At 39.5% G+C, this 57,671-nt stretch carries 61 protein-coding genes, 1 tRNA gene and 1 pseudogene (1 of these 63 running past the window's edge); 7 read left to right on the plus strand and 56 right to left on the minus strand.

What is annotated here, in order from left to right:
- Window positions 1-26 precede the first annotated feature (26 nt).
- From MHB64_RS32550 to MHB64_RS32560, 3 genes are all read left to right on the plus strand, one after another.
- Entirely contained in the window at window positions 27-2,189 is a 2,163-nt protein-coding gene (locus MHB64_RS32550) for a heavy metal translocating P-type ATPase (protein ID WP_341136519.1), read from the plus strand.
- 75 nt (window positions 2,190-2,264) lie between these two features.
- Window positions 2,265-2,741 (plus strand): signal peptidase II, encoded by a 477-nt coding sequence (gene lspA / locus MHB64_RS32555; RefSeq protein ID WP_341136376.1) that lies wholly within the window; start codon window positions 2,265-2,267, stop codon window positions 2,739-2,741.
- Window positions 2,742-2,826: 85 nt separating this feature from the next.
- Entirely contained in the window at window positions 2,827-2,985 is a 159-nt protein-coding gene (locus tag MHB64_RS32560) for a hypothetical protein (RefSeq protein ID WP_341136377.1), read from the plus strand.
- 86 nt (window positions 2,986-3,071) lie between these two features.
- Here the strand turns inward: MHB64_RS32560 and MHB64_RS32565 are convergent, their stop codons facing one another.
- The 13 genes from MHB64_RS32565 to MHB64_RS32625 all read right to left on the minus strand — a co-directional run bounded on the left by MHB64_RS32565 (window position 3,072) and on the right by MHB64_RS32625 (window position 13,696).
- Complete coding sequence (locus tag MHB64_RS32565) at window positions 3,072-4,331, minus strand: cytochrome P450 (protein ID WP_341136378.1); 1,260 nt, start codon at window positions 4,329-4,331, stop codon at window positions 3,072-3,074.
- Between the two features lie 309 nt (window positions 4,332-4,640).
- A complete protein-coding gene (locus MHB64_RS32570; RefSeq protein ID WP_341136379.1) occupies window positions 4,641-5,507 on the minus strand; it encodes a hypothetical protein in 867 nt (288 codons plus the stop codon).
- Window positions 5,508-5,583: 76 nt separating this feature from the next.
- Window positions 5,584-6,411, minus strand: a complete 828-nt coding sequence (locus MHB64_RS32575) for a hypothetical protein (protein ID WP_341136380.1) — start codon at window positions 6,409-6,411, stop codon at window positions 5,584-5,586.
- A gap of 201 nt (window positions 6,412-6,612) precedes the next feature.
- Complete coding sequence (locus MHB64_RS32580; RefSeq protein WP_341136381.1) at window positions 6,613-7,458, minus strand: ThiF family adenylyltransferase; 846 nt, start codon at window positions 7,456-7,458, stop codon at window positions 6,613-6,615.
- On the minus strand, window positions 7,455-8,549 hold the full coding sequence (locus tag MHB64_RS32585; RefSeq protein WP_341136382.1) for a hypothetical protein: 1,095 nt from the start codon (window positions 8,547-8,549) through the stop codon (window positions 7,455-7,457). The genes MHB64_RS32580 and MHB64_RS32585 overlap by 4 nt, the downstream gene beginning before the upstream one ends.
- 55 nt (window positions 8,550-8,604) lie before the next feature.
- A complete protein-coding gene (locus MHB64_RS32590; RefSeq protein WP_341136383.1) occupies window positions 8,605-9,363 on the minus strand; it encodes a hypothetical protein in 759 nt (252 codons plus the stop codon).
- Window positions 9,332-9,880: a hypothetical protein gene (locus MHB64_RS32595; RefSeq protein WP_341136384.1), complete on the minus strand. Its 549-nt coding sequence runs from the start codon at window positions 9,878-9,880 to the stop codon at window positions 9,332-9,334. Before MHB64_RS32595 ends, MHB64_RS32590 begins: the two co-directional genes overlap by 32 nt.
- 26 nt (window positions 9,881-9,906) lie before the next feature.
- The gene (locus MHB64_RS32600; RefSeq protein WP_341136385.1) at window positions 9,907-10,299 is read right to left on the minus strand and encodes a hypothetical protein; all 393 of its coding nucleotides are present in this window, start codon (window positions 10,297-10,299) and stop codon (window positions 9,907-9,909) included.
- Window positions 10,300-10,375: 76 nt separating this feature from the next.
- The gene (dnaN, locus tag MHB64_RS32605; RefSeq protein WP_280788143.1) at window positions 10,376-11,512 is read right to left on the minus strand and encodes a DNA polymerase III subunit beta; all 1,137 of its coding nucleotides are present in this window, start codon (window positions 11,510-11,512) and stop codon (window positions 10,376-10,378) included.
- A complete protein-coding gene (locus tag MHB64_RS32610) occupies window positions 11,482-11,943 on the minus strand; it encodes a hypothetical protein (RefSeq protein ID WP_341136386.1) in 462 nt (153 codons plus the stop codon). The genes dnaN and MHB64_RS32610 overlap by 31 nt, the downstream gene beginning before the upstream one ends.
- A gap of 474 nt (window positions 11,944-12,417) precedes the next feature.
- Window positions 12,418-12,744: a hypothetical protein gene (locus MHB64_RS32615; protein ID WP_341136387.1), complete on the minus strand. Its 327-nt coding sequence runs from the start codon at window positions 12,742-12,744 to the stop codon at window positions 12,418-12,420.
- A gap of 144 nt (window positions 12,745-12,888) precedes the next feature.
- On the minus strand, window positions 12,889-13,152 hold the full coding sequence (locus MHB64_RS32620) for a hypothetical protein (RefSeq protein ID WP_094875965.1): 264 nt from the start codon (window positions 13,150-13,152) through the stop codon (window positions 12,889-12,891).
- Window positions 13,153-13,255: 103 nt separating this feature from the next.
- Window positions 13,256-13,696 (minus strand): hypothetical protein, encoded by a 441-nt coding sequence (locus MHB64_RS32625; RefSeq protein ID WP_094875964.1) that lies wholly within the window; start codon window positions 13,694-13,696, stop codon window positions 13,256-13,258.
- Window positions 13,697-14,605: 909 nt separating this feature from the next.
- Here MHB64_RS32625 and MHB64_RS32630 point away from each other — a divergent pair.
- Window positions 14,606-14,881 carry a hypothetical protein gene (locus MHB64_RS32630; protein ID WP_280788141.1) on the plus strand — a complete coding sequence of 92 codons (276 nt, stop codon included), beginning with the start codon at window positions 14,606-14,608 and terminating at the stop codon, window positions 14,879-14,881.
- Between the two features lie 246 nt (window positions 14,882-15,127).
- On the opposite strand, the gene MHB64_RS32635 is transcribed toward MHB64_RS32630, so the two are convergent.
- The 12 genes from MHB64_RS32635 to MHB64_RS32690 all read right to left on the minus strand — a co-directional run bounded on the left by MHB64_RS32635 (window position 15,128) and on the right by MHB64_RS32690 (window position 28,020).
- A complete protein-coding gene (locus MHB64_RS32635) occupies window positions 15,128-16,012 on the minus strand; it encodes a hypothetical protein (RefSeq protein WP_341136388.1) in 885 nt (294 codons plus the stop codon).
- A gap of 185 nt (window positions 16,013-16,197) precedes the next feature.
- Window positions 16,198-19,662 carry a hypothetical protein gene (locus MHB64_RS32640; RefSeq protein WP_341136389.1) on the minus strand — a complete coding sequence of 1,155 codons (3,465 nt, stop codon included), beginning with the start codon at window positions 19,660-19,662 and terminating at the stop codon, window positions 16,198-16,200.
- 87 nt (window positions 19,663-19,749) lie between these two features.
- On the minus strand, window positions 19,750-20,787 hold the full coding sequence (locus tag MHB64_RS32645; RefSeq protein WP_341136390.1) for a DUF6094 domain-containing protein: 1,038 nt from the start codon (window positions 20,785-20,787) through the stop codon (window positions 19,750-19,752).
- Between the two features lie 72 nt (window positions 20,788-20,859).
- Window positions 20,860-21,288 (minus strand): LysM peptidoglycan-binding domain-containing protein, encoded by a 429-nt coding sequence (locus tag MHB64_RS32650; protein WP_341136391.1) that lies wholly within the window; start codon window positions 21,286-21,288, stop codon window positions 20,860-20,862.
- A 68-nt stretch (window positions 21,289-21,356) separates the two neighbouring features.
- Window positions 21,357-21,719: a hypothetical protein gene (locus MHB64_RS32655; RefSeq protein WP_094875958.1), complete on the minus strand. Its 363-nt coding sequence runs from the start codon at window positions 21,717-21,719 to the stop codon at window positions 21,357-21,359.
- A 737-nt stretch (window positions 21,720-22,456) separates the two neighbouring features.
- Entirely contained in the window at window positions 22,457-23,149 is a 693-nt protein-coding gene (locus MHB64_RS32660) for a hypothetical protein (protein WP_143812397.1), read from the minus strand.
- A gap of 99 nt (window positions 23,150-23,248) precedes the next feature.
- Complete coding sequence (locus MHB64_RS32665) at window positions 23,249-24,070, minus strand: hypothetical protein (RefSeq protein WP_341136392.1); 822 nt, start codon at window positions 24,068-24,070, stop codon at window positions 23,249-23,251.
- Between the two features lie 17 nt (window positions 24,071-24,087).
- Window positions 24,088-24,657 (minus strand): 4Fe-4S single cluster domain-containing protein, encoded by a 570-nt coding sequence (locus MHB64_RS32670; RefSeq protein WP_341136393.1) that lies wholly within the window; start codon window positions 24,655-24,657, stop codon window positions 24,088-24,090.
- 59 nt (window positions 24,658-24,716) lie between these two features.
- Complete coding sequence (locus tag MHB64_RS32675) at window positions 24,717-24,917, minus strand: DUF2997 domain-containing protein (RefSeq protein ID WP_280788135.1); 201 nt, start codon at window positions 24,915-24,917, stop codon at window positions 24,717-24,719.
- A gap of 488 nt (window positions 24,918-25,405) precedes the next feature.
- Window positions 25,406-25,912, minus strand: coding sequence for a hypothetical protein (locus MHB64_RS32680; protein ID WP_341136394.1), 507 nt, complete (start codon window positions 25,910-25,912; stop codon window positions 25,406-25,408).
- Window positions 25,899-26,660 (minus strand): DNA-binding protein, encoded by a 762-nt coding sequence (locus MHB64_RS32685; RefSeq protein WP_341136395.1) that lies wholly within the window; start codon window positions 26,658-26,660, stop codon window positions 25,899-25,901. Before MHB64_RS32685 ends, MHB64_RS32680 begins: the two co-directional genes overlap by 14 nt.
- Before the next feature lie 853 nt (window positions 26,661-27,513).
- The gene (locus MHB64_RS32690; RefSeq protein WP_341136396.1) at window positions 27,514-28,020 is read right to left on the minus strand and encodes a hypothetical protein; all 507 of its coding nucleotides are present in this window, start codon (window positions 28,018-28,020) and stop codon (window positions 27,514-27,516) included.
- Window positions 28,021-28,375: 355 nt separating this feature from the next.
- Here MHB64_RS32690 and MHB64_RS32695 point away from each other — a divergent pair, with 355 nt between their 5' ends.
- Window positions 28,376-29,674, plus strand: a complete 1,299-nt coding sequence (locus MHB64_RS32695) for a hypothetical protein (RefSeq protein ID WP_341136397.1) — start codon at window positions 28,376-28,378, stop codon at window positions 29,672-29,674.
- 128 nt (window positions 29,675-29,802) lie between these two features.
- Here MHB64_RS32695 and MHB64_RS32700 read toward each other — a convergent pair whose 3' ends face one another.
- The 13 genes from MHB64_RS32700 to ltrA all read right to left on the minus strand — a co-directional run bounded on the left by MHB64_RS32700 (window position 29,803) and on the right by ltrA (window position 39,241).
- Window positions 29,803-30,135, minus strand: coding sequence for a hypothetical protein (locus MHB64_RS32700; protein WP_094875947.1), 333 nt, complete (start codon window positions 30,133-30,135; stop codon window positions 29,803-29,805).
- A 20-nt stretch (window positions 30,136-30,155) separates the two neighbouring features.
- Window positions 30,156-30,542, minus strand: a complete 387-nt coding sequence (locus MHB64_RS32705) for a DUF1257 domain-containing protein (protein WP_094875946.1) — start codon at window positions 30,540-30,542, stop codon at window positions 30,156-30,158.
- Between the two features lie 81 nt (window positions 30,543-30,623).
- Window positions 30,624-32,168, minus strand: a complete 1,545-nt coding sequence (locus tag MHB64_RS32710) for an AAA family ATPase (RefSeq protein WP_341136398.1) — start codon at window positions 32,166-32,168, stop codon at window positions 30,624-30,626.
- Between the two features lie 101 nt (window positions 32,169-32,269).
- Window positions 32,270-33,241, minus strand: a complete 972-nt coding sequence (locus MHB64_RS32715) for a DUF6744 family protein (RefSeq protein WP_341109583.1) — start codon at window positions 33,239-33,241, stop codon at window positions 32,270-32,272.
- Window positions 33,242-33,313: 72 nt separating this feature from the next.
- Entirely contained in the window at window positions 33,314-33,607 is a 294-nt protein-coding gene (locus tag MHB64_RS32720) for a hypothetical protein (RefSeq protein WP_341109582.1), read from the minus strand.
- Window positions 33,608-33,675: 68 nt separating this feature from the next.
- Window positions 33,676-34,116 carry a hypothetical protein gene (locus MHB64_RS32725; protein ID WP_341136399.1) on the minus strand — a complete coding sequence of 147 codons (441 nt, stop codon included), beginning with the start codon at window positions 34,114-34,116 and terminating at the stop codon, window positions 33,676-33,678.
- 72 nt (window positions 34,117-34,188) lie between these two features.
- Window positions 34,189-34,614: a hypothetical protein gene (locus tag MHB64_RS32730; protein ID WP_341109580.1), complete on the minus strand. Its 426-nt coding sequence runs from the start codon at window positions 34,612-34,614 to the stop codon at window positions 34,189-34,191.
- Between the two features lie 83 nt (window positions 34,615-34,697).
- The gene (locus MHB64_RS32735; RefSeq protein ID WP_341136400.1) at window positions 34,698-35,282 is read right to left on the minus strand and encodes a single-stranded DNA-binding protein; all 585 of its coding nucleotides are present in this window, start codon (window positions 35,280-35,282) and stop codon (window positions 34,698-34,700) included.
- 27 nt (window positions 35,283-35,309) lie between these two features.
- A complete protein-coding gene (locus tag MHB64_RS32740) occupies window positions 35,310-36,023 on the minus strand; it encodes a hypothetical protein (RefSeq protein ID WP_341109578.1) in 714 nt (237 codons plus the stop codon).
- Complete coding sequence (locus tag MHB64_RS32745; protein ID WP_094875938.1) at window positions 35,989-36,351, minus strand: hypothetical protein; 363 nt, start codon at window positions 36,349-36,351, stop codon at window positions 35,989-35,991. The genes MHB64_RS32740 and MHB64_RS32745 overlap by 35 nt, the downstream gene beginning before the upstream one ends.
- On the minus strand, window positions 36,344-37,381 hold the full coding sequence (locus tag MHB64_RS32750) for a hypothetical protein (RefSeq protein ID WP_341109577.1): 1,038 nt from the start codon (window positions 37,379-37,381) through the stop codon (window positions 36,344-36,346). The genes MHB64_RS32745 and MHB64_RS32750 overlap by 8 nt, the downstream gene beginning before the upstream one ends.
- A gap of 469 nt (window positions 37,382-37,850) precedes the next feature.
- Window positions 37,851-37,982 (minus strand): hypothetical protein, encoded by a 132-nt coding sequence (locus tag MHB64_RS32755; protein WP_341136401.1) that lies wholly within the window; start codon window positions 37,980-37,982, stop codon window positions 37,851-37,853.
- Entirely contained in the window at window positions 37,979-39,241 is a 1,263-nt protein-coding gene (gene ltrA, locus MHB64_RS32760; RefSeq protein WP_341136402.1) for a group II intron reverse transcriptase/maturase, read from the minus strand. The genes MHB64_RS32755 and ltrA overlap by 4 nt, the downstream gene beginning before the upstream one ends.
- 178 nt (window positions 39,242-39,419) lie before the next feature.
- On the opposite strand from ltrA, the gene MHB64_RS32765 reads away from it, so the two are divergent.
- The gene (locus MHB64_RS32765) at window positions 39,420-39,743 is read left to right on the plus strand and encodes a hypothetical protein (RefSeq protein ID WP_341136403.1); all 324 of its coding nucleotides are present in this window, start codon (window positions 39,420-39,422) and stop codon (window positions 39,741-39,743) included.
- A 104-nt stretch (window positions 39,744-39,847) separates the two neighbouring features.
- On the opposite strand, the gene MHB64_RS32770 is transcribed toward MHB64_RS32765, so the two are convergent.
- The 8 genes from MHB64_RS32770 to MHB64_RS32805 all read right to left on the minus strand — a co-directional run bounded on the left by MHB64_RS32770 (window position 39,848) and on the right by MHB64_RS32805 (window position 45,734).
- On the minus strand, window positions 39,848-40,657 hold the full coding sequence (locus MHB64_RS32770; protein ID WP_280788125.1) for a hypothetical protein: 810 nt from the start codon (window positions 40,655-40,657) through the stop codon (window positions 39,848-39,850).
- Window positions 40,658-40,724: 67 nt separating this feature from the next.
- Entirely contained in the window at window positions 40,725-41,564 is an 840-nt protein-coding gene (locus MHB64_RS32775) for a S1 RNA-binding domain-containing protein (protein ID WP_094875935.1), read from the minus strand.
- Between the two features lie 22 nt (window positions 41,565-41,586).
- Window positions 41,587-42,681 (minus strand): hypothetical protein, encoded by a 1,095-nt coding sequence (locus MHB64_RS32780; protein ID WP_341136404.1) that lies wholly within the window; start codon window positions 42,679-42,681, stop codon window positions 41,587-41,589.
- A gap of 4 nt (window positions 42,682-42,685) precedes the next feature.
- Window positions 42,686-42,922 (minus strand): hypothetical protein, encoded by a 237-nt coding sequence (locus tag MHB64_RS32785; protein WP_094875933.1) that lies wholly within the window; start codon window positions 42,920-42,922, stop codon window positions 42,686-42,688.
- Window positions 42,923-43,037: 115 nt separating this feature from the next.
- Window positions 43,038-43,109: transfer RNA gene (locus MHB64_RS32790), tRNA-Ser, on the minus strand.
- 111 nt (window positions 43,110-43,220) lie between these two features.
- Window positions 43,221-43,520, minus strand: coding sequence for a hypothetical protein (locus tag MHB64_RS32795; RefSeq protein ID WP_341136405.1), 300 nt, complete (start codon window positions 43,518-43,520; stop codon window positions 43,221-43,223).
- A gap of 11 nt (window positions 43,521-43,531) precedes the next feature.
- Window positions 43,532-45,259 carry a DEAD/DEAH box helicase gene (locus MHB64_RS32800; RefSeq protein WP_341109574.1) on the minus strand — a complete coding sequence of 576 codons (1,728 nt, stop codon included), beginning with the start codon at window positions 45,257-45,259 and terminating at the stop codon, window positions 43,532-43,534.
- A 55-nt stretch (window positions 45,260-45,314) separates the two neighbouring features.
- Window positions 45,315-45,734, minus strand: a complete 420-nt coding sequence (locus MHB64_RS32805) for a hypothetical protein (protein ID WP_341136406.1) — start codon at window positions 45,732-45,734, stop codon at window positions 45,315-45,317.
- Between the two features lie 355 nt (window positions 45,735-46,089).
- Here MHB64_RS32805 and MHB64_RS32810 point away from each other — a divergent pair.
- Window positions 46,090-47,285 (plus strand): annotated as a pseudogene (locus tag MHB64_RS32810) (IS256 family transposase).
- 110 nt (window positions 47,286-47,395) lie between these two features.
- Here MHB64_RS32810 and MHB64_RS32815 read toward each other — a convergent pair.
- The 10 genes from MHB64_RS32815 to MHB64_RS32860 all read right to left on the minus strand — a co-directional run.
- On the minus strand, window positions 47,396-48,268 hold the full coding sequence (locus MHB64_RS32815; RefSeq protein ID WP_341136407.1) for a serine protease: 873 nt from the start codon (window positions 48,266-48,268) through the stop codon (window positions 47,396-47,398).
- A gap of 150 nt (window positions 48,269-48,418) precedes the next feature.
- A complete protein-coding gene (locus MHB64_RS32820) occupies window positions 48,419-49,879 on the minus strand; it encodes a type IV secretory system conjugative DNA transfer family protein (protein WP_341109571.1) in 1,461 nt (486 codons plus the stop codon).
- Between the two features lie 367 nt (window positions 49,880-50,246).
- Window positions 50,247-50,471, minus strand: a complete 225-nt coding sequence (locus tag MHB64_RS32825; RefSeq protein WP_280788118.1) for a hypothetical protein — start codon at window positions 50,469-50,471, stop codon at window positions 50,247-50,249.
- Between the two features lie 22 nt (window positions 50,472-50,493).
- A complete protein-coding gene (locus MHB64_RS32830; RefSeq protein ID WP_341136408.1) occupies window positions 50,494-51,510 on the minus strand; it encodes a hypothetical protein in 1,017 nt (338 codons plus the stop codon).
- A gap of 156 nt (window positions 51,511-51,666) precedes the next feature.
- Window positions 51,667-52,032: a hypothetical protein gene (locus MHB64_RS32835; RefSeq protein ID WP_341136409.1), complete on the minus strand. Its 366-nt coding sequence runs from the start codon at window positions 52,030-52,032 to the stop codon at window positions 51,667-51,669.
- 93 nt (window positions 52,033-52,125) lie between these two features.
- A complete protein-coding gene (locus tag MHB64_RS32840) occupies window positions 52,126-53,169 on the minus strand; it encodes a site-2 protease family protein (protein ID WP_341136410.1) in 1,044 nt (347 codons plus the stop codon).
- A 637-nt stretch (window positions 53,170-53,806) separates the two neighbouring features.
- Window positions 53,807-55,204 carry a hypothetical protein gene (locus tag MHB64_RS32845; RefSeq protein WP_341136411.1) on the minus strand — a complete coding sequence of 466 codons (1,398 nt, stop codon included), beginning with the start codon at window positions 55,202-55,204 and terminating at the stop codon, window positions 53,807-53,809.
- Window positions 55,205-55,875: 671 nt separating this feature from the next.
- Entirely contained in the window at window positions 55,876-56,535 is a 660-nt protein-coding gene (locus tag MHB64_RS32850; RefSeq protein WP_341136412.1) for a hypothetical protein, read from the minus strand.
- 164 nt (window positions 56,536-56,699) lie between these two features.
- On the minus strand, window positions 56,700-57,101 hold the full coding sequence (locus MHB64_RS32855; protein ID WP_341109565.1) for a hypothetical protein: 402 nt from the start codon (window positions 57,099-57,101) through the stop codon (window positions 56,700-56,702).
- Between the two features lie 452 nt (window positions 57,102-57,553).
- A protein-coding gene (locus tag MHB64_RS32860) for an HD-GYP domain-containing protein (RefSeq protein WP_341136413.1) crosses the window boundary here: on the minus strand, window positions 57,554-57,671 show its final stretch. 977 nt of this gene lie beyond the right edge of the window; 118 of the gene's 1,095 nt are visible here — the last part of the coding sequence; its start codon lies off the right edge, out of view — the gene reads right to left on this strand; its stop codon occupies window positions 57,554-57,556.

A 57,671-nucleotide genomic window follows, 5' to 3' on the forward strand; every position in this document is an offset into this window, starting at 1 on the left:
CGCCATTGAGCATCAAAAGGAGGTTGTTGGCGTTGAGTAAAGTGATTGAACCAGTAGAGAACAAAAACGTATACCGCGTTGAAGGATTCACATGCGCGAATTGTGCCGGGAAATTTGAAAAAAATGTAAAGCAACTGCCAGGCGTTCAAGATGCAAAAGTGAACTTTGGCGCTTCAAAAATTGCCGTTTTCGGTGAAACCACAGTTGAGGAGCTGGAGAAAGCTGGCGCTTTTGAAAATCTAAAAGTGGCTCCAGAAAAGCCGGTACGGGAAGCGAAGCAAGAGGACATCAAAGAAGTGAAAGAACCGTTTTATAAAAAACATAGTACTTTGTTGAATGCAGTCTTATTGGTAGTTATTGGGTATATTTCCCAAAATGTAAATGGGGAAGAAAACCTAATCACTTCCTTGTTATTTGCAGCCTCCATTGTGATCGGTGGATTCTCGCTCTTTAAAGTTGGTTTTCAAAACTTGATGCGATTTGAATTTGACATGAAGACGCTCATGACAGTTGCCATAATCGGAGCTGCGATTATTGGGGAATGGGCCGAAGGTTCGATTGTGGTTATCCTCTTTGCGATCAGTGAAGCGTTAGAACGATTCTCGATGGATCGGGCTAGACAATCGATACGTTCCTTAATGGACATTGCACCGAAAGAAGCACTCGTTCGACGGAACGGACAAGAACAAATGGTCAATGTCGATGAAATTGCCGTTGGTGATATCATGATTGTCAAACCCGGTCAAAAGATTGCCATGGATGGTGTGGTGGTCAGCGGCAACTCTGCCGTCAATCAGGCCGCGATCACCGGTGAGTCCGTTCCCGTTGGCAAAACGATGGATGACGAGGTTTTTGCCGGAACGTTAAATGAAGAAGGCCTCCTTGAAGTCAAAGTAACCAAGCTGGTCGATGATACGACCATCGCAAAGATCATACACCTGGTTGAGGAAGCACAGGGAGAACGTGCACCATCCCAAGCCTTTGTCGATAAATTTGCGAAATACTACACACCGGTCATTATGGTCATTGCCGCTTTAGTCGCGATTATTCCGCCGCTTTTCTTTGATGGAAGTTGGGCTACCTGGGTCTATCAAGGCTTATCCGTTCTTGTGGTTGGTTGTCCTTGCGCGCTAGTGATCTCCACTCCAATCTCCATCGTATCTGCAATAGGAAATGCAGCGAAAAATGGCGTTCTTATCAAAGGCGGTATTTACCTCGAAGAGATGGGTGCCTTAAAGGCTATTGCGTTTGATAAAACCGGCACGCTCACCAAAGGTGTACCGGTTGTAACGGATTTCAATGTATTCAACCATAAGACGAATGATCAAGAATTGCTTTCCATCATTACTGCATTAGAGTACCGTTCGCAGCATCCTCTTGCTTCGGCCATTATGAAGAAAGCGGAACAGGAACATATATCTTATTCCGACGTCATGGTTGATGACTTTTCTTCCATCACCGGTAAAGGGATTAAGGGTACGGTTAACGGAACAAGCTATTACATTGGTAATCCGAAACTCTTTAAAGAATTAGCTACTGCTCATTTTAGTAACGAACAAGAGCAACTGGTTACTACATTGCAAAATCAAGGAAAAACGGCTATGGTTGTAGGAACGGACAAAGAAATTCTCGCGGTGATCGCGGTAGCCGATGAAGTGCGTGAATCCAGTAAAGAAATTATTCAAAAGCTGCATCACCTTGGGATCAAAAAAACCATCATGCTTACCGGTGATAACAAAGGTACCGCAAATGCGATCGCCGGACATGTTGGCGTATCGGATGTGCAGGCCGAACTGATGCCGCAGGATAAATTAGACTTTATTAAACAATTAAGAGTCGATTACGGCAATGTCGCCATGGTTGGCGATGGTGTCAATGATGCTCCAGCACTCGCAGCTTCTACAGTTGGGATTGCCATGGGCGGAGCCGGTACGGATACCGCACTCGAAACGGCAGACGTTGCTTTAATGGGGGATGATTTAAGAAAACTTCCTTTTGCCATTAAATTAAGCCGTAAAGCATTAAATATCATCAAGCAAAACATTACCTTTGCACTGGCTATAAAACTGATTGCTTTACTGCTCGTCATCCCGGGTTGGTTAACGCTTTGGATTGCTATCGTCTCCGATATGGGGGCAACGCTCCTGGTTGCGTTAAACGGTTTGCGACTGATGAGAGTCAAAGAATAAGGCAAAAAGCTAAAACATTTATGTTGGAGTTAGGGGTGAATACCCCTGACTCTTTACTTTGAAAGGAAGTGTATTGTGCTTCGTTACTATGTTGTGGCCTTTATCGCCTTTGCCGTTGATCAATTGATCAAATGGAGTGTTGCGACGTATATGGATATCGGTCAAAAAATACCGCTTATTCCGGGCTTTATCCAACTGACATCCATTCGAAATCGCGGTGCCGCGTTTGGCATCTTGCAAAACCAGAGGCTGTTTTTTATTTTGGTGACTGCCATCGTGCTTGTTGGTATTATCATTTACTTGCGTAAAATCTACCGCAGACAAAAATTCCTCGCTTATGCATTAGTGCTGATTTTTGGAGGAGCGCTGGGCAATTTTGTAGATCGCGCTCTACATGGCGAAGTCGTGGACATGCTTGAATTAACATTTATCAATTATCCGGTATTTAATATGGCGGATGTGTTCATCACGACAGGGGTTATTATGGTCATGATTGACACGCTCCGGGCATCCAGAGCGGATAAGGCATCGAGTCAGAGCTTGCCGGAGTAGATCAGGGTGGTTGTGCTGAATTGGGGAAGTTTGTTTTTATATATTTCTGGCGGCGGCCGCCAATGTGATCGGCGGCCTCGTTTTTGTGTTAAAACGTGACTGGTCGCGAAAGGGCTTGAATGCTTTGATGGCTTTAAGCGCAGGGATTTTAATCGCTATCGCCATTTTGGATTTTATTCCGGAATCTTTGGAGCATGATTCCTCAAGCCCGATTTTCATCCTGATCGGTGTACTGGTATTATGAGGCTATTTTTGTGTTGATCAGATATTTTATTTCACTCTGTGTGTAATAGATTTTTGGGTTGTACATGTTTTTTTCTTTTCTTCAAATTAAGTCCTTCGCTTAACATTTTTGATCACTATTTTACTATGGGGAATGCTTGGTATGTTGACCATACTGAAACTTAAATCCTGGTCAGGAACTTCATAATTCATACGATTTACTAAATAATCGAGACTCACTTTCATGACTTCAATGGTGACCCACTCACCGGCACAGCGATGTCCCATAAAGTAATCGCCACCACCTTGCGGAATGAAGCTGAAGGGGCTTCCGTCCCATTCGGCAAACCGAACTGGATTGAATACCTCAGGATTGTCCCATATTTTAGGATCATGATTGGTGCCATAAAGATCTAGCAAAGTTAATGTGCCTTCTTCAAATTTATAGTTGTTCCAGGTAAAATCTTTTTTTACCAGTGCCGCGACAAACGGAAAAAACGGATAAAAGCGGCGTACTTCCTGTATAAACATCTGAGCATATTTTTCATCGCTAGATTCAAGTTTCTCCCTTTCTTCCGGATAATGATGTACTGCCAGCACAGTGAAATTGATGAATATAGCGATAGCTACAATCGGTCTCAAAATATTGATCACTTCCACAGCAGCGGTCTCTGTATCCAGAAGATTCCCTTCTAGATCTCGATGCCAGGCAAACCTGTGTAATGCAGTATTTTCAGGGGGGTTCACTTTCCCATCACGAACCTCATTAATGAGTTCTTCGATCCACTTTTCTACCTGATTCCGTGCATGTCTCCCTAGCCAATGAGCTGGACCGACAGTAGCTGACGACTCGAACATCGCTTCCAAATCGTTTGTCAGCTTCTTCACTCCGTCTTCTTGTACCGGTACACCAGTCCACTGGCAGGCTGTCCGGCACATAATTTCCTGCACTTCATCATAAAGAACAACCTTATCCATCAGTTCCCATTTTTCCACTGTCATCTCCCACTGTTTTTTTGTAATGTCGGTCAGTTTTTCAAGTCCGTCAGGAGACATAATCGACATAAACATTTCCTTACGGTGCTTATGGGCCTCTCCATCTAAAGCCTGAACACCATTTTTGCCAAACAATGTTTGTACCACCCGGTTTGGTGCTGCATCTTTCCTTTTGAATTTCTCAGTGTCATAAAAAACTTCCGCAGCTTCCTTTCCTCCCATGCAGATCGCTTTCTTTCCAAACACTCGGGTCTCGAATACATCAGAATTAAAACTGTGACGTCTGTTCAAAATGTACAAATATCCTTCTCTCATAAGACTCAAGCTATGGTCTATTCCTTGTTCCCGAGGCATTTGATTTGTATTTGACATATCATCCATCTCCATTCTTCATGAGTAATGATTCTTATTCTTGGTAAAATATTCTCTGTTTATTCGTAAGCGGCAAACCCAGCACACCTTCTGCGTTACCCGATAACCCTTATGTTGAGCATCCATCTCCAACTCAGATTCGTCTTGTTCAGCGGAGCAAAACCTACAAAGATACATTAAAGTCACCTACTTGATTTATTTTCTTATACGTGAAAGCTTAACACGCGACTTAAAAAAGAAAACGAGCACAGTCAATGTTTAGTTAACTGTGCCCTTAGTTATTTTTAGTTTGCAAAAGCCTTGCCGTAATTATTTGTTATCATATGTGCCGGTTTTTAATTGTTCATAGCAAGGGATACAAACTTGTCCATCAAAATCTTCTCCATTTACGATTCCTTCAAATTCTTCAGTTTCATTTATATGAAACCGATGCCCGCAGGCATCACATTTACAAGTAACATGTATTACTGCTGATCCTAAACCTAATTTATCAGTCATTGTATTGAAGATGGAACGAGCTGTTTCCTCCGGATAATAGTTTGAATACACCCGAAAAAAACCACTCCATAGAAGCTGAAGATTATTTTTTATATTTTTCGTACCAATCGCTCTTATGATATGTTTTAAGGTTCTTTCATCAGTACTAGCCATCAGTACTCCTAGTCCCTCGAATAAAAAATCCTTATGATTTACATCTAAGATTCCAGATTCATCGATACTGATTTCATTCATAAGATCATATGACTCTGAACCAGGTTCCCCCTCACTTACTAAACTCGTGCCTGCACAGAAATCACATTGTTCTCCGTCTACTTGGCCGTCTACACAGCCCTCTGCCTGACAAGTAACCAATGAAGGCACAATATTAGACTCACTATCGCAGTCAACAAATATCTGAAGACCAGAAATTGTAGTATAGACCCTGTCTTCTCTTTCCTTAGAACAATCTTCACAGATTTCTTCTAATAAAGTTCTAATCTCCAGCTCGCCTTGTTCGCCAGCTGCACAAGTGATAAAACCAACAATTAAAGATTGATTTCGATCAACTTGAAATGATATCAACTCTTCATCTTCAGGTAGCCACTCTAATGTTTTGAGTATTTGAGCTTTAGTAACACCACATTTGCTGCTAACCTTCCAACCAGCTGCATCAAAATTTTCATTTTTATATTCCATAAACCTCTCTCCTTTAACCTTCAGTCGGATTTGTTAAAAAAGCATAAATCGAATGAAGCAATAGTGCCTCAATAACTTAAATATCGATGAAATTTCGGCTACGAGCTTCCTTTAATAAATTTCGCATTCCTGTTTTTCGTGTCTCTTTTTCTAAACAATACCTAAGATCATCATCACTTAGTCGTTTAATAGCACTTCTAGCATTTTCGTCATTACAGCTACAATGAAGGACCCATTTTATATTTTCGGACTCAGGAGCGGGTTCTGTCTGGCTTGAATTAGGTTTTGGCTGCACGCCTTGCTTTATTAATGGTTCTTGTGGAATAAGCAAGCATCTATCACCTACCCAATAGGGTATATCAGCCAAAATTGAGTAAAAGGCAGGTAATGATGATAGTTTTCTTGAAACCTTCTGGAGAAGAAGAACTCCTATTTCTGATTTTGGCACTACAATCACAGTGTATTTATCTCCGAACACATTAGTATGACAATCCAGTATATGAACTAACGAGTTTTTCCACATGAATGCATCAAAAAGAGTTCCATCGTTTCCTACTCGTATTTCATGATCGTAAGCAAGTTCATCTTGTAACAGGAAAGGAGTCAAAATTTGATGATTGAACCATTCCTGAAAGAAGTCATCATGACTCTCATTTCCTTTTTTATTTTTCTTAACAAACCAGCCTTGATCGATGATTAATGTTTGAGTATTACGATGAAAATACATATCCCAAAAGACCTTTTTCATCACGTTTCCAGATTCCTTAGTTCTAGGCAGCTGTGAAAGAAGACCATATAAATGAGTTTTTTGATCATAATGATTAGAGCGGTCTATCTCTTCACAAATAAGAGTAATTTGCTCGTCATTATAGCTTCTTGCAACTTCCGTCAAGTAGTTAATCATTCATTATCGACTCCTTAGATAAAATTCTTAGAATCATGAGAATCGTTTACGTATATAAGCGCCAATAAAAACAGCGGACTGATTTATTACTCAGTCCGCTGTTTGATGAAAATTTATTGATTCATAAATTTTGACTATCAGATTTGCGTAAATTGTTGATAATTTAAAATCTCATCAGAAATTCCGATTAAAAATATTTAATTAAATTTGAAGTGTCACATCAGGACTAGCCTGAATGTTTCGTACTTTCACTTTGCTCTGAAGTGTAATATAGGACATATGATTACTGATCCTATTTTCACTGAAGATTTCATTAAAAAAGGACACAACTTCAAGCGCTGCGAATTTGTTAGTAAGAAGGCGCTGAGGCTCGCTCACAACAATCTCTGAACATGCAGTTGCTGATGGCGCAATAGGATCATCGTCTTCCAGCACATCAGGAAAGACTTCAGCAACTGGAGGTAGTAAGGTCTCACCTTTCCATCTTACTCCACAGACAACCTGCCCTACCCATCCGGATTTCCGATAATTCTCTTCTTCTTGAGCAGTCCAATTCTCGCGACTACGTCCGTCTTGTGGCACTTTAGCTCCCTCGATTCCAACATCTAGATAGATGAGGTTATCTTCTGATTCGAAATAACGGTGCATCATTTGACGTGTGAAATTATTATCTACCGCGGAAATCAAGATCGGAATAAAGCTTCTTCGTCCGAGAGCAAGATAATCCCGATAAGAAAAGAGTTGACGTAACATCGTTTCATCTTGTACAAATTCTCTCGTATATGAACGAATAGGAATTTGATAGTGCCCAGAATAACGCTTAGCCAGCACTTCTGCCTTTTTGAACCCCACGTCTTTGGGAATAAATAATTGATTGCCAAGATTCTTGGATTCTACCGTATCTGGATCAGCTATCGTGTAACATCCGGCCACATTAAAAATATTCATCATCTGGACGACCTGCTGCAGGATGTACGAGCCATTTCCTCCAGACCCAAGCTGAACAATGTAGAAAAATGGGGGATACTCTGTAGGAAGTGAGATCACAGGACCTCCTCCTTTTGCGGAGTGTCCTGGATCGTTACTTTATTAAGAAGCCAAGAAAAGTCCTCAGAATATTTCTTATCATAAGGGGATTCGAAAATCTCATCTGGATTTACTCCGAAAAATTTCCCATCTACATGTATTCTGCACGTGATATCTGGCATCAGTTTATTCAGCGTCCCAACGATGACGTATAGGCAGCTGGCTGTCTCACTCTCATCGTCTTGTTTGGAAGGGTTAGCTTCCCAGTAATGATGTGAATGAATCTCCACTACTTTAACCCATTCCTCAATAACTGGTATGATACTATCATCTTCAAGCGGAGTTACATTCTCTAAAGATGCTACTTGTTGTGGAAACACTAACAAGTATTCACGAGAATTATAATTCCAATAAATCTCACCATATAACTCGACGTGATATGTTTCAGCAAAGAATTTTGATGCGCTGATAAATCGGCAAAGGAAAGACCAGTCAATTTTTCTGGGAAGGGTGATTTTCACACCTTCTACAATTTGCCTTGTGTCAGGTACAATTTTTGCTTTTTGGCTAACAGAGAAAAACTCACTTTGACGAATATGATATACACATCCATCAGCGGACGGAATGTACATATTACGGCGGCCGTCCTTACTGGCCTCCTCCAAAGAAGCATAGATACCAGTGAATCTGGTTAATACAGCACCCCGCTTTTTGGCATGGATAGTAGGTACCACAAGGTTGGGCCCTTTAAATAAGACCATCGTACAGTATTCCTCTTCGCTCATTTCACCACATTCATCCATCATTCGAAGTCGTAAATCATTGCCAGTAATTTTGCGCAACTTTCCCTCTTCTCCATCTTTGTCAACAATCCCCTCAGAAATTTCAGTAGCGCTAAAATATTCTGTAATGGGGGTCAGTGTGCCGTCATATTTAATGCGGGTTTCAGCATTAACTTCAAACGATTCTGATTTCTCCTGCTGTACAGCTTTTGCTGGCTTGATTGGTTTAGTAGTAGTTTTTGCTGGAACTTGTGGTTTTTCCAATCCTACTGGTTTTATTTCAGGAGCAAAGTCGAAAATATCCATCTGTGTTCTTTGATCTTGTGTCATTGTATTGTCCTCCTTGAATTTTTAAATCTATCATTTCGTAGTGTTCAGCATTTTTTTAGAAGCGCTTTAGAAATTTTTCGAATGTCATCCCTTCAGAGATAAGCCAGTCTTCAGGGAATTCTGAATGTTGCATTTTCGTGTACAACTCTCTCAGTTCAGTAATTCCGGAATCATTTCTTCCATCTGCAAAATAGCAATCCGAACTCGGTGAGCCGAAAAACATATTATGCAGCGTAGAACATTGACTGAGATTCTTGATATTAGGAAGGTTATTGTTACCCATACAAACACTTCCCCCGATCGTGACATTGGCATAGGGATACTTATAGAGCATTGTATCGCCTTTGATTTGCCGAGTGCCTTTAATCGAGAAAATGTTAATTTTATAAATATGTCCTCCACTGGAGATACTATAGGCGAAAATCATCCGTGGATGCCCTACTGCCTCCATGAAGGTTTGATGATAGTACATATCCCAATTTTTCTTGGAGAGTTCACAGACCACTAAGTGTTCGTCTTCGTCTTTTTTGTAAATATGCTTTATCCAGTTATTGTTCATAATCGGTGTCTCCACCCGAAGCTGGCTGTTTCTCTCTCGTCTAAATCCGACGATCTTCTTCGTTTCTTTTCTCATACCTATGACGGTTTGATCTCTTGCTTCATAAACTTCGGCATCCATCATAGTTTCAAAGAAATGACCAAAAGTCATTTCACTATTGAGTAATTCAGTCCCTTCGTTTGAAGAGACAAGGACATGTACATGAGTATCAGCTTTTTGGGCCTCATCCGACCAGGAGATTTGATAGTTGCTCATCTTCGATTTGCTCCTTTTTTTCTTTCTTTTTGGATATAGAAATCAGTTTTTCCGTCAATTCGGAAGCTGGCACCAATAATTCCAGGTAAAAGCTCATGTAACCCGGATAGTCATCAAATCGAATGACCAGCACCTCTTCTTCTCTCCATAGAACAGAACATGCAGCTGCTGAATAATCATCGCCCATTTCTGTGAAACGGGAATATCTCTTTTCCACTTGTTCAAAGTTGAGTTGTTGTTTTATCCGGCAAAAATCTGGATTTTCAATAACAAAGTCAAAATTGTACATTCCACTTTCGTTTTGATTCTCAGAGTATTCAATCTCACTTCCTGGGAATAACAGATGAAGACACTCCTCAAAAATCGAAAAGGTCATTGTGTCCTCATACTCATTGAATATTCCCCATTGTCCTAATTGACTGCCTGAGTACCCAAGATCATCCATGAGTTTCATCATTCGAAGATTATCAAAGGATGTTTTCAGGAGACTAATTCCCGCTTCGTAGAACTTAGGCATAAGACACTTCCTTCCTTACTAATTGGTTAAATAAAATCATCAGTAGGACTGAATATTTTATTTTCTAACTTGAGAAGAACACCGCTTTTTTCAATTACATCTACGAATTGATAAATGGGGTTGACCCAGTTCCTTTTAAATTTTCCAAGCTTATCTTGAATAAAATCATTTTCAGTCCCGTATGCATAATAATCCTCATCTTCTACTGAGGATAATGAATCAGCGATTTCAAAACAGTTTTGAACGTCTTGTAATGTAAAACTTTCAAAATTGATTTCAGCGGCGTCAGTATCACCATTAAAAAAAGCCTCAATAATGTAATACACCCCTGCAGTCTGCAACCTTGGAGGAGGTTGCTGTGCTTTTTCCATTAAGTTTTTTAGAAACCGTTGATGATTAAACTTTGGTCTATTGTCCATTAGAAAACTAGCCTCCTAACGCTTTTAATTAAATGAAAAAGAGAAGGCTATGCCTTCTCCTTTACTTGAATCTTCATCACACCGTACGTCGGTAAGGTAAAATTAAATGAAGATCTAATTTGTTGTTCTCAGGGTAAATGACAAATGGACTCATTTCCCCTGTTAAATGGATCTCAATCATGGTAGTATTGATCGCTTTTAGAGCTTTGAGAACGTAATCGGTGTTTAATGACATCTTTAGTGCTTCACCTTCCAGATCCGCAATAAATATTTCTTCACGGACCTTTCCAATACCACTACTATCAGTTTCCAGAACAAGACTTCCACTGTCCTGAAGAGAAAGCAGCATGGTTGGGGTTTTTTCTTTCATGATGTTTACACGTTCCAGAGCATTCATCAATTCAACACGATGCGCTTTAAAGGTGGCCTTAGAATTTTCAATTGGCGGAACAATCCGTGATAAATCGGGATATACACCCTCAATCAAAGTTGCCTTATATTTCAACTGCTTACTCGTAACCATAAAAAAGTTATCCTGAAGGAACAACGAGTACTCTTCATCTTCATGAATAATCTTCGATAAAGCGTCGAATGCCTTGGCTGGAACATTACGGCCGTTGCCCAACTCTTCCTTGGTATCAACTGCTATAGCAGAACGTGCAAGCCGATGGCGATCCGTTGCATTAAACGTTAGGACTCCTTCAACGATATTCATGTTAATGCCGTTCAAAACAGGAGTAGCTTCCGCTGTAGAGGCTGCAAACTTCGTATTGTTGATTAAAGCTACGAGTTCATTTCCCTTGATCGTAAGAATAGGCTTTCCCTTAAGCTTTGGCGTCTGGGGATACTCATCAGTTTCCATACCCATTAATTCGAATACTGATTTGATTTTTGTATCAACTGATGTAATTTTAATTTGGTTTCCGTTGTTTACACTAATTTTCACACCGGTGCCAAGTTTCTTCACCATTTCTATCAAAATTGCAGGAATAAGCACAGAGCCATTCTTCTCGATAGTAAGGACGCTTCCGCTTTCGTCGCTAATACTGTACTCCGTCATGAATTCACCGTTACAGGTGGTCAAAACGACGCTACTATCGGTTGTACAGACTTTGATCAAGTCAAGGACTGGTCTGGAGCTGTTGGACGGTAAGGTTTTTGATACTTTACTCAAAGCTTCGTTCAATTCTTTTGTTGCAATTGTAATTTGCATGGTTCATCGACCCCTTTGGATTTTTTGTTTTTTTGAGAAAACTTAAAGGCATGCCAGCGATCACTCGCGTCATGCCTCTTTCTTTGTAACTTTGTTTTTGCAGCTTCAATGTACTTCTTAAAGGTGTGCTGGATGCCAAGGAATTGAATGATTTCGGAGAAAGTAATGAAATAATACGTACGCCTTCTCCAATTCAAATCCAATCGAATCTGGGTCACATAGACCAATCTGCCACGATCCATGGACACTCCTTCATAACTAAGTTTATTCTTTGGGATGTCGTATTTGGCCGCACAAACGCTCATCATACAGTCGATCAAATACCAGTCGGTTCCAACCAGTATATAAATCGCTTGAGCTTTCCGCTGAATGATCCAACTGGTTATTGTCTTCCACCAGATAACTAGGATTTCAAATCTTTTTCGTAGCATAAGTGAGGACCATCCTTTCGACGGCTTTTGACTTTTTTGTTATATAAAAAAACCCCGTGCATCGCTTTTTTGCGAATGAACGGGGTTGGATTTTTCCCTAAAGGAATCTTTTGAAATTAAAAAAAGCACCTGAAGAATCGCTAAATGCGATTATCAGATGCTTTAGACTTCCATATGGAATTTATCATTTTTTTCAATTTAAGGTCGACAATACGATACAGGTGAGCATTTCAATGTTCGTAATGAAACGATCCATTTTAAATCCTAACCTAGATCAATACGTTGTCCTCACTGTGCCACTGGCAAGTGTTCACAACTAAATCTCTTCATCCTGTGTATCACAGTCCGTCGTCAAGTATTATTTCAGTTATCGTCACAGTGGTGTACATAACGAAATACAAGACTTGAAGAAAAATCATTTATTAATTCATACTTTTATTTTATCGGTTTTAGAGATAAAAAGAAAGTATCAATTTATTTTTTTTCCTCTGAAGCATCCTCCCTTTTAGCATGCTTCGCCTTTTCAATAATTTGATGAATTTCTTGTTGCATTCTATTCATGTCGTTTATGCTCGTGCTATTAAGAATGTCTGTTTGCAGCTGAAGAATCTGGTGCCGTTCTTGTGGGCTCAATACCATGAGCACAGGCTTTACTGTCGGAGCCTGATGATAGCGTTTAATAATCAGTAATACCTCCTGCAGCAGATAATGCATTGTATTCGGATCTTCAGCTTCTAATATCTGTTCCTGCAGCCAGTGTATCCGTTCCTTGTCCTCTTTGCTGATTGCATGGGATACCATAATATCACTCCTTATTCATTGACTATATCCTTTAACCATCACGTTATACCAGGTTAGGAAAATGTCAAGTGAATAAGCAGAGAAAAACGCCGCGGATAAATCCGCAGCGTTTTCCTGATAAGCCGGTTTAAGGGTACCGAACCCTCATAAAATTGTTGTCTGATATTCAATCAAAGATATACGTTCCATACCCACTTGATTGATGTTCATAGGTGCCTCTACTTTCGACGGCTTTAAATGTGAAACAAAAGTAACTGTTCGTTGGATAATATTTTGAATTTGTTCACTATATCCCTTTACTTGATGTGTGTCCCCTGATTCGATGATCTGTGTTTGTAAATTCAGAATAAGCTCTCGTTCAGATTTGGATAGTAAATCCAACACTGTTCTTCCTTTTTCTCCTGGCATTTTTCTCACCTCCAGAGGTTATGTAATATATAGAACTTGTCCCCCGAATTGAGGAACAAGGCTACATATTTTTTTAGACACATCCTTAGGATATGCAAGTTTACTAACCGTCTTGAGACTGCTCGGTTTCCTTTGTAGGTTCTTCAATAGGTTGTAGTAGAGCAGCATTGAGTTCACTCACAATTTTTGCTTTTGCTTCGCTTTTGGCTGCTGAATCCTTGTGTTTCATCATGGCATTCTGCACCAAAAAGCTAATACCGCTAATACCCGTAAGTGCACTCGTGATCAGTACCTTAGAAAAGGTAAAGGCCTCGATGGGAAGTATCAAGTGAACCCCGATTACTCCAACAAAACCTCCAGTAATTAGGGCCTTCCAGTAGCCTAATGAGTAGTATGTTTTTCCATCACGCTTAACTCTGGAAAAGCCCGTAAAACAGTCATCTTTTAGCACATGCAGGTATTGTAACCAACACGCAATAGCGCCCGATACAAAAGGGAGTATAAGTTGCATAAAGCATTTTGTGATAATCGCCATCGAAATCATGGTTTTTCACCTCCTTTTAAAGTTTTTTTATATCAAAAAAAGCATGACTTTATCTAAAGTCATGCTTTTTGATAACTGATTTCCCTCACTTAGAGGTAATCTTTCTATTTATTTTGTATACTGCTTACGCTCTTTTTAGAGTAGCAAGCGCGGTGTAATGGGATTTATGAGCAACAAAAAAACACATTCCGCCATAGGCATTAAATGTGTTTGGTCTCGGTCTTATACCGTATTTTAAATTTTGAACTTACGAAATAACGAAAAATCAAACCAATACTTCAATGATATCTCGGGGCTTAGCCTGCTCGAGGACCAAATGAATAATCATGCTGTCTTCACCTAATCAAATAAAAATTGGTGTACACAGCATTCTCCTTTATTCCAATTGATTTACAATTGTCCACTGCTTACCCTTACCCTATCATCACAAATGTGTACATAGATTAGGTGAGCTTAAAAGAAGAAATGAATTAATATATGAGATTATTATACCTTCATAGGTAGAAGAAATAAAGAATAAATAATTTTAGTGATTGGGCTGATCATGATGTTCAAAAGTTTTACGCAATGCTATTTTATGCGCTTTTCAATTTTAATATCCGTGTTACGATAGCGCTGATTCAAGAACATAATATCCAGGAGGATTTATATATGTGTAGAATAAACAATAAACAAGACCAATGAATATGTGAAGCGCCTCAACCGTGAATTCAGACGTAGATTAACATGAATTGACTATTTAACAGGGTTGGGAAAACAGTATTTAATAAAAAAATTCACAACAGATCACATTTGCGTTTGAGAGGGGGATTTATATATATCCAACTTTTGCAAATGGTATTATTATGAATAATGATAAGAAATGATGAATCAATGAATGCGTTGATATGAGAAGGGACAAGATCAAAAATGAGCCAAGAAATTGAGGTTTTAAATATGGAAGAAGATAAAGGTAAAATAAGGATCCCTGTAATAGATTTTATAAAACAACATAGTTTGTCCATGGATACTAAGCTAACGGGAGTAGCAATTGAAAACAATGAAATTATCTTTGAATATGTTGGAGATATTGAGGAAGTATCAGAGCGAGGTGTATCAGACAAAATTCAAGGCTTAATTTGGGTGAGTGTAGCTTTTGTGCCTGTCCTTTATGTGATTGGAAATTTATTAGGTTTTCGTTGGTAATCCAGGGAAGTGTTCGGACAGCCAAACATTGAGGGACTCTTACACCGACATGAAAAAAATGAGAATTATGATATCTAGGTAGAAGATCGTCCACCCTGAAATTTAATAAATTCTATAAATAAAAAAAACAGTCCCGATGTAGATAAATATCTCAACGGGACTGTTTTTGATGTTGAACTTCATAATAATTTGCGGTTCACGGTCATTCTTCTCTGGTTCGTGAAGACCTATGCTTTACCTCACCGCTTATCCTACTGCCCGAAAGAAAATTTGTTCCATTTCTTTAAGTGAACGTGTCTTTTCAGCTGCTTGCATAATTCGGTCCTGCAGCATACCAAGAAATCGATCTTCAGCGCTTTTTTCTAGCATCATGAATTTCAAATCCACACCTACTACTTTACGGAAATGACTGATCTCTTTAGGTGAGATGAAACCTTTAGGCACAAATTTCTCATACAATGTTCCTATATTTACGGAGGCAAATTCGAACAAAAAATCCATACCTAATTCTCGATAAATAGCGGGAACATCATAGGTATAATCCTTTTCATACAAACTGACAGATCCATAATTACAGCTTAGTTTCTTCTCACTAGCTAATATAGGACAGCTCAGTTGCTTTTCTTTAGCTTTATCCATTACCTTGGAAGTACGGTCCAGCTTGTTTTTTTCACACATCCATTGTTGAATTAAAGCTTCTTCATGAAGCCCTGAGTATCCCATATCTGGAATATTTACTCTTCCGTTTACATTAGGACTCATTTTGACGTAGCAATCAACTGGATTTGCAAAGGGTTCTAACTGTTTAATGATGTCTGGACGATCTTTTTTAAGTTTATTGCAATTTATTTTGGCTGACGGTACAAATATCGATAAATCACATAAGTACTCTTTCAATCGTAATTCGTCAACCTCATATCTAGGTGATGGAATATACTTAGCCACTACACCAAATTGACTCCAGTCCCGGCGTTTTTCATCCTCATAAAAAAGACTTTTTACCGCACCCTTGATTTGCTCAATTTTCTCGTTGGTTCGCTTATGATTCTGATATACTCCTGATAGATAGAGTTGCTCCATAATCATCGCAGCTCCTTCGGGAACTAGGGAAGATAAGGCTTGTTTTTCCATCAATTATTCTCCTCCATCACTAATATTTTTCAAGAACAAAAGATCAGGTAAATTATAGTACGCACTCTTACCTCATCAACAACGTACAGTCATTTCTGAAATGCGTGTATATTACCTCAACCAGGTGCTTTCTAAGATGGTGAAAATCCCCCTTGGCTATAAGCGGAGGAGGATTTTTGTCTAGATTAGAAATTAAACGCAATTTGTTCTTTACTAATAATTTCATTGCTACCGCGTTTTTTGGTTTTGACGACTTCTATTTCATAATTAAAAGAGAACAAATCTAATTCTCCATATAAGTGTTTGGTTTGCGGCGAAGTTAAAGGACTTGGATGTGATTTTGTAGATTGAGTCTCCTCAGCTGTGAAAGATATTACCTGATCAATTTCATCTTTCTCTACATAACCACATAATCTCTTAGTTTCAGCTGTCAGTCGTTCGAAAGCTTCGCTAATTGATTGTTTGTAATCAGTTTCGCTTACGATCGTTAAATTCATGTCCATATCTCTTTCGGCAGCTGACTTCCAAGTTTCCGTTAATTCTGCAGCAGAAAGGCTGCTTGCAAGTTCTCTGGTTAAGCCTGAAGCTGATTCTTGTGCGTACTGAGCAATACGGTCTGAGCGCTCAATCCGACCTTCGACTAGAAGTGCACTAATTCTACGCGACATCAATCTTTGGAACTGTTTCATTTGCTGAGTATCTGCACTCACGTAATAGCGAACCTTGCATTCACGAGGTTGGCCTATACGCCATGCGCGCCTGCTGGCTTGTCTCACAACGTTAATATCATCATTCAGTTGCCAGAAATTCAGAGAAGGATACTCAAGTAAATCCAATCCAACCTGAACTAACGTCTGATTCATAATCAAAACTTTCGTTCCTATTTCCCGCTGTTTCTCTAACCATTCAAAACGTCCAAGACTGCTAGTTGTTTTGACATCGAGAATTTCAGCTTGAACTCCTTCATTAGCCAGGATTCTCTGAATTCTTTGGTTTGTTCCGTAAATACCGGTATAGTGAGTGAAAATAATGCTCCCTCTATTTTCGCTTAGATCAGCTTTTACGTCCTCAATAAGTCTTCTTTCGGTTGCAGTTAGATATTCTGCCGGAAATTTAGGTGCTTTCACTGAACGCAATAGATCTCCTTCATCATCATAGAAGTTTACTTCTACTTCACGTTGAGGCTGAGAAGCATAATTTAAAGTTGCTGGATTGAACTGCGACCATGCTTTAGATTTTAAAATTGGTTGCAGATCTTTACAGACAGCTTCCAATTCGTCATGAAACTTACGATATGCATCTTGATGCTCTGGATCAAGCGGAACAATGACCGGTTCCTCCTTAAGCTGTACAAGAGGAATATTCAGGTCAGCAAGTTCAAGAAAGATGGATTTATGAAGAAGATGTCGTGCGACCAGCTGAGGAGCAATACCCGCTTTTTCTTTTATAATAACTCTTTCAGTTACTCTATTACTTGAACGTCCTAAGTCACCTGCGGCCTTATCATCCATATAAGTGATACTTTCCAGTACACCATATTTCTTAGCCCATTGTTCCTTGCTCGTTTTGTGATTAAAGCCTTCATCAATTAATGGTTGAGGATCGGATCGCCAAAGCGTCGACTGAATTGAAGAAGAGGTTCCGTTTGTAAGCGTTCCTGTTAAAAACAGAGATTTCCTACAGGACCACATGATTTTGTGGAAAGACATACCGCGGCCACTATCTGATGCCTTCATTTGCTGAATTTCATCAAATATACCCACTTGAAAATGATTTCGCAGATGTCGCTGAAAGATTTCCGCGATCATCCACCGAGGCTTGTTACGGTCTTCTCCACGTGATTTGAGTGCTGGTCTTACCAGTGTGGCATGACGCTTACGTTCTACCTTTTCATCTTTTGACTTTTCTTTCAAATTATTTTTTTTCGTTTTTTTAAGGTGGCAAGAACATTCAAACGAGCGGATATGATCAGTGTACCTTTTGACAAAGTTTCGGGGTAAATTATTGACATCTATTAGCTTACTTTTGCGAGCAGTTTTCATTTGTTCTTTAGAAGGAGGATAAATCGGAGACTCGACACCATCACTCCAGGTCGCTAAAAGGTCTGATTCATTCGCTTTGGCTTTTGGACATCTTAATGGCTGATGACAGTCTGGGCAACGCCAAACCTGTTTAATATGATCCCAATGTGCAGCAAGAACGAATTTATTAGCTGCCAGTTTCATTCGGTCTGTTGAAACCAACACAAAGTGGATGTAGCCCTTGGGCACTTTGTATGGTGTCCGTTCACTTGTATTCGGGTTATACCCTTTCACTTTGGCCACATATCTAAGAGCATCTTCTGTTGAATTAATGGTAGTGGTAATGATTTTCTGACCACCTAAAATAGTTGGGATTTCAGATGTAGCCCATTTGGGAATGGTAATGGCTGGGGCTGTGATGAGAACGGATAATCCATCTGAAGCACCACTCTCCATTCGTCTTCTTAAAATCGCAAAAACCGCCGATAGTGACATCTGAGTTTTTCCTGTACCCATGTCTCCGACAAGGAAACAGGAGTCCAAGAACTTTAATACGGTTAATACTCCCATCACTGATCTTGCTTGGGCAGGTACACAAATTCGATTAGTCATCCCAAGAGATTGTGTGTAGAAATGGCCATCATAAAGTGGTTTGAGGTATGTATCTATTTTCTTTGTGATGATTTCCGCATTAACGCGGAGATAGTCCTCGGTGGTCATCCCCTCAGTTAATACAGCTGCCTCACCAATTTCCGAAAATACATTCAAATCACCTTTGATTATGGCAGCATTGATAACCTCTAATACTTCACTTTCTTGCATCGATCTGATTATAATCGCACGAAGATTTCCTGATTCGCCAACCATATCGGTTTTGATTAGTTCCAACTCACACCATTTATCTGCCGGCAGAAGGGAGAGGTATAGGTTTGCCCAATCCGATGTGCGAGGCAAGCTATATTTTTGTGCTAAGAATTGTCCAGCTACTTCAGTGATATCGTCACCACGGCTGATCAGTATACGATCAGGGTGTGCTCTATTGCTTACGTCTGCATTCATGCATTCATAATTGTATTCCTGTACAATCGCATTCCGTGGAAGCAGAAAGGTATGGCAAACTTTCCCTTGTACTTCCTCAATCCGACGGTAATGAAAATTGGACCGGTATTCTTTTACGGTTCCATTTAACAAATCCGTGACATAAACCTCTCGATTGTTATATATGGAAGCATGTATAGCACGGCATGACGTCAAATTCCCACCCAAGGAAAGACCGCGAATGGTAATTCCATCTGGATCTAGCATAATCAGCTTTACATAAGCTTCAAATGTCCGACCTTCAGATTCGACCGATATGATTTGTATGTTACTAAGGCTAAATTGAAGTATATCTTTAAATGTTTCTGTATCCGGCATTTCAGCCGTACCATTTTTCAGTTCAAGCAGCTCCTCAATTGTATATCGCCCAATTTTGAGAACTTTTATTCTATTCCATCTATCCATGGTTTGATCAGTAAGAAATGTTCGTATTTCATCAATCCCCAACTCTGCTACAGTGGCATTAAGTCGTGAGAAGGCGGTAGAAGGTCTTTCAAGACGAGATTTTATCAGATTTAGTATTTGTTCCATTTTTTCGCCCGAAGCAAAAAGGGGGGAACCCCTAGTTGTATCGGGCTTCCCTCCTTTAAGATTATGTTTGTTCTGCCGATTGAAGTATTACTTCAAATCGAGATGACCTTCAGGTCCAAAGGTACGAATTACGGACTTTCGTACGTAAGTCTCAACTAAACGCTGCTTACCGTTGTCCGGATCAGTTTCTAAGCGCTCGGTATGGACGGACTCGTCTTTAGCTACAAGCAGGTGACCCCCCATGTGTTCAGGGAGGGCGCCAGACTGAATAGCCTGAACCTGATGAGTGATTTTTAGCGGCATAGCCGGCTGTCGCATAGCTCCGTTTTGGAGTCGGACATCTTCGACCTGAGCAAATACCTTATCCAAGAACCCTATTTCAACTTCGGATTTGATAATATCTTCCGGTTCAACAATCGTTGAAGTAAAGATCTCTACTGGTTTCTCTTGTGCCGGAATCATATAGCTGACTTCGTCCCAGTCCGGATAATCCAAGGCATTCAATGGTGCCTGGCTTCGCTTTGATAGGTTTTCAAGATACTCCTGCAATTGTTCATCTCGGCCTTGCCCAGAAGCTCTCCTGTACCCATATACGATCACTTGATGATAATCATCATAATTCTTGTTCGTAAACCTGTATACTCGGACCTGTTCAAGGCGAGTGGCTATTAGCCTTGCTACATCAGCTAAAACATACTGCGGGATATTTAAAACTACCAACGAGCCTACTGAAAGATAACCATCGGGCTCTGTGAGATCACGGAAGAAACGCTTCTCTGCTCTCTCTCCGTGTATTTCCATAAACGGTGGATTGAGGTATAGGAAGCTGAAGGCGTTATGAGAAATACGTGCATCCTCATAGCCACAAGCCAACATATGATCTACTTGGTTAACCGCTTCCCGTGCTCTGGTTTTTTCAATTTCAATACCATAAGTAATCGGTACACAATCTTTCTTTTCTAGATGTTGTTTGATCTGTTTCACTACATTTCCTTTACCGGCACAGGGGTCAAATATTGATAATGTCGCCCCATCTTCCCCAATAATCCGCTTTAAAATAAACTCCATTTCATCAGGGGGAGTGGGATAAAACCCGCCTTTCGCTTCGCTCTCCAGTCTTGCCATTGGTTTTTCCTCCTTGAAATCAAAAAAGAAGGTGTTGGAAACACCCTCCTTCTTTTTTAATTAAATAAGTTTTTATTCAGCTTGTTTTTGTTGTTCTCCTGCGCTAACTGTTTGATTGGAGATCACAACTTCATATGGAATCCGGAGGATTTCACCAGCGTAAATAACACTTCTTTCCATATTGTTCACTTTTCGAATCCAGCTAACACCTTTACGCAGGTCACCAGTGTAATAATCTTTAGCAATAGAGAATAAAGAGTCTCCTCTTTCTACTACATAGTTGTCATACTTTATGACGGTTTGTTCTTTGTTCAAGATATCCTGTAGAAACGGAAATCCCCCTCCAAACAAAAAAAGTGAAAGGAACGAAAATGCAGCCACTTGTGCCTTGAGCTTAGGATGCCCCTTGGCGCGTTTAAAGAAGTGAATGGCATTTTCCAGAATTCCAATTAAAAACAGGGCAGCATGAGCAATATAGAACATCATGAAATTCTTTTTCATAAGATTTTATCCTCCTTAGATTTTTTAAAATAAGAAAAGAGCAAAGACAATTATTCGTCTTTGCTCCTTTAAATATCCGCTGTATTCACGGTTTTATTTCCCCATCCATCAAGAAGTAAATCTATTATCCTCCTTCTTGATCCCTTCTTTTGAAAACAGTCGGTTCCGATGTTAATTTCACCTCTTGGAGAAGGTCTCCATGTTTCCGGATCCATTCCAGGAATACCCTCAAATCGTACCTTTCCAGATGGGATAATAAAAACATCATGATTAGTATCACTATCAACGAATTTTTTAATAAGGACATTTTCTCCTGCTTCACGGTGCATTTTGTGTAGGGTGAACTTTTGTCCTTGATACATATCTACTACCTGTGATGCCGTAAGGTCTTTTGTCAGTGTCGCTTGAAATTCATCTACTAGTTTTAACATTTGAGTATCCTCCTATTGGTTTTTGATTTTTATAGACAAAAAAAAGAGACTAAAATGTCTGAATAAAATCAGCTCAAATTAGTCTCTTTTGTATCCCTAATGGGTTATCTTAAATTTTTTTCTTCCATTTCAGAAAAACCAAAATATTTCTTTTATAAAAGCAAAAGCATCAGTTTATGACACATCGCCAAAAAAGAAATACTTATAACTCACGTCATCACCAGTAATAGCTTTTCAGCCATAGATGTCCACGAATCTCCACATGCATCTAAACTCTAATATTAGAGATTATCCGCTTTGCGATCTACTAAGGTTATCTTCGTAATATACGTGCATAACTCAGATCGTAATTGCATGAGAGGAAATTTAGATTATGGTATTATTTTAACTGATACAATGCTTCTATACAACAATAATGTATTGCTAGAGTAAGCGGTGAATCAATTCCTCATTATTAATATCTTTGTTATGATCAATGTGTAACCGATCAGTATTAATAGGTTCGTCCTCAAAGAAACCATTATTCATTTCATAGGAGTATTTATCATTTATATGCTGTCGAATTTTTTTCTCATTTTTTTCCAATATCCCATCGGACATTTCGATGTCAAACATCGCGCGCAACAAAATCCAATCGTGTAATTTAAGCATGCTGTACCTCGCTCTTCTGATTATTATAATCCGCTGAGAATGAAGTTATGATTTTACAACGCTTTATTTTGATAGAATAGTATGTTTTAACACGCAGATACTAGCCTCCAAAAGAGATTACTTTTAGCCTTGGTATCGATTAACATTCTTCTGTTTTCATTTGATAAATTTGATTTCTTCAACGGAAATGTTGTCAATCTTTCACTGTTACCGAATTTTACAAATAAAACATCTCTGTCATCAGACTGCTCAGAAACATAGAATCCAGCAACTTGTCTATTAAGGGAGAGGTAACTGCTTCTAGTAGCTAGCAGTGAATTAGTAGAATATTTAATTATGTCTCCTAGAGTTCGATTTACATAACTCTCTTTCAGTTCCTCCAGGAGAGTATTATACTTATTGACTTGTTCACTACCAAGATAGTTAATCATTTCTTTTTGGAATTTTGTTCCCAAAGAATTTTCGTAAGTAGAAAGACACCACCATTGGTCATTGCTGATTTTAAAAATGATTAAGTTCTCCATGAGAGATTCCCCGGTTCTATCACCTTTATAAATTTTTTCTGGAACTAGACCTTGGATCATTTGATATTCAGAACTTATTTGAGGTAATCCCAATTGTCGATAGTCAGAAAAATATTCTTGTATGGTTTGTCCGTTATGATCGACCAAAACTTCAAATTTAGCATCCATACCAAAAGGGAATTGAACAGGTTTCCAGTTTTTACCCCAGCAGGAACTTTCAATAGCAGTTTTTTCCCCATAATTTATCATTTTCATCTATCCTCTCATATCGTGATTTGATTTTTAATCAGCATTAAACCTGCAGACCCCAAAGCGGATGTACACGCTGTCCTATCTGTCCTAGCCTAAGAAGCCTTAAGGAACTATTTTATAATAAACTGCTTCAATACTCCCTTTAATTGGACGTGCACAGACTCCAGTTCTTTTTAGGTCAGATATAATCATTTGCGCCTTATCTTTGTCATAAGATTCTTCTAGAAGTTCTTCGAAAGTTGTATATCTTTCGAAACGATTTCCGTAGTAAATTGCAATTCTCAATCCCTTATTTTTCTGATTTTCATAGTAAGCCGTTATTGCTTTATTGAAAGTTAACCTCGGGTTTTTAGTGTTACTTTCTTTGACTACCCATTCTGTTGTCCGAGCGTGATACTCCTCTTCGTATGTGAGTAGAAAATAATTTTTACTCCCTACATCTTCATCTGTGGCCACAAAGTGAAAAACATGTATATCATTATCCACTGCAAACCAGCCTTTTAGATATACTTCTACTCCAGTTTCGCTACACACATTAAGAGGAACTGAGGTATCGAATGCGAATGAAGAATCACCATCTCTAAACCATTCATAATTAAAACATGCTCCTGGTCCACGCGCTTTGGTAACTCTCCCAAGTTCGATGTTATAATCGTTATTTGGCAATATTATTTTAATTCCCTTTTCAAAGTCAGCGATTAGTTCTTCTACAGCATGCTGCCAGTCTTTAATGCTTTTCTGCTTTGCTGACAGTAATGAATTGAAGTCCGATTCCGGTATGTAAAAACATTTACTTTTTTCATACAAGAGGGTCTGTGTAGGGTTTTCTTGATCTATACAAACGAAATGATCTCTATCCTCACTTATGACTCTGAGAGTCTTTCCTCTGTCATCACCTTTATCAATCATAATGAATTTATTCATTTTCTAATCCCCTATCATTAAGAGTTATTTTTGTTAGAAACGAGTGCGCTAAGAAGATCATCATTCGGAAATCCAGTGATGGAAACTTTTCCTGTTTCATCGAAAATAAACTCGATGTCCCGTATATGAAAATCTTCAATTGCGTATCGATTTGAGAGCAAATGCACCGTTTGATTATCGCTGCCATGTAAGCCGGTGTGAGAAATAATATTTTCTTCAAAACGACCATCAATCAAAGCATCAATTTTGGAAAGTATCTCATGACCATACTTCAGCTTTTCAATCTCTTTGCGGTAATATCCGCTGAAGATAATGATTGGTATATTTTGCTTAAATAATAGATCTACTAGCTCGAACAAATCCTTTTGCTGAAGAAAAGGTTCACCGCCACTGATAGTAACTCCATCGATATTAAATGGAATGGTATCGATGATCTCCTCTAACGTCATTTCTGTTCCACTCTCAAGTGAATGGGTTTCCGGGTTAAAGCATCCAGGACACTGGAACCGACAGCCTTGAAAATGGATGACAGTGCGCTCTCCGGGTCCGTTGACCGATGAGAAGGGTGTGATGGAATGGATTTTCATACCTTATACCTCCTTAATAATAAAGGCACAGCCTGCAAAGGCTGCGCCAGTTTGATTTTTTAACGACCATTTTTTTGGATAGTTTTGTTTTTTAACTGCATTTGATACTCTGGTTTTTTTTCTCGCTTGACCATCATTCCCAGAGCTTCTTCATAACCTTTTGTAGCAGCTTCACAACCAATCCCTTGAAAGCCAATTGCCTCGATTTGAATAGATCCGTCTACTGGGAATGTAAATTCAATTGTTTTTTTCAGATTCATGTGGTTATTCTCCCTTCGATTGAGTTTTATATGTGAATCGCTATAAAGAGCGATAAACAACAAAAAAAGACTATTCCAGATTTGGAATTGTCTTTGGATTCCCTAATAGGGGCATTGATAACATTTAATTAGTTTAGCAAGTTCCACTGAGAAAAAGTCAATCTAATAGGTACAGCAGTGTTGTCTGCGCCATTGAACTTTTTCACTTGAGCTGTCCTCACGGATTTGACCTGTACACAGCATTAATCTTTCTCCTCAACCTAGTCCTTCAGGTAATGAGTCCGTCGAGCTGTTATTATCCCTGTCTTCACAATTTGAGTCCACAGGTGTTACAGCACTGAAAGATATTAAAAGTAAAGAATATACCTCATTCTATCATGCTTGAATTAAGGAATAAAGCCCAAATTTAGTCGGGGCGGAAATGAATTGGTTAAAACGATAATAGCTATCCCTAGAAAAAAAGACCGCCATTAGGACGGTCATTCTAGTTAGCAACCTTTATATTCGGCACCACTAAGTATATAAGGCGCTACGAAAGCAAATGCCTCTTCTAGGGTATGCACATCCCAATTCTCTTTTCTTCGTTTGCGATCACCAGGAATATGATGATGGTGATGAGGTTCAGTTACTATTTTAAATTCTTCAGGTGTATCTGGTGAATTGTGGGGATCGTTACCCCACGCGGATATATGGTGCAAACTCACGCCCATCTTTGGAATGATAATTTTCCAACTATAAGTGTACCTTCTAACATAACCAGCGTCATCATAAGACTCTAATGCATGTAACCCCGTAATACCGTGAACCGGATGTTCTTTTAATGGGAAAAGCACATCTAACTTATTTGTATTTCTTTTGTAAATACCATATATGCCTTCGTTTCCTGGTACATTAGAATAGGTCTCCAGTAAATGACCGAATCGATCTGTAATATCCATGAGCTCTGCTGGTAAGAGTTTTTTTTGTGCTAATTGCTCTAGCCTACTTAGCGTCATTTATACCTCCGCTGAGTTTCATGATCTCAGCTAATTCTTCGTCCAGGTCTAACCATCGATGGTAGTCGGTAGGATCGTCCATTTCATCACCATCATAATCTGCAAAAGCTTCCTTAATCGTTTTAGCTTTATATTTCAATTGAAGTTCCATGAGTTCTAGCGCAATTTCTTTTGCTCGTTCCTCTTTTGACTTAGTACCTTTCTTCTTTTCCTGTGCAAGAATCTGCATGCGTAAACCATAAATAGGATCTTTCAGAAGTTCTATAGCATACTTTGGGATTTTCCGATGCTTTTCCGTATTAACACAGTCTAGGCCTTGCTTTATATATTTTTGTACTGTGACTTGTGAAATATTTAATGCTTTTGCTGCTTGAGACGTTGTCAAAAGATAGTTACTAGAGAAGACAAATTCGATGTTTTGTCCGCCAAGTTGCGTATACCAAATTTCAAAATCTATTTTGAGTTTTCCAAAATCTAAATCTGACGCGGGATGCTCCATTTGAGAGAAACGATTAAGCCACTTCATCAAATTTCCTTTATGTTCGTCTGAGAAGAGATAGTTTTGCGATAGACTTAGCACTTGCATATCCATTTTGATTCCAATTACTTTATCTGAAAAGGCAACCAAGAACGTCTTGTAGATCATATTGAAGAGAAATTCTGTTTCTTTTTCAATAATTCCTTCATTCCGTTCTTCATATCCCATATTGATTTGTTGCTGGGTAAGATCGAAAAGAGCTTTACTCATAAGATTCATCTCCTTTTATTCCTCCATTCTAAAGTATTGTTTGGGATATTGCAATATCGCTAAGTTATAGATAATGAAATATCCCTAATTATATATTTACTTATATCCCTAACGATTTATGTAGAAAACACAAAATATAATTCAAATTGGGTAATTAGTGAACATAGTACTCTAAGACTTCACCATTAACATTATGAGTATAGGTAATAATATATAAACAGTTGCGATCAGATATTTGTTTAATACTTTTAGGTTTTGTTCATCTAGAGCTATGTAGTTTTAATAGATCTGCAAGTTCCGGACGAAAACTTGAAATCCAGCAATATTGGACCCGAAACGGGCAGTATGAGATTACGGCAGTGACCCTAAATGCGGATACTGGTTGTTTCATTGGTTGTAAGAGTCGGCATTATTTGAGTTACCAGGAGCGGGAGATGTTACTTAGTCTTCTGGATCCGCACGAATGCGCAGACTGTACGAACCGGAAATAGCATCTATTAGACCGCATGCAGGACTATTATCAATTGAGAGTTATCGAAGAATTTTCACCAAATTCAATCTCCGATATCAAATTATTTCAGACACCAAGCGATGTCTTATTAAACGAGATCCTAACCCTTGTGAAGACAGAAGATGCTAAAAAAGAGATACGAAGTTGGCTTCGCGGCAAAAGATCAGTTTTTGCGTCAGCCCTTGAAGAGATGAATTGAAATTGGAAAAAGGGAGACCGGTATCACCGAGTCTCCCTCCTTCTTCTACACGTGTTCGCAGCAGTTGTACATTGGCAGTACCAAGTGCTACCACATGTACATACTCTTATACGAGTTTATAAATTTATTCACTCAAAAAAACATCAATACACGATGTGTATTTGTCCGGAATTATAGATTTCAATTCTTGTTGCGCCATTCGATAGTTCTGCTATGCGATCGTTTTCTTCAATCCAAAAAACTTGATCGGATTTCATCTTACTCTGAGCCATTAATTCTTTCTGAAGCTCATTCCATTGTTCATTATTATTGATGAAGTTAAAAGCAGTGCCCTTGTATTCTCCCTCTCCAAATTCATCAGCTTCCAGAAGTTGATACCCTTCCCGTCTAAACCAGTTCAGTACATCTACTTTACGCTTATATCCCTTTTCTTCAAGGATACGTTCAACGACATGTCGATCAGTAGCAAGATGTCCAATACGAAAGTCCATCATACATATCTTACATATCCCTACTTTTCTCTCAGAGAAGAAGTAATGAGCCATTTCGTCGTCTTCTCTTTTTTTTCCACAATAGAAGCAACTAGAATCTGGATTATTCGACATCCATTCATAAATGCTTTCATATCTATTTTTTTGGTATTTAAACAAAAAATCTCCTCCTATTTATATGAGCTGCAAACAAGTGCAAATTAAAAACAAGTAGTATAATGATTGTTAACTTATAGATTAGGGACGTTCCTTCTATAATCTATTGACAGATTTCAAGTTACATTTACTTCTCTCTTATTATAATAATTATAGCTACCCGCATCTATAGTATGAAAAGTTAATTTAATAGTTATGAAAATGCTCGTAATATTAACTGGTCAACTCTTGTAAAAACTTAAGATTATGAGAATATAAGTTATGGTGATCTATCTTTAAAACCGAATTATAAAGTTTTCGAAGTTAATCCTTTGGGAATAAGTGAAATCAAAGATTTCGAATAATAAGGAGGACAACTATGCGATATCGTATATATTCAAATTTTCAAGTTACGCCAGAAATTAAAGTTAGGATCTGGTCAGGAGATTTTGAGTGTGATGACTATAAGGCTGCTGCTGCCATAGCTTCGGACCCTTTGGTTAACGCGGGAATGATGGAAGATCACATTGTCCTCTTAATCAATGGTGAATCTATCCGGATAACAAGCAAATCTGATACGAAGACAGTCCGCTATAGCTTTAATATTTTCACGGGGGATAATTCACATCATCCATTGGGGTTGAAGGATTGGAAACAAGTAAGCTGGAATATCGAAGAGGTGTATAGCAAGCTAAGCGCGACGCTAGGTATTACGGAGGGTATGGTTATTCCTTTAACGTTTGATTCATATAAGGTTGAGAAAACTAAGCACGATCCTTTGCTAGTACATAGAATCACTCAATGGAATTTATCTCTTTTCGAAGCTGAAGCTTTATTGGAGTTAGTCCAAGATCGAAAGGGCATCTTAATTACTGGTGATATTGGCAGCGGAAAAACCAAAATGCTAAATGAGCTTCTTCGCTTGCAAGACCTAAACATTCGATTTCGTTATATCTCAAGGCTACCACTTCAAAATTATGATTTAGAACCGGATAACCTGGAGAGAAGAGTTTTTTCTAATAATGCCGACTTCGTTGTACTTGATGAAGCAGATGAAGATGAGATGATGTCAGTGATTGGTAATCTAAATAGAAAAGATTTCATTGTGACATATATAACTCCTGCAAGTTCTCCCAAAAGAAGAATGTTTGCTCATAATCAGATTGGACCGAAAGTAGAAGCATCGATTGAAATGACCGGATATAATAACATATGGAATTTGGAAATACACACGATCCATGACAGATTGCTATTCAATGCGGAACTAGTGCTTAATGAAATAACAGAAGAGAATCAGCAATATTCATTTGTAAACTATATACGCCCGATTTGGCTAGAACGAATCTTACCTTCAGAAAAAGCGGCTGTGCAACTTGCCTATTTAAATCGTCAAGTTGAAAATGGTGGGCTTAGTGGTTGGTATCAAAATGGATATATTGCTGATGATGATATTGATGATCTTATTCAATTGGCCAAATTAGGAATGGAATATGATATTCCAGGCTTTGTGTTTTTCGAACGATGGCTGGAGAAGGTCAAGGAAGAATACTTACCTTCAGCTCATAGATTGGTTGAAGAAAATGATGAATATGATTCTACACCTCTGGAGGAGTTGTACTGGGAGTGGGCGGATCGAAATGAATGCTTTGATAAGCTATTACACAAAATGGAAGGCTGAGACGACGATTCTGTAGATTATACAAAATGTAGACATAAAAAAAGAGCTGCAGTTATCATCTATGATGATAGCTGCAGCTCTTTTATTTTAATGACTCTACTAAATAAACAGCCTACTGGAACCGGCAATTAAACGGTTTTAATCCTCAGAGGCCGACAGCTACGTTTAGCATACCGAAGTGCATTATCCTTGAGTTTGTAGATATTTCCGCGTCCTGCCGAGTAAAAAGGAAAGTCTGCAGAAAACAGAAAGCAAAGGGGAACATCAACATAAACTACTTCTTTCCCTTGAGCTTTATCAATTAGTCCATCTTTCTTCGAACTCCATGATGGAAGAACTCTTTTTTGATTTAGAGACAGGCAACTACTCTGTATTGAATAGAGCCGGACTTTATCACAGCTTAGAGATGCTAAAATAGCAACAATCATCTGTAACATAACATACTGTTGAATAATAGCCATTATAATCTCTCCCCTCATTATTAAAGTCCGCTCACTGTAACCTGCAATTTCACCGTACCATCGGCCGCGACTTTACGGTGTACGGTATGACCTTGTTTGCGGGCTTTTTGAATGGTTACCGCGATTCCGTATTCCTGAAGGAGGCGTCCACCGTTCTTACCAATTTCTTTCTCCACATGGCCAGCCCACCAGTCGGTTTCCATGGAATATGCGCCGTTCTGGCCTTTGATGACGGCTACATCATATGGACCTTTGAGTTGAATTACATAATCTGCTTTTATATCTTGGGAGCGGGTATAACCACGGCAGATGCCATTCTCGATCAGAAGCAACTCCAATGCTTCTGCAGCGGTTTTCAGTGCTGGTATATTAGTGATTATCATTTGGATTGTTGAGTAATGAGACATGATAAATTCCTCCTTTTATTTAACCCATTTGAATGCTAGTCAGTTCCCATGTTATTTAGGACCTGCAGAATTTTATTAGAATCAATCAGTACTAAGTTCTCTTCGACTGCCTGGAAATGAAACCACAGATGAATTTTTCTGTGAATGTGATGTAGATGCCATGCGCGCGTTCTCAAGCGCCCACTTTCTCATATCCTCGATTTCAGTCGATTTGGATTTAGATAGCGGTACAGTCGTTTCGGCTGCATCCAGAAGGTGTTGTGTATTTAAATCGTTATCCTCTGAAAAAGCTATATTTAGTCCATCTACAACCACCTGTTCAAGTTCTGCACCAACAAAATCCTTCGTTTTTTTCACCACTAAATCCAAGTTGAATTTTTCAGGTTCGCGACCACGCTTACGTAGGTGTATTGAGAGAATTTCTTTGCGATCTTCTGGTTCTGGTAAATCAAACCAAAAAATTTCATCGAAGCGTCCTTTACGTGTTAATTCAGGTGGAAGCGTTCTGATATTGTTAGCTGTTGCCAGTACAAATACGTTCTCCTTCTTTTCTTGCAACCAAGTGAGAAAGTATCCATGAACACGAGAGGTTGTACCGCCATCAGACGAGCCAGAACTACTTAAACCCGAAAATGCTTTCTCAATTTCATCAATCCACACAATACAGGGAGCTATTGTTTCTGCCATCTTGAGCGCCCGGCTCATATTATCCTCGGATTGACCAACTAGTGAACCGAAAACACTTCCAACATCGAATCTTAGGATTGGAAGCTGCCAGAAATTACCCAAACCTTTAGCCATAGCAGATTTTCCGTTTCCTGCTATACCAGTTAAGACAACCCCTTTGGGAGGTTGTATGCCAAACTTTCTAGCTTCCTCTGTAAAGGCTTTAAGCCGTTTTTGCGCCCATTCTTTAAAATTCGAAGCCCCACCAATATCGTTTATGGTATTGGTTGGAGGGATAAACTCCATCATTCCGGATTTTTTAACAATGTTTGCTTTTTCTTGTTGGATGGTCTTAACGGATTCCTCATTAAGTGCCTTATGGACGACAATAGCTAACGAAAAAGCATTTTCTGCTTCTGCTGCAGTAAGTCCAAGGGCACTCTCAAGGATACGTTTACGATTACTTACCTCAATGGCATTACCTGATGGAGATAAGATATCGTCCAATATCTGTCCCAGTTCCTCCAAATTTGGAAGATCGAAGTCCAATACAGCAACTTCTTTTTCGATCTCTACTGGAAGCACTATCCGACAGGACAAGAAAATTATCGATTTAGCATGACTTTTGCAGTGATTAATCAAATCTTTTAATAATTGCAGAACCATAGGATTATCCTCCAAAAAGAAATGAAAGCTTTGAAGGACATAGATAGTGTGTGTTTCTGTATCGTTTTTGATAAACTCAAGTGCAGTTATCGGATCTGTAATTTCATGACCAGAATCATCTGAAGGATCTACCCGATTCATAAACCCTTGAGTGATACTCCATACCTTCAGCTGCTTAGCTCGTTCTTTTGCGATTTTTCCAATTTCTTTCAGGCAACGTTCCTCTTCAAAGGATTTGACCCAAATTACCGGATATGCAGCCTTGATATAATTGACAATTGTATTAACACTCATGAAAATTCTCCTTTGAATGAATATTTTTTTATGAAAAAAGCCGCATTTCCAATTGGAATAGCGGCTTGAGTATTAAGTGAATCGGCCGGGTGCTTTCTGAATTAATCTAATTCAAGAAAGCGCAGCTGACGGCCATCATCCTTAGCTGTATGATTTTTTTTGCGTGATGACAAATCCCGTAACATACGTTGCATGCTTCCTAGGGATTGTTCCACAGTGGACAAGTCTCCTTGTAAGAGTTCCTTGTAATCTTCAATAACTTTAAAAGACAAATTACAGCTTTCAACCGCAATGGTAATATCTGCTGCCGATGCCTGCTCGTTGTCATAAGTATTTTTCAGCTTTTGAAAAGATTCATTAAGCTGCTTTACAGTTGATTTTCGAATTAAATCCATATTACTGGACGTCTTGATCATTGGAACCATGTGTGCCTCTTCTGGACTGATTTGGTTTGCGAGGTCACAGAAAGCCATGAGTTCTTCTTCATACTTTATAGGGATAAAATATACTCCACCAGATATTTTCACCATAACAGGGCTCATACTGTTGATGATATTTTTAAGCATCGCCCGAATCGCTGCATCATCATGCGTGGTTTTGAATGTCTCGAAGAGTTCTATTGCTTTTTCGACTAGTGGCTCCACCTCTGTGTTATAAATGCTAGTATGGATAGTATTATTGTTTTCCTTATCAAGGGTAATAATCGCCTCTTCGGTGTCATAGCGCAGTTTATTAGTTTTCCGAGAGTTAATTACTTCGCGGACTACGTTACGCTGTACCATCTCCCGGGTAGAAACAACTTCTTTCACTAAATAGCTTACAGTGTCATTCCCCATCTTGATTTGCTTTTTCCCTGCAATGGCGCTGGTGGCACGGCGAAATGCATCCGGAATCCTAATATCATTTGGCATAAATCGATCGGAGACGCCCGAGAGTCCAATGTAATCTCTCAGCAAGCTTCTCGCAATCAGCTTAGCTGTACAGGAATACCAGCAAAGATGCCCAACAATACTCACGTTATTCCGATCTTCCATACCGACAGCTGCATAGTTGTTCATTAATCCTGTTCTCATGAGTTTTCCTCCAAATTTATTCGGCAAAACAAAAAGCCACTGATTACAGTGACCTTTTCTTTACACCGGTTTTTAGTTTTTTTCGATATTCAACAATTGCTCTAGACGATAGGCACCCTGCAGCTGATGTTCTTCCTGTAGGTCCTCCACGGCTATCATGATCGATGCATTATGGATATGTTCGCCACAAGATGCGCACATCGGTGTTGGCATATTCGGCACGGTAATTCCATGCAGGATAAGCTGAGTAGGTTTGATGTCAACTACTGGTTCAGTACATGAACAGAACTTAGTAATCGGACCTCTTTGCTGGATGTCCAGCGCTTCAGTTAATGACATCTTACGAATCCCCTTTCGACGCTTCATACGCACAGCCCCTTATTAATTAGATAAGGCTATGGTAGCACGGCTTTAGATATTTTCAAGTTTATCATCTATACCCAAGCATCTAACTCATGGGGCTGACACCAACAAACCCGAAAATCGAGTGAGTCGTTATACAAATGAGATGATGCTTTTGGATCAAAGACTGTTACGACTTTTGCTTCGATATAAGGACCATTCGTATCCAATTGCAATACCACGTGTAAATGACGGTACTTTCCTTTTTCGATTTTTTCGCATCCATGTACGACAATGGATTCATTATCCGTATTACAATCTACGGCAAATCCATCTGCAACTACTATTTCCAGCAACCTGCGTGTATTAATTGCACGTTCAACACATCGCTTTGTAGCATGACTGGTGAAATTAAAATGAGTAGATACGTCGTCTTGGTCCAAAAATCTTTCCAGAAGGCTCTGACCTCGTTCTAAGTATTTATCCCGTCTTATTTTATCTAACTGACGGTATTTGACACAGCTCGAGTTCATGCAGAGCTCCCCTTTTATCGGGGAGTAGGTATGACTAGTCATTTGCAGGTCACCTCTCTCCCGATAAGCGGGTTATTGTATTGTTGTAAATTCCAATTGCATTTGATCCGAACCATTATCGGATCTTTTATTTTTCGATAAATCCTCTACTACGATATTCGTAGACGGAGCATGTACCTCAATTTGAAATTGTTTCTTTTTCTCAAGAAATGATGACTCATTAAAATCAAAAAAAGACATTTCTTTAATACTCGTGGTGTTTCCTTCTTCATCAATCCGGAAATACTTTACCTTTTTTGTACGCAAACTAAGGCGCCATTCAATCCCGCATTCAGGACAGTAGAAGACACGCCCTCCCATTTGCACCGGTTGACCATAGACTACATGTTTATCGGATTCCGGACAGCAGCGAACCGAAATAAGCTTCGGTTTTTGCTGCAGTTCAAAATCCAAGGTCTTCTGGCGGGGATCGCTAAGAGTTTTCTTCTTTCTTCCCATTGTTGTTCCTCCTTAAAAAAAGGAAATCTCACGAAGAGACTCCCTTTTTTTGAATTCTGGACACAGCCAGGTATATATAATTTTTAGAATGGCAAGTCATCATCACTAACATCGATTGGCTTACCATCTCCGTAATAAGGATCATTCATTTGATTCCGCCCACTAGAATAAGAAGTCCCGGTAGGTCCTCCAAATGGCCCTCCAGTAGGTCCAGCAGATGGTCCACCTGAAGATCCGTTTCTTCGTTCGGATTGGTTATTTCCTCGAGCTTGGCTACTATTGCTAGAGTTGCCACGAGATCCAGAATGAGAGTTCTCATGATTCTCCGGATTTTTGTCTTGTTGAGCTTGATTAGATTCTAAGAAGCGCACGTTGTCGATGATAACCTCAGTGACATAGACGCGCTTGCCTTCGTTGTTTTCATAATTACGTACCTGTATTCGTCCTTCAACTGCTACCAGACGTCCCTTTTTCAAATAATTGGCGCATGTCTCTGCGAGCTGTCTCCAGGCTACGATAGGGATGAAATCTGTCTCACGCTCACCATCATTACTTGTGTATGGACGATCAACGGCAAGCGTGAATTGACAGACAGCGACTCCTGCAGGGGTATAACGCAATTCAGGATCACGCGTAAGTCTACCGATTAATATAACTCTATTTAACATATTTTTGTCCTCCTTAATAAATTCACCCTAGGCACTTTGACCAGGAGATTCTTTTATTTCATTCAAATAAGATTCATAGCATGCCTCGACCCACTCACGCACACCCGATGCCCACTTCGGTGGTTTATCACCACTTCCGTACGCTTCAAAAGCATCAATGAGCAAATCGTGACCTATTTCCTGCGACATCTCTTTTATTTTTATAATTGCCATGGGATAAGCATCTACCTTAATTCCATACATGAGATGGCCAAGTGCTTCTCTTTGTTTTTTTCTTAAGAATCCTTTCCATACCGACCAGACCCAATCTAAGGACTGCTTCCGGTGCCCTGGTTCCAAATGCTGGAATGAAGACGGCCAAGAATCAAATCCTATGAGTTTCAGCTGGGTTGTATATAGGCGTTCCGCTGGATGTTTGCGTGCACGGTTACGCTGGTAATTGGTTTCATTAATACCGGCTGATTCGCGTAGTTCTTTCAAAACCACTTCCCTAGACTTTTTCTCTAGAGTGGTAATGAAATCTAGCGTGCCTCCATTAAGATGGCAAATGAAGCAGCGAAATAGTCCCTTTTCTCGATTGAGTGTTAATTTGAACTTCCCTTTAGAGAGGGTATCCCCGCACCACGGACAAACAAAAAATGTTTGTTTCTCCGATAGGCTATCTCGTCGGACGTTCAAGTTTTTTGAGAGTGCATACTCAACAATATCAGGCAGTATGTTCGTTCCGTTTTGTTGATTCATCTTCGTTCACTCCTGCTTGAGGTATGGGGATTTGCCTCCATTCCTCCGACATTTTTACTTTTCGGTTAATCGAAATGACTGGCGCTGAATCAAGCTCCCGCTTCCACCAAAAAACATCTTTAAGGGTTTGAGCAGCAATTTCAGTGTGCCAGCATGATTTTCGGGTCCTACTTGCTGGGCATTCATGCCCAATTACAATTTGTCCATTTAGTAAGGATGCACCGGTTAAATACATTCCGTTTCCAGAAGATGACGGCAATGAAACGATGATAGAAGTTTGGCCGCTAAGTGTGAACAATGCAGCTGCTATTCGATTTTTATTAACCATGATTTTGGACCACGTTCACCATCCGTGTAATAATCCATTCTTTGGATGGACGTTGCTCGAAAGTCATATTGTATGGTTTTCTAATTTCAAAATCATCACTATCAATGAATTCCAAAATTTCATCAACAGCAAGTGCTTCAAACTCATTGTCGTTATCGACCTGTTTTAAATGGATACGGTAGTATGGAACAGCAATACGGTCGAATGTTTCTGCTTTGAGATTTAATATCCTACAGCAAAAATAGCCTTCCTCGGCTTCTTGAGTGCGTTGTTGGCGTTGGACATCGTTACGAGTCTGACGATCTCGTAAACCGCTGTTTCCTGATTTACCTGTATCTCCCGCTGTGTCAGAGACCGAACTAGGTTTATCTTCTACAGCTTGGTCGTGTCTGTGCACACTCTCTTTTGACTCGAGCGGAGCGTGATCAATTCCCTTAGAACGGGTTGATTCTTGCTGTTTTTGAGAAGATCTTGATTTTTTCATTTCTTCATCGTAACTACGCGCAAGTAAAATTTCTTCGGCACTGGCTATGCCAGTTCCAAGGAGTCCATACCCCATAAATCCAAGAGCTCTTCCGACCGCATTGGTTTCGACATTTTGAATATCACTTCCGCTCCCACTCCAGTTTTTATTTGCTGCCCACATAGAGTGGCCTGTCGTGGTTCCATACATTTCGGAGGATATGGTACAGACAATGGTGTTTCCCTTGGCTTCAGAAACGATGTCCAGTCTTTTTTTCATTTCTCTATGCTCTTCACGAGCCCAAATGACACGGCCATCAACACCGAGGTAAGGTTCCTGTATTAATACAAAGGTTCCTTTTTCGTTATGTCCCATTTGGTGAGCTCTTGCGTTCTCATCCAGAGGCACATGTTGTGTAGTAAGAATGCGTTCCTTTGGAATTAACGCTAAGTAACCATGGTACTTTTCTGGAACCTGAGTTCGGGCACTTTCATACTTTTTCTGAGTTTCTGAAAGATACACTTTTGCCATTTCTACTAAATAAGATGGGGTTTGTTCATTTTCCATCCTGGTGTCCTCCTCGAAACATTTTTATCTATGTAAACCGATTCTCTCTAGAATAGAGAGATCCGGACATTTCCTATTTATAATAAAAAAAAGCCAAGATCCCTTGATAGGGTCTTGGCTTTTTGTGTATCATTCCATGGAATGATGATTATTAAAATATTCGTTGTCAATTACAAGCAGATCACTAGCAGTATAGTCTATCATCGTACGCTCACGAAATTTTCGTCTTCGTCAGCAATGAAAGGTTACTTACTACTTATGTTGTCTTCGTCCTGTCGGTAAGTTACGGGATCCGAGAGTTCGTACACAACTTCATCAACGTTTTCCTAGCCTGTGGTAAATTACCCGATACACAAGCGAGTCCTTTTCGTCTCAATAATTCAGGTTATCTTCGTTTGCTAAAACGTTCATAACACAATTGGACGCCAAAGTTGATGCATATAAAAAATATACTTTTATTATATAGGCATCACTTTTGAATTTCAAGAACTAAACCTTCATTTCGTACAATATTATCAAATAATGTAATCGAGTAGGAGGGGGCGGCGAGCCCCCGGCCTCTCACACCACCGTACGTACCGTTCGGTATACGGCGGTTCATGAAATATTTCGTAAGGAGTTGTATCTGTCCAATACACTCTTTAATCCATTGGATTCCCAATATTGGTTATTCAATGCACGTTGCAGAATTGGACTCCCTGCAATTCGCCAATACCCTTTCCGAGTATTTCCCCACTCATAAGCTATATCCTTAGGCACGCCTAAGGATATGAGCCTTTTGACTTTGGTTCTCGGGTTCTTCCATTGCTTCCAGAGACACATTCGCAATCTCCTTCGAATCCACATATCCATCGCTTTAAAGGCACTTGGCGTATCCGCCAGCGAGAAATATCCGTGCCATCCCATCAAGTATCGATTGAGCTCCTGGATTCGTTCTTCCATTCGCATCGCTTTCTTCCGGGACGTTATCTCCCGAATTCGAGCCTTCGCTTTCTGCAAGGACTGTTTTGCTATCCTCACCTTGGGCTCTTTATCGCTACTAAAGCTAAACCCAAGAAATTTTCGTCTCCATGGGCGGTCCACCGCACTCTTCGCTTGGTTCACCTTTAGTTTTAGTCTTGTCTCAATGAATCTGATGACGGATGCCTTCACTCGCTCTCCTGCTCTTGGTGTTTTCACATAGATGTTACAGTCGTCCGCATAACGGACGAAGCGGTGTCCACGTTTCTCGAGTTCCTTGTCGAGCTCGTCCAAAACGATGTTAGATAACAACGGACTGAGTGGACCACCTTGCGGCGTCCCTTCTGTTGTCGTATTTACTAGCCCGTTCTCCATCACACCTGACTGAAGATATTTACGAATCAGCAGGAGAACTTTCTTGTCCTTCACTTTAGCCGAAATCTTCATCATCAGTCGGTCATGGTTGACGCGATCAAAGAATTTCTCCAAGTCCAGGTCGACTACGAATCGATAGCCTTCTTTCATGAATGCTCTAGCTTTCTTCACCGCATCATGTCCTCGCCTTCTCGGACGAAATCCATAACTATGGTCAGAAAACTCTGGGTCGAATAATGGGGTTAGTACCTGAGCGATTGCTTGTTGAATCATTCGATCTGTCACGGTTGGTATTCCTAATAACCTAACGCCTCCGCCACCGGGTTTCGGGATTTCGACTCGGCGCACGGGGCTCGGTTCATAGATTCCTTCTTCTATCGCTTGCCGCAAGGTCTGCCAGTTTTGTACGATGTGTTCTCGTAAGGATTTTACGGACATCCCATCTACGCCATGACTTCCTTTATTCGCTTCAACACGCTTTAAGGCTTGCAAAAGATTTTCCCGTGACAGCAGTTGCTCCAACATTTTTTTTTTACCTCTCTTTACGTGATTTATACCTTCCTCTTGTGCCAGAGATGAATTCTGCCCTGCCGAAGCTCCTCACGGGATTCACCGCTTCCTTCTTCAGTTAGGTCCTTTCGGATTTTTTTTTTTCTGCTTTCATTACCCACTCTGAACGCCTGGATGTACAAATACCTATTTCATGTTCAGCCCTTCCGCAGCTGTTGCAACAGCTTGCGTACTATGGCGTCTGCTGACTTCTGTGCGTTCAGCCTACTCTCACAAGCAGGTTTACGAATTGACTTCGCCTACCGCACAGATCTCCCCAGGTAAGAACGCTATCTTCCTCTCCATCTATCTGCTTCATTTACTCTCGTATGCCTTTGGCAGTATGGACTTTGGTTTGTTATGCAACCTCATCCAGCCTACGTTAGCCTTGTATGAAGTTCGTGTTCCTCAGACCGGAGATTTGCCGCTGGCTTCCTTCAGATTCCAACTCGCGATGGACACCCTTGCCTTAGGCTAATGGCTACTACTGCCTTCGCCATTCGGGACTTCAACCCTATAGATAGCGCCCATGCTGGGCGCACATAAAAAACCGTTTCGATTAACTCGAAACGGTTTAGAAATCTAGCTATCTGAAGCCGGAAGTAATGGATGATCATTTTCATTCCGAACACTATTCGCATCAGTCTCGACACGTATCTCAAAATGAGCGATGTATTCCTCTTCCCATCCTTCTTTCCCTGCTTTCCAAAAACAATGTGCCAGACTCTCTTTAAGCAAGTTATGATCCGTGGTTACGCGGAAAAAGTCTGACTGCTTCTTCAACTCTAAGAACATATTTGCATCTGGCCAATCGGGAACAACTATAAATGTTCTCATTTTTTCTTCCATTACCTTTAGATGCTTATAAACACGATCACGCTGGAACTTATCACGTAATACGGCCACCCGAAATTGCATGTCCTGTATATAGAATACACCATCGAATGGATCGGGAAATTCCTCTAGCGTGGTGTTTGGATCCGTTTGATAGAATCGAAGAAACATTTGTGCAACCACAAGTCGCCGAAGCACACCAGATACATTGCTGCGTGCCCCCTTTGGCAGTGTCATTAAAGCACGCATTGGATTAGAAAGGGTATAAAAGGATATATACCGACTATTACTGAAGGCTACGAGTTGATGTTGGACCAGATATCCTTTATCACAAAGCGCATCTACATTCTTCTTTCCCTTTCGGAGATTTCCGGGGTTGAGAATCAATGCGAGTTGATTTTTAGTAGCCCATTGCAGAGACTTCAGAACCTCTAATACCTTTTTCTGTCCTGTGTTTAAGAAACGAACCGGGAGAGCTGTATTCTCTGGTGGTTGATGCCCCCATTTTAAAATATAATCATTCCCGTTATTGCTGAATGGCGATACATCATAAGACATTCCTTTGGTTCACCTCTCTTTCCTGTATTTCGCCCAGTTATGTGTCCGTAGGATCTTATGCTAATCCTTACAGCTTGGCTTTGATCTGCCCAGTCATTCGTTTGGTTTCTGTTAGAACCTCACGAATTCGTACCTTTACTTTATCGCCCTTCCGAACCTTTCCCACATTAGGCGCAGGATGCGTGCAGAGTACGTCTACACCAGCCTCGAGATTTACAAATACCCCATAAGCTACAATTCCCGACACTTTACCGCCATACTGGTTGTTTTTTGCGTAACGTCGTGTGCAATCCGGCCAAGGGTTAGTGTACAATGCTTTGGCACTGACCTTCAGCGTACGCTTTTCTTTGTTGACCTCCAAAACTTTAACTTCAATATCGTCTCCCTTGACGTATAAATCGCGGAGATCATCGATCCATTGGTAGGAGACCTCGTCTACGGCGAGCTCAACGTCCAAAGCTCCAACATCCAGGCGCAGAGAACGTGTATTAACTCGGGTTACGGATCCTACTACGATCGTACCTTCACTCACCATATCGAGCGTAAGGCCTTGAAGGTGGTCTTTCGCCTCTTTAACGGAGGCTACAAATGTTGCTGCTTCCTTGTCTAGACCAAGAACTTTAAAATATATTTCCTGGCCTACAGCATCTTTAAGGTATTGGGTTTTTTCAAAGCCCGTTTCTTCGAATGGGATAATTCCTTTGATATGACCGATGTAGACTATAGCGCAGAGCTTATCACCGATAGTTTCTGTGGTGCGAAGTTCTGCCCTTAAGATACTTCTATTTTGGCGGGCGCTATAAACGAGTTGCCACTGCTGAGACTCTCTTTCTTCCTGGATTTCTTTTTCGCTGCGATTGACTATACGGACAAGAACATCTGTTTCGTTAAGAACGGTTGTTTTCATATAAATTCCTCCTGAAATGAGATTATGATTTGCTACTAAATTTACCCCAGAACGCATTCTCCCCTGTGCCAGGCTTTGCCTGTGATGGTTGATGCGGGGATGCTTGTTTAGAAGGAGCGGGTTGTACTTTTTGTTCTGAATTCACATTAATGTCTGGCAATCGTTTAGGCTGTGAGGCACTCTTAACTGTTTGTAAATTCACACGTGGATTGTTCTGCTTTTTCTGGTCTCCCGAAGGTGCTTGAGAGCTTCTCGATGGCGGTCCGTATGGTCGGCTGATATAAGGAGGCTCGGGTGGTAAAGGAGGCAGCCATGACTCATCAGGGACGTTGCGGTTCTCTTCTTCTTTTTGAGTCGTTGAAGAAATTGATTTTCCATGTGATCGATCATTGAAAGGCACCTGCAAGTCTGAATCAGCTGGTGGCAAATCCTCAGTTGGTAAGTCAAAAGTTATAATGAATCCTTTATGTTTCACCTCTGAGATATCCTGATCCGTCTCAGTTCTGGTTGCTTGTAAAGTCTCTTCTACATTCTCGTCAGCAGGAATCAAGCTCACTTCTGCAGGTACTTTGTTTTTATTACCTTTAATCTTATTACGAATCCACTTAATTGCTGAGTGAATATTCTCTTTCCCTTGTTCAGCTGCATCTTGTGCAAACCGCATACGATCGTTCCATCGTTCATTACGATCTTGAATATCGTACTTAAAGTCTTCCCAGGTATATTCTCTTGCAACTGGAGATTGAATATTAGACATTACTTTTAAATACATAAGCATAATTACTATACAGAACAGAAATGCAATAGCAGCTAGTAACCGAGGTACGATTGATTCACTATCCGGACGAAGACGTTCCATTGCACGCGTTAAAAAACTTCCAACCATCCAATCTACAGAGAAGACACATGCCATTAACGAGAGATACCCTACTCGCTTGCGAAAGTAATAGCTGACCAGATGGCCTGTAGCTGCAAAAAGCCAAACAATGAAAGGAATTCCAAAGCCTGATGGCGCAAGATTAAGATACATCATTAAGCAACCGAAAATTGATATAAAAAAGAAAACTGGGTTATATAAGCGTGTTAAGAGCGGGATGTATTTATCAAGATATTTCACTTCATTAACTCAGTCCCCCTTGTTCCTGAATTTCAATTCGGAAGTCCTCTCCTCCAGCTTGAAGCGCTTGAATAATACTGACCCATAGTCCAATACCGGCTCTTAGCTCCTCTTTGAGCGACTTGATTAATATTTCTTGGCTCGAAGTTGATAAGCTAGCGCAACGTGTCGCCAAATCATCATCGTCTGTAAACTCTACCAACTGCTGCAATGGTTGAATAAGGCAACCGTTTGATTCCAATCGGATTCCTCCTTCCTGGTAAATAAAAAGGCGTACATAAGCGAATGAGGATTATTCCACATTGCTTCTATGCACGCCGATGTTTCGGTAGTGTAAGAAAAAGTATTCAGCTAGACGAGGGGGATAGGAGTTGAACCTACACTAGCAACTCTCAACGAATTGCTGTTCTACTTTAAACTACACCCTCTGAGCTCTACAGATTTCCATATAGGATTACACCTATTTGAAAATATATATTCACATTATGATTATATCGATTGCCTGATTTTCTGTCAACGAATAAATACAGTTTTTCGGATTATCTCGATGAATAATCCTTTACAAGGATAGATAGTTGATGTTCGAATCCATCAATTTCTGCGGTACCTTTAAAGTCAATTTGTTGGTTAACGACTAGCTGTTCAATTTTTTCAATATCCTCTGGTGTGTGTGCGAAAATTTTAATCCTTCCTTCGCCAGATTGATCAGAAACGAGAAGGTTCCCTATTTTCTTTCCCGTTATTCGCATGTTGATGATATTTATTTCAGTGATGGTAGCTTTTTTAATATGCATACAACGACTTCTTTTGATTTCATTTAACCGATTATAAGTAGTCATTTGACCCTCCCTTAGTACTGAGCAGTTTGCCGGCTCAGTTCTCTTTGGATAAGCTGGATTTTAAGTGTCGTTTTCTCTCTAACGTCTGGGTTTTGTAGTAACATACGATAAGATATCGGATCAAATCTGCGCAAGGCATTTTCAGCAATACGTTTGCCAAAAACCAAGTCTAGCGCATCGGATGCCATACCTTTAGACCATGTATGGTCAAATGGAATAGAATGTTTTATTAGCTGTTTACGTTGCCCTTCTGACATGGGATTTCGTCTCCAAAATGCTTCTTTTAAGAATAAATTTCGTTGCAGCGATTTTAAAAAGGTTTCAGCTACCCCCTGAGCGTACTCGAGATCCAATGGCTCATGATACAACGGATATAACTTATTATCTGAATGCTCGAATAGAGCCCACCATTCATGAGTACTTTCTTTTAGAAGAAAACAAGCTCTTTTATCACCTAAACCAATATAGTAAGAATTTTCACTTGCCTTTACCCAGCTGAAGATGGTTTTATCAGTAAATAAGCTGACTTCATATGCCATTTGCCCTTGAACTCGATGGGTTTCTTCTTTACGCTTCTGAAATGAGATTACGGATTCATCGTCCTGAAGGTCCAGCTGAGTTTGTGTCACACTATCCGTCTCAGGCTTTTCGATTGGAGGGAATAGTTTAGATAGCGTCATAAGGGAATTGGTTTCTGTTACTCCTACAATGTCTAGGATCAGACAATTGGCTTTATCCGGATGTAGTCTCGTTCCCCTACCTACAGACTGAATATATAGACTCTCACTTTTGGTTGGTCTTGCCATGATGATACAGCTGACACTAGGTTCGTCAAATCCCTCCGTTAACATCATACAGTTCACGATGACCCGGTATTCATTTCTTTCAAAACTTGATAGAATGCGTCGGCGCTCTTCATCGTTAAGAGATCCGTCAATGCCAGCTGCCAGAATTCCATGACTACGTAAAGACTCTGCGATCTGATACGTTTGTTTCACACTGGCCGCAAATACGATCGTCTTCCTTCCTTCCGCATGTTCAATATAAGCATCTACTACAGTTTGTATGGCGCTTTCTTGAGACATGACTTCACCGAGTTCCATCTGATTGAAATCGCCAGCAACAATCTTGAGACTTCCCAAATCCAAGGATTCAGCGACAACTCTTTTTGCCTTAATATCACACAAATAACCCGAGACAATCATTTCAATTAACGATTTTTCATAGACTACTTCTTGAAATATATCACCTAGACCTATCTTGTCTGCTCTATTTGGGGTTGCGGTTATTCCCAGGAGAGGAGGACCGTCGGGATCAAAACATCCTAGGCTTGTCAGAATACTTTTTGATCCCTTTGAACCACAATGATGGGCCTCGTCATAAATGACTAGTCCGGGGTCTACTATCTTCCTGCCTCGGACTAAGGTTTGTGTGGAAGCTACGATAATTTCTGCATTTTGATGATTTGCCTGCCCTTTTACTTTGCCAACCTGTACGCCATTCCAAACCAAATTCATTTTTTTTGAGGTTTGCTGGAGAAGTTCTTCCCGATGTGCGATAAATACAATGGGCTTTCCGTTCATAACATTCTGGTAAAATCGCTTTGATATATCGGCAGCTACAACGGTTTTTCCTCCGCCGGTAGGCAATACAATGAGTTGACGCTTGATACCTTCATGCAGCTTCCTGAAAAATGAGTCTGATGCCTCCTGTTGATAATCCCGCAAAGCTATCCCCATGATCATGTTCTCCTTTCATATTGTAATGGTAGATTTAAAAATGAAAAGATAGAAATTAAACAGATTTATTAACCTCCATTTGATCTAGCAAATACCTAATAGCTTGCAACTCATAAAGCGACAAAGCAATTCCTTTTTTTCTTCCATAGTCTTCAATAAAATCATATAGTTCATGATAAGCTAAGGCATATTTACCTTCTTGGATTAGAGACTTGCAATCGAGAAAACAATGAATTTGACGAACTGAAAACATATCGTTTCCCCTTCTGTGAAATTCACAGCCAGTGTAGAATTCGATTTTTAGAGGGTCATAATGTACATCAGACAGATTTAATTCGATTAGTATCTCCTTTTTTTTCTGTTCAAGAGCTGACCTTTCTTCATTCATGCAGGCTAAATAGCTTGAGTCATTTCTATGTGCTTCTAGAAACAACTCTCGATTCGTCACTCTTTTATTAAAAAATATGAATCTCACCATACACCTCCTGGATTACTTTTTTATAAAATGTTTAGAATGTTTGTTATATACAAAAAAAGCGTCCGAACACTTCCCATATTAAAAATGGAAAGTGTTTCAAACGCCTTATTTTAAGGTGGTTTGGTTTTTTATGAATTGCATATTCCTACACTATTAGTATACATGGATACCATTTTCGTTGAAAAGTACACTTATGTATACTTTTCAACGAAAATGACCTGTTATTTAACTATAGTTCCGTATGTTACGATGGCGTAAAATAAGTTGTGTACCAAGATTTGGAGCCTAGTCAGGCAACAAAAAAGTAGGGTATTCTCGGGATTACGACACCACCAAGAAGGGACCCTACTCAATGACTATTGTACCCGAAAATCTAATGAATAATCTATTTGAAAATCTTGTCACCCAGTTTGTAAAAGATAATTTGGAATCCATTATGCGTGCGGAAATCCAAGCGTTTATGTCGAGCGATGAGGCTGGTCCGCGGAATAGCCGCAACGGATATTACACTCGGAACCTGCACACAAAGTACGGCAACGTGGAGGATTTAGAGGTTCCCCGCGACCGTCAGGGCTTGTTCCAAACTCAAATGTTTGAGCCGTACCAGCGAAGAGACGGTTGGCTGGAAGAAGCGGTGATCCAGATGTATAAGTCAGGCATGGGCACCCGGGATGTGGCCAGATTTATTGAAAGTATGTTTGGCAGCCACTATTCCCCCACCACCGTCAGCAATATTACAGCTACGGTACTTGATGACATCCACCAGTGGCAGAAGCGCCCGTTAAACAAACGCTATTCTGTGATCTACCTGGATGGTCTTTACGTCAAGCTCAAGCGAGGAACCGTCGCGGAGAAGTCGTCTATTTCGCGATGGGAATCGACGAAGACGGGCATCGGCAAATCCTTGGCTTCTATGTGGGCGGGCAAGAGAGTGCAAACGGCTGGCGTGAGGTGTTAAAAGATCTCTACAACCGTGGAGCTCAAGAGGTGCTACTAGGTGTATTTGACGGGTTGCCAGGACTCGATGCTGCGTTCCAAGAAACGTACCCGAAAGCCGATGTGCAGCACTGTATTGTCCACAAGGTTCGCTCCACGTTTCCCAAGATCCGAATTCAGCACAAAACGGAAGTGATTGAAGATCTGAAGACTATTTATACAGCAAAAGACCACGATCTGGCACTGGCTGCGTTTGATACGGTGAAGGCCAAATGGGGCAAGCTGTACCCGAAGGAGATGCGGTCCTGGGAGGAACAACTGTCCACACTACTGACGTTTTACAAGTATCCGGCAGTGATGAAGGAAGCCATCTACACCTCTAATCCGATTGAACGAATGAACAAGGAAATCCGAAAGCGCCTGAAGCCGATGAACAGTCTCACCAATATGGATGCAGCAGAGAAAATCGTCTATCTCGACGTGATGGACTACAATGAACGTTTTAGCGAACGGGTAATTCGGGGCTTCGGCGATCTCGAGGTAAAGAAGAAACTAAACGAAATGTTTGAAGCGCGATATCCGGTGCGGGAAGGGCAGGAAGAAATAGTATAATTCCCTTGTTCTTTGGGGCGGGGTTCCCCCGCTCCAAAGAACATCCATACCCACTAACGAACACCCGAGGAGTTACTCTCTACTCTCTTACACAAACTTCTTGACGCTACCTATGTTACGTTAGGTTCTTTAATGTTATATACAGAATTGAACAGATTGATATCTTTTAAGACAGTTTGTATTTCATTGAGCGTTATTCCAAAGCTCGTGTCATCACCCGATCCAAAGATAATACTAGCTACTTGACCTTTAGAATTAATGACTGGACCTCCTGAATTCCCGTGATATATTAGTTTGTCAAACAGATCGGTTGATAAAAATACTCCCTTAGTTGAATCTGGGATTTTCGTTACTTCTATCGGAAGTACTGGTGAATCAATTTTTTTAGCGGATAATACATCCCAAGTCTTAAGCGTACTGCCATTAAAGAGATTGAAGTTTGTTTCCTTCTTTTCCTCTCCCGGCTGTAGAATGTTATTAGGCACCACTGGATTACCGATAACGGTAACAAAATCACCTTTTTGAAGTGGTTCCGAGCTAAAATCAAAATATGAATGATTCACTTCATTCGTCGACAATACAGCAATGTCCTTGTCAGGGTAGACTTTTACCAAGGTAGCCGTATTGTATTTACCAGGTGGTTTTTTTCCATCTTTATAATCTTGGTATTGGATAGTTTTTTTCTTACCTGTTCCAGATATTACGTGATAGTTTGTTAGTATGTATCCACCTTTAATGAAGAATCCGGTTCCACCATTTTCCTCTTTTTTATTATGTTTGTAGCCATCTGACTCAATAATAATCTCATCATAAGTGATAATGGTATTGATTCTGGTTACATTATATTTCCATGATTCTATCATCTGGGCTGAAGGAGCGGTTTGAATGATAGTAGTTGATGTTAGGGATTCTTCTGCTTCTGTTACTGCGGTACTAGCTATTCCCATAATGAACATAGTTGTTAATAGGATTTTTTTTAGCACTTTTAACATCTCCCATTTTCTAATTTCTAATATAAGGTATTCAAGAGTATTATTCCCTCTCTCTTAATTCATTGTAGTATGACTTATGAAAAAGAAAAGCCCCTGAGGGCTTTTCTAGTTTGTCGAGAAGTATTTTCTATATTATAAATTTTATAGTGCAAATAAATCACTATCACCAGGATCATCATCAGGATCAATATTATATCGGTTTCTCATTTCATCAAGTTCTTCGGAAAAGTCTGGGTCGCCCCAGCGAATCCGACTAGTATATTTATTTTCTTGATAGTACCAAATTTTATCAATAATGGCCGGATCGAGATAGTCTGATATTACTAAGGCTTTATCCGGATTAAGCCGGCGTACTTCATCAGGAGTCATCGCAGCACGCTCTGCAAAGGATTGCATCTTTTGTTTTGGCATAAATGAGAAGAAGCTCCTTGTTATATTCTCCTGAGCGATTGTTGCCGTTCCGCAAAAGCTTGAGGCATACTCACAGGAAACAAGTGATAATCCTGAAAGAAATACCTTAGTCTTTAGATTGTTTAACAGATTGTTTGCCTTATCTTCTCCATACTTCTGATTGAGTTGTTCAACTCCCTGAAGCCCTATCGCAAGTCCCATACGACGTGAACGAGCAGTTGCAGCGACTGTATCAATTATTGGTATTATTCCGATATTAGCGAACTCATCCAGAAGGAAGAGAACTGGAAATCCATCAATGATATCCTGCAATCGCTGAAGTAGCTGCTGATATATGACGGCCATAAGTGGTGCAGCATATAATGACTTTGTTTCTGGGACTGAAACAAAAAGAACAACTGGTTTTTGATTAGTTCCATCTAACCCATGGCGTAAAAATGAAGGATGCAGGTCATTTCGCTCAGCGAATTTTACGATCTTATCATCCATAAAAAGCTGCATATTCGTTGCAATGGTAACCTTAATACTAGCTAGTATTTTTTCGGAACCAGCTGCTTGTTTAAAAAGATTAAATTCCCGTCGTGCAATCTCCACTTGATCGAAGACCGCTTCCATTTCATCCATATCGAGATAAAGGATTTTCTCCATCGCTTTTCCGATTTTTGGACACCCTGGTTCCATCTTTTTTTCGTACAAAAATGCAGCAACCAGAAGGGGGAGTGACATATTAAGCCAAGTAGCATCTCCCCCTCCTTTCCCTTGCATCTCAAACGCCAGTCCACCGTTCATGAGAATGAGCTGTGCTATTTCCTTGATTTCCGCATAATCTTTTGCAACTGCAAGCATGTTATAACCAGGATAAAATCGTTCAAACGGAGCTAATCGTATTGTATCAAAACCACGTGCCCTCAAGTCCGCTCCTGTCTTCCAGTACAATTCGCCTTTTGGATCTGTCACTACTGCAGACACGCCTAATGGTAATTCCATCAAATTTGGTATAAAAAATGTGGCCGATTTACCAGAACCTGTTGGTCCTATCAATCCTAGATGTTCGTATGACTTTAGAAGGCTCATTACTGCACCTTTACCGAGAACAAAACCTCCTTTGCCTAGGACTGGCCTTAATGCGCGCTTGTCCTGAATAAGGGACGAGCCCTTATTATTTTTATTTAAGAATCTGGTAGCTCCCATAATTTTCCTCCTAATAGCAGACAAAAAAGGCGTTTGAACACAAAGCTCAGATATTTACTGAGATTTATGATCAAACGCCTTTTTCGGGTAGCCTGATTTTGTATTTATTTGGTTACAGATAAGTATATACAAACCAGAAAGAAATGAATAGTACACTTATGTGTACTTAATTATCTAATAATGCACGAAACCACCTTATTGCCGGCTGCCTATTTCACTGAGAATCTCCACGTCCAAATCATGTATCTAGTAGTGAATGGATATCCTGCAGGTCTTTAGATCAGCGAATGCTAATTCGCGGCTGTAAGTAATCCTCTATATATGCATAGGATGGAAGCGGGTAATATGCTCATTTCATTACTGCTTATTATCCTTCATCATTAGCTTCTGCATTAATAGATTTTCTTTTGAAAATATTTTTGGACAATTCAACAGTTTCAAGAAGAACAATAAGTGCGATTAGCATAATACCCATATTAACCCAAGGGACGGGACTACCAATAAGCTTTGAAAGTATAACTACACAGATTAAATAGGCAAAATAATTCTTTGAGTAGAAATGTAATTTATCTTTGATCCATGATTTCTTCATCCCTATCACTCCCTCCTTAACCTTAATGAAGACCGATTTTTGGAATCAGATAATACCCAGTCTCAGGTGAAGACTGTATCGGTTGCAACTGTTCGGCTAAACGGAATTCAGTGGATTGCCAGTCAGGACGTGTTCGTAAGATTGAGAAAAGATCATTTGAGAAGTCGGGTGTCTCATTCGAATTTGGATCAGTGTATACAACCCACTGTTCTACAAGCATACCCTTATCCAGAAAATTAAAAAGAACAATATCTGTTCTGTCCGGACCTGCAAATTTCAGGTCGTGTTCATGAGAATGGAATGTGCAATATACTACCCGCTTATCATCGAAACTACTCCCCATATAGACAGGTGTTTGAATTATGATTTTTTCCATTATAAACCCTGCAGCGTTGAATACAGGCTGACCACATTTTTCTCCTGATGAAAAGACATACTCTGCACGTACATTGTTCTTCAAGCATGCTTTGGCTTGTGAGCGCCAAATTTGGTACATGCGTGCATAACCGGTTCCCTTTTCCTTAGAAGTGAATTTCTCAGCTTCTGCCGTTTTGAGAAACTCGCTAAATGTAAAATAGGGGATCCCCATCTCCTGCATTGGTATGAGTTGCAGCTGCATATCTATTTCTTTAAATGCACGAGCGTGGGATCTGAATTCAAAATTTGGTTCATGTTCAAGTATATTTCGAAGTTGTTTTCGAACTTCTATCTTTTCTTTTGAACGAAGGCTGGCCATCAATAAAAACTCATCATATTCCCAGAATTGTAGCATTGGAGGAACTAATTTTGTCAAATACTCTTTGTTCTTGGATAGTACGATAAACCGGAGGTCTGCCAGTTCTGACAGATCAGCCATATCCAAGCTGAGATTTGTCTGTACTTCGTAAATTTTGCACAACTTCGGGCTAAATACAAGAGTAATGGTCGTCGTTCGGCTATTTATCAAATTGTACTCAACAGATACTACCTTAATTTCCTCAGATTCGGTTATTTCGTTAAAACGAATATTATAACAATCAAGGTGCTGATATATTTTCATGATCTATTCTCCTCTGAATATTATCAGAAGTGAAGATCACCACGAATTATTTTGTATGTGTGTAGAGAACGCAACACAATGAGTTCTCTTCCCCTTTGGGGCATTGAGCAGTTTAAGTCATTTTTCGGGCTAGCTTTCATCTTCTATACAAAAAAACTATTTTTGATTCTGTAGAGTTTTTAATATATTCCATGCCTTAGCAAAAACACGCTCTACTTCATCTGTTTCTGAAGAAGTCATTAATGGGTTTTTAAAGTTTTGAAAAAAGTCAAAACAATCGTGAAGCTCGTAAAGAACTTCTGCCATTGCTGGAGCAGCGGCAAACAAATGCGCCAAACGTTGTGCATCTGAATAAGATTGTTGAGTTGAAACTGGCAAGACAGCTACTTGAAATGATTTATCGGGTACTGCTGCTTCATGTGTGTTTTGAAACGTTTCTGCATCAGTTTCAATTAACTTTCGAATGATCGTGTGATTGTCCGGATCGACGGATAATTTAATGGTAGGGATAATGGTGCTCATAGTGTTCCTCCTAAAATGAGTTTTGCCACTTGAATAGTATTACTTAGTGGTCTGGAAAATAGCATACATCCATCTTATAAAAACACAACTTTTTTACGCCAAAAAGTTGTGAATATCACTCCAGGTTGTAGCTACCATTAGGAGAACGAGTACAATACTACCTGCTAAGTTTATAAGACTCTCTTTACTAGATTCCATCGGCTTACGACGTATAGCTTCCAGTATGAGAAAAAATATACGTCCCCCATCTAGTGCCGGAAACGGAAGAAGATTAAATATTGCTAAGTACATATTTATTATACTTACCCATACCAAGAAGGCTTTAAGACCTTGTTCTTTGACCGTGTAATAACTCTCCATAATTAAACCCGCTGGACCAATAGTTTTATGCTGAATATCATCCCCGATAACCGTTCTTTTGAATCCGTTAATAAATAGGGATTCATGTGAATAAGTTTCTTTTATACCATTTTTTAAAGAATAAGCTGAGCCACTTCCTTCTTGAGATGTAATATTTGTATGTGACTCTAATTTATCCTCTTTAATGACTACAGTCGATTTTTCAGACATACCAATAGAAAAAAGTATTCCTAATACAATGAAAATAGAAAATACAAGATTTGCCAATGGTCCTGCTGCAAAAATGCAAATCCGCTGTGAGATGGTTTTGCTTTGAAATAACACATGATCGGGTAGTAGAGGATAACGTGAATTTCTAGCTGTTACAATCGACGCGCTTGGTAGAAACTTTAAAGTATATTCATCTGTTTGATCAGGTGATCTAAAAGTGACGTTCCCTGCTTTAGGATCAACTTTAATGAGATTAACAGGATATGAATTTTTATTTTGCACTTCATAAATATCACTGAGCATCCCGTTAGTATGATGTATGTAAACTGTTTTATTGTACCAATAGGACCAATCATCTCTCCCAGCCATTCGTAGAAATCCGCCAATAGGTAAAATCCTGAATGAATAGTATGTGTTTCTAAAATTGAAACCATAAAGTTTAGGCCCCATACCTACCGAAAACTCGTGACAATATACCCCTGCTCTTTTTGCGAGGATCAGATGTCCAAGCTCATGTAAGGTAACCATACTAAGAAAAAGAAAAATAACAGCGATTACTTCAATCATGATTCACCCTCTATTCTTTAATCGGTTAAATAGGTTGGAAGATTTATTGATTTATGAATTTAAAAGGTCTGGCGGATGATGTTCTTTATCGGATGAATTAAATTCTACCTAATAAATGTTAATGCTGTTAATGATGAAAATTGACTCCCATAATACAACTCCATAAATAAACTCCATAATCAAATACAATAAATGAATACAATAAAACAATACCATTAGGACATTTATGAAACTGCATTTAATCTATGTATGACAAGGGTTTGCGCAACAAGTGTTTTTTTTATTAGAACGAATTCGAGCAAAGTTCCATTAAAGAAAATTTGAATTCATATTTAAGTGATGATTAACCACCTTAGTTATTTATGTATTCAATTCATTATAATCTCTATTAAGAATTTAAAAGCATGAATTAAGATAGTAAAATAAAAAGAACACAAGCAAAAAAACATTATCCACAACCTTAGAAGGCAAAAAAAAGAGTAGAAATACATTACCTGCTTTTAAATTGAAGATAATCAGTGATTTTCTAATTTCATTGGATGAAGATAAGAGTGAGATTGTTGATTTTACATGAACTAAAAAGTAAAATTGCAGCACAAATAACCATACCCCCTATACTAAAAAATCAATAAAGGTACTATGGCATTACTTGTTTGAAATGAGACATCAAATATCCACCCAATTCTCTCATATACCGAGTAGCTGATGAGAAGAACCTATCATTTTGTACAATTTCATCTTTAAATGAGTGCCCAGTTACACATCGATCTAGCCACAATGTTTCGATTTTTCGAAGTTTTTGAAATTGTATTTTTCTTAGCTCCGTAAAAGCATCAAGTAGTGAATAAGAAGTCTTATTAGACCCGATAGACGTTTTTTCGCTTTGTTTCTCAGTTTCATATTCTATCCGGTTCGTATATTCTTCATAAGTTTCAGTCAAAAATTCCGCGACTTCACGTTCAGCTATTCCTTCTGCCGTCTTCCGGAAATACGCACTTAAAGAATTAAGTGTCGTGGTGTCCTCAGACGCTCCGATCCAGGTCGCTTGTTCAACCCCTTCAGGAACAATATGTGAAAGGTTTCCATCTAGTGCCATCTGACCATATGCCTGGTGAATATCTACATATAGTAAATTACCGAAAGTTGTATCATTTTTGAGTAGAACTAATGTATGGGAGATGATGTGGGAGGCAAGTTCATAACCAAGCTGACGATAATAGTATTCCATTACCTTAGCTAGGGCTTCTAGTCTAGGCTTGGTGATAGCTCCAACATGGTAAGAATGCTTTTGAAGAGCATTACAAATCCAAAGCACATTTCCCTCACTCTCATGCACCCCTAACTCAAGCATTTCTGGTCGAATTCCATATACCTGAACCATTGGTTCTGATTTAGTTGAAATGTGTTTTAGTGATTTAACAATTTTAAGATCTAAAAAAGCAGAGGCTTCTTCAATAACCTTCTTCATTTCACCAATACTACGTATATTAAATAAACCAGTAGTTCTTTCATAATCACTATTATTGAGTATCATATTTCGAAGAGTACAAGTATATACTTTTAGCCCTCTATGCATTTGACAGAGTACATCTAGTACAAAACGCTGTGCTCGAACACTAACACGTTTGAATGCATCAGATGATAGGAATTTATAATGTTTTAGATAATAGTCTTTGTTTTTATCAGCCTTTGAATAATCAACCGATTTAAAGTCTATATATTTCTCCGGATTAGCATATAACTTATCGTTCCGATAAAACAGAACATTCTGTGTCACAGCTTCAGCGATTGCTCTCTTGGCTGCTAGCCGTCCAACACCAAGTTTTTCGGCTATTTTCTTTACATCTACTGGGATTTCACCGTCATAAGCAGCCAAATCACCAACAAGGCATTTTAATCTTAATAATGTTGGAGTATCGTACTGGGTTTCTGCAGCTGTAAATAAAGAAGTGGAGGCTTTCATGACGCATCCTTTCTGACGCGCACGGGGAAAAAAGGCAGTAAAAAAGAAGGGAACCACTTGGATTAAAAACATAAGTATGATATTATTTATATAACTAATGTTTTTCCTTGTGATCCTGCCATTGTCACATTTTTATCGAGGGCTAAGTTTGGAGACTGCCGACCTCTTTGGAAATGCCCCGGGCTAGGGTCTTTTTTTATTTATCTATCTATCTAATCTAAAAACACCAAAAACGGCCACACACGCATTATCGCATGTGTGACCGCATCCTGAATAAGGTACGTTAGCACTTTGCCAGAAAATGATATCACGACCCTTAAAGGGACACTACTTCATTCGGCTGACAGGTTAGCGATTTTGCGTCGTAAAAACTAAAACTTTTTCACAGCCTGCCTAAAAACCATTTGAAATTGTCCCATTCCTATTTTATAATAAGGGTATCAATTTCATATGCGATTTTTGCGGATCCTCCTTGTTGGTAGCAAGGGGGATTTTTGCTGTTAAAAAAGAAAATTTCAAAGTGAAAATGGTAGAATTACTTCGACTATAAAACTGATAATATTACATCGTTCTTTATATTTCTATTTAGAGATAATTTTACTCCAAGATTTCTCATTTGTATATCACAACTTATTTTTGTTTGTGAATTTTGTCTGACTGAATATATGTATGTCGCTCTTGAGTTAAATAAGAAATCAATTATAGAATGGATAATTCCCCACTCGTTACATATTGTTATGTATCTAAAAGTCAGTGTCATCTTCAGAAAATTGAACATCATCAGCCAACCATTCTCCTGGTTCTCGCTCGATAAAAGAAACGCGTGCTGTTACAGAACGATCGAAATGTTCATTGGCATCAATACCTTTTTCTTTAAGGTGAACTAACAATACAGCAGATTTTCCTTCTATTTTCAGATCATCTATAGTAGACGTAATCTCATATGGTTCTATTACAATTCTTCGGCCAGCAATAATCGTTTTTGTGCGTTTTGCATTTTCTTTTAAAGCGGTTTGGTAACCCTTAGTAAAGTAACTAAGATCGCCATATCCTGGATACTCTGTATCTTTATACGTGACTGACCGATAGTTCTTAATTAAGGGTGGACCTAAACTCAGAAGAATGTCTTCTTCCTCTTTTATCTTTATAGGGCTTTGAGATGGAACCAAAGTTGCAACTGGTTCTATCTGATTATTTACCTTTTGGGCTTCTTGAATCCCATCTTCTTGTGATGTGGCCGATGGATAGCTTGTCCCTAGCTGGTTTTGAATTAATTCTTTTTGATTGTCTACAGTGGCTTTATCGAGTTCACCAGCAAAAGGACCTTTCAACTGGCATCCTGTCAAGATGACAGTTAAACAGGTAGCTGCTGCCGCATAAGGAAGTACTTTTTTCAGCCTCAATTTGTTTCACCTCTTCACCGCAATACTATCAAAAAATACATTAATCTCTCTTTGATATTGTAAACAATGGTATACAGAAAGTCAAACGATTTTAAAACAGTATTCAATGTAATGCTCCGGACAAGCTGCTTACAAGTACATTAATATACTACATTTCGAACTAATCAAACGTATTCTTTTGAATCATTCCCTCCATTGATTGAACATATCGCATGTATTCCTGATGGGATCACGCAATTAACCGTACCCCTTAAAATCAAAATCCGGTATGCATTTATTCCTTGAAGCTTCAGAATAGATTTTTTTCGGGGATGTAATCTATCAATTTCAATGGCCAATGTAATCCCATCTTTATGTGCGACTATATCAACTCGACCCTTTTTTCCATCACCACGATCGTTAATGAATAATTCATTTTTACAGCTCCAACCTTTTATCTTTAAAAAACTCGTAATTTTGGTCTGCGTTTCTTTTGCATTTAATGTCGGGTTTAGAGGGGGGGCATTTTCAAAAAGAAATTGAATCTGTAAAGGTAACGGGTTCTGAATAGAATTTAAAACAAACATTTAAGTTCCCCCTCGGATTCATCTTAGATGAGTATATAACATTGTTGGAAGAGGTGAAAATGTCGAATAAATGGAATTAAATGGGAGTACGGTAACGCTTTGTACCATGACTTTGTTCTTTTAATTCGTTACTACATGGAATTTAAATTCTATGTAGTATTACAAAAAGACATCATTATGACTCTCCGGCCGCTACGCTACCTTCGAGTCTAAAAAAAGCCCCCCTCCCCCTTAATCCCCCTCCCCCCAGTCCTTCAAACCGTCAACGCTCCGATTTTAATATTAGATTCATGCTCCAAGATAAGGCTGCAGCGGTCAGCAACTATCGCTTCTCCGGACTTAGATAGCCTGGTATGGCACCCCTGAGGTTAAGCCACCGGCATTGATTCGCTTAGCAGACCCCAGACTTTCACCTCTTGGTTATTAGATACGCAGCACACATCATTAATTACCTATATGATCGCCTCACATTCAGTAATCATGACGCTTAGTTCTTTTGATAAATCTCGCTCAAAGTATGGATTGAGTTTATTTCCCTCTGCATCCTTAAATACTCTTACTAATGGACGT

Source organism: Paenibacillus sp. FSL K6-2859 (assembly GCF_038008265.1).
Lineage (GTDB): Bacteria > Bacillota > Bacilli > Paenibacillales > Paenibacillaceae > Paenibacillus_AQ > Paenibacillus_AQ nitricinens.

Bases quoted from the DNA above. Each gene is read 5' to 3' on its own strand.
- MHB64_RS32565 (WP_341136378.1), bottom strand. From the start codon at position 4,331: ATGTCAAATACAAATCAAATGCCTCGGGAACAAGGAATAGACCATAGC.
- MHB64_RS32570 (WP_341136379.1), bottom strand. From the start codon at position 5,507: ATGGAATATAAAAATGAAAATTTTGATGCAGCTGGTTGGAAGGTTAGC.
- MHB64_RS32575 (WP_341136380.1), bottom strand. From the start codon at position 6,411: ATGATTAACTACTTGACGGAAGTTGCAAGAAGCTATAATGACGAGCAA.
- MHB64_RS32585 (WP_341136382.1), bottom strand. From the start codon at position 8,549: ATGACACAAGATCAAAGAACACAGATGGATATTTTCGACTTTGCTCCT.
- MHB64_RS32590 (WP_341136383.1), bottom strand. From the start codon at position 9,363: ATGAGCAACTATCAAATCTCCTGGTCGGATGAGGCCCAAAAAGCTGAT.
- MHB64_RS32595 (WP_341136384.1), bottom strand. From the start codon at position 9,880: ATGCCTAAGTTCTACGAAGCGGGAATTAGTCTCCTGAAAACATCCTTT.
- MHB64_RS32600 (WP_341136385.1), bottom strand. From the start codon at position 10,299: ATGGACAATAGACCAAAGTTTAATCATCAACGGTTTCTAAAAAACTTA.
- dnaN (WP_280788143.1), bottom strand. From the start codon at position 11,512: ATGCAAATTACAATTGCAACAAAAGAATTGAACGAAGCTTTGAGTAAA.
- MHB64_RS32610 (WP_341136386.1), bottom strand. From the start codon at position 11,943: ATGCTACGAAAAAGATTTGAAATCCTAGTTATCTGGTGGAAGACAATA.
- MHB64_RS32615 (WP_341136387.1), bottom strand. From the start codon at position 12,744: ATGGTATCCCATGCAATCAGCAAAGAGGACAAGGAACGGATACACTGG.
- MHB64_RS32620 (WP_094875965.1), bottom strand. From the start codon at position 13,152: ATGCCAGGAGAAAAAGGAAGAACAGTGTTGGATTTACTATCCAAATCT.
- MHB64_RS32625 (WP_094875964.1), bottom strand. From the start codon at position 13,696: ATGATTTCGATGGCGATTATCACAAAATGCTTTATGCAACTTATACTC.
- MHB64_RS32630 (WP_280788141.1), top strand. From the start codon at position 14,606: ATGAGCCAAGAAATTGAGGTTTTAAATATGGAAGAAGATAAAGGTAAA.
- MHB64_RS32635 (WP_341136388.1), bottom strand. From the start codon at position 16,012: ATGGAAAAACAAGCCTTATCTTCCCTAGTTCCCGAAGGAGCTGCGATG.
- MHB64_RS32640 (WP_341136389.1), bottom strand. From the start codon at position 19,662: ATGGAACAAATACTAAATCTGATAAAATCTCGTCTTGAAAGACCTTCT.
- MHB64_RS32645 (WP_341136390.1), bottom strand. From the start codon at position 20,787: ATGGCAAGACTGGAGAGCGAAGCGAAAGGCGGGTTTTATCCCACTCCC.
- MHB64_RS32650 (WP_341136391.1), bottom strand. From the start codon at position 21,288: ATGAAAAAGAATTTCATGATGTTCTATATTGCTCATGCTGCCCTGTTT.
- MHB64_RS32655 (WP_094875958.1), bottom strand. From the start codon at position 21,719: ATGTTAAAACTAGTAGATGAATTTCAAGCGACACTGACAAAAGACCTT.
- MHB64_RS32660 (WP_143812397.1), bottom strand. From the start codon at position 23,149: ATGAAAATGATAAATTATGGGGAAAAAACTGCTATTGAAAGTTCCTGC.
- MHB64_RS32665 (WP_341136392.1), bottom strand. From the start codon at position 24,070: ATGAATAAATTCATTATGATTGATAAAGGTGATGACAGAGGAAAGACT.
- MHB64_RS32670 (WP_341136393.1), bottom strand. From the start codon at position 24,657: ATGAAAATCCATTCCATCACACCCTTCTCATCGGTCAACGGACCCGGA.
- MHB64_RS32675 (WP_280788135.1), bottom strand. From the start codon at position 24,917: ATGAATCTGAAAAAAACAATTGAATTTACATTCCCAGTAGACGGATCT.
- MHB64_RS32680 (WP_341136394.1), bottom strand. From the start codon at position 25,912: ATGACGCTAAGTAGGCTAGAGCAATTAGCACAAAAAAAACTCTTACCA.
- MHB64_RS32685 (WP_341136395.1), bottom strand. From the start codon at position 26,660: ATGAGTAAAGCTCTTTTCGATCTTACCCAGCAACAAATCAATATGGGA.
- MHB64_RS32695 (WP_341136397.1), top strand. From the start codon at position 28,376: ATGCGATATCGTATATATTCAAATTTTCAAGTTACGCCAGAAATTAAA.
- MHB64_RS32700 (WP_094875947.1), bottom strand. From the start codon at position 30,135: ATGGCTATTATTCAACAGTATGTTATGTTACAGATGATTGTTGCTATT.
- MHB64_RS32705 (WP_094875946.1), bottom strand. From the start codon at position 30,542: ATGTCTCATTACTCAACAATCCAAATGATAATCACTAATATACCAGCA.
- MHB64_RS32710 (WP_341136398.1), bottom strand. From the start codon at position 32,168: ATGAGTGTTAATACAATTGTCAATTATATCAAGGCTGCATATCCGGTA.
- MHB64_RS32715 (WP_341109583.1), bottom strand. From the start codon at position 33,241: ATGAGAACAGGATTAATGAACAACTATGCAGCTGTCGGTATGGAAGAT.
- MHB64_RS32720 (WP_341109582.1), bottom strand. From the start codon at position 33,607: ATGAAGCGTCGAAAGGGGATTCGTAAGATGTCATTAACTGAAGCGCTG.
- MHB64_RS32725 (WP_341136399.1), bottom strand. From the start codon at position 34,116: ATGAACTCGAGCTGTGTCAAATACCGTCAGTTAGATAAAATAAGACGG.
- MHB64_RS32730 (WP_341109580.1), bottom strand. From the start codon at position 34,614: ATGGGAAGAAAGAAGAAAACTCTTAGCGATCCCCGCCAGAAGACCTTG.
- MHB64_RS32735 (WP_341136400.1), bottom strand. From the start codon at position 35,282: ATGTTAAATAGAGTTATATTAATCGGTAGACTTACGCGTGATCCTGAA.
- MHB64_RS32740 (WP_341109578.1), bottom strand. From the start codon at position 36,023: ATGAATCAACAAAACGGAACGAACATACTGCCTGATATTGTTGAGTAT.
- MHB64_RS32745 (WP_094875938.1), bottom strand. From the start codon at position 36,351: ATGGTTAATAAAAATCGAATAGCAGCTGCATTGTTCACACTTAGCGGC.
- MHB64_RS32750 (WP_341109577.1), bottom strand. From the start codon at position 37,381: ATGGAAAATGAACAAACCCCATCTTATTTAGTAGAAATGGCAAAAGTG.
- MHB64_RS32755 (WP_341136401.1), bottom strand. From the start codon at position 37,982: ATGAACCGCCGTATACCGAACGGTACGTACGGTGGTGTGAGAGGCCGG.
- ltrA (WP_341136402.1), bottom strand. From the start codon at position 39,241: ATGTTGGAGCAACTGCTGTCACGGGAAAATCTTTTGCAAGCCTTAAAG.
- MHB64_RS32765 (WP_341136403.1), top strand. From the start codon at position 39,420: ATGTTCAGCCCTTCCGCAGCTGTTGCAACAGCTTGCGTACTATGGCGT.
- MHB64_RS32770 (WP_280788125.1), bottom strand. From the start codon at position 40,657: ATGTCTTATGATGTATCGCCATTCAGCAATAACGGGAATGATTATATT.
- MHB64_RS32775 (WP_094875935.1), bottom strand. From the start codon at position 41,564: ATGAAAACAACCGTTCTTAACGAAACAGATGTTCTTGTCCGTATAGTC.
- MHB64_RS32795 (WP_341136405.1), bottom strand. From the start codon at position 43,520: ATGACTACTTATAATCGGTTAAATGAAATCAAAAGAAGTCGTTGTATG.
- MHB64_RS32800 (WP_341109574.1), bottom strand. From the start codon at position 45,259: ATGGGGATAGCTTTGCGGGATTATCAACAGGAGGCATCAGACTCATTT.
- MHB64_RS32820 (WP_341109571.1), bottom strand. From the start codon at position 49,879: ATGGGAGCTACCAGATTCTTAAATAAAAATAATAAGGGCTCGTCCCTT.
- MHB64_RS32825 (WP_280788118.1), bottom strand. From the start codon at position 50,471: ATGAAGAAATCATGGATCAAAGATAAATTACATTTCTACTCAAAGAAT.
- MHB64_RS32830 (WP_341136408.1), bottom strand. From the start codon at position 51,510: ATGAAAATATATCAGCACCTTGATTGTTATAATATTCGTTTTAACGAA.
- MHB64_RS32835 (WP_341136409.1), bottom strand. From the start codon at position 52,032: ATGAGCACCATTATCCCTACCATTAAATTATCCGTCGATCCGGACAAT.
- MHB64_RS32840 (WP_341136410.1), bottom strand. From the start codon at position 53,169: ATGATTGAAGTAATCGCTGTTATTTTTCTTTTTCTTAGTATGGTTACC.
- MHB64_RS32845 (WP_341136411.1), bottom strand. From the start codon at position 55,204: ATGTTTTTAATCCAAGTGGTTCCCTTCTTTTTTACTGCCTTTTTTCCC.
- MHB64_RS32855 (WP_341109565.1), bottom strand. From the start codon at position 57,101: ATGTTTGTTTTAAATTCTATTCAGAACCCGTTACCTTTACAGATTCAA.